Source organism: Janthinobacterium breve (assembly GCF_051380895.1).
Lineage (GTDB): Bacteria > Pseudomonadota > Gammaproteobacteria > Burkholderiales > Burkholderiaceae_D > Janthinobacterium.
Genome location: NZ_JBNYXY010000010.1, coordinates 1 through 57,475, shown reverse-complemented (window position 1 = coordinate 57,475; position 57,475 = coordinate 1). Strand labels below are relative to the sequence as shown.

Genomic DNA, 57,475 nt, shown 5'->3' with positions numbered 1-57,475 from the left:
CTACAAAGCGAAGTCCTGAGCCCATGCGTCTATTTCTCTGGTTACTCGCCCTGATGGCCGCGGCGATCGGTATCGCCGTGACGGCCCGTTTCAATCCCGGCAACGTGGTGCTGTTCTATCCGCCGTACCGCATCGATTTGTCGCTGAACTTCTTCCTGCTGCTGCAGGTCGCGCTGTTCGTGCTGTTGTACCTGCTGGTGCGCGCCGTGCGCGCTACCGTGCGCATGCCGGCGCAAGTGGCGGCCTACCGCCAGCGCAAGCGTGAGCGCGATGGCAACAAGGGCTTGCGCGAAGCCTTGAAAGCCCTGTTCGAAGGGCGTTTCGGCCATGCGGAAAAAGCCGCCTTGCGCGCCGCCGAGCTGGAAGAAAACGCCGGCCTGGCCGCGCTGATCGGCGCGCGTGCCGCGCACCGCATGCGGCAGTCCGAGCGCCGCGACAGCTGGCTGGCCAGAGTCGAAGGCGATGCCAGCCTGAAGACGGCCCGTTTGATGACGGTGACGGAATTGCTGGTCGACGACCACCAGCCGGAAGCGGCCCTGGCCGCCGTGCGCGAACTCAATGCCAGCGGCACGCGCCATATCCACGCGCTGCAATGGTCGCTGAAAGCGGAGCAGCAGGCGAAGAACTGGCCGGAAGTGCTGCGCCTCGTGCGTTCGCTCGACAAGCACCGTGCCCTGCATCCGGCCCTGTCGTCGCGCCTGCGCGAGCTGGCCTACGACCATTTGCTGTCCGACCCGTCGCATGATGCCGAATCATTGATGCGCGTCTGGTCCACCGTGCCCAGCGCGGACAGGGTCAAGCCGTATATCGCCTGCCGCGCCGCCACGGCCCTGAATGCGCGCGGCCTGCACGACGAAGCGCGCCTCGTGTGTGAAGAGTCGCTGGCCGCCGACTGGGACGAGCGCGTCGTGCGTGCCTACCGCGAAGCGGCGGCCCCAAGCGGCACGCCGGCCCTGCTGCTGCAGATCGAGCATTGCGAGCAATGGATGAAACAGCGTCCGCTGGACGCGGAACTGGCGCTGACCCTGGGTACCTTGTGCCTCAAGCAAAAACTGTGGGGCAAGGCCCAGCGCCACCTGGAGCAAGCTTTGTCGGACGCGCACGAGCCGCAAATGGTGCGCGATGCCCACCTGAAGCTGGCGCAGATGCACGATGCCTTGCAACAAACGGAACAGGCTGCCGCGCATTACCGGCAGTGCGCGCTGGCTACCATTCTGTAAGTTGTTTCTTCAGACGTAAAAAAGCCGTTCAGTGCAGACTGAACGGCTTTTTTTGTGCGCGCACTCCATGGCGGAGTGCGCTGCTACCTTACTAATTTACTTCTTCGAGCTTTACTTCTTCGTTACCGCAGTGCCTTCCGGCAAGGCATACGCGACCAGGGTGTCGCTCATCTTCGTGCCCAGGGAGCCATGGCCACCGGCCATGACGACGACGAACTGGCGTCCCGACTTGTTCGAGACATAGCTCATCGGCGTAGCCTGGCCGCCGGCTGGCAGGCGGGCTTTCCAGATCACTTTGCCGTTGCTGACATCGTAGCCGCGGATGTAGTAGTCGAGCGTGCTGCTGAGGAAGGTCACGCCGCCACCGGTGGTGACCATGCCGCCCAGGCTAGGGACGCCCAGTGGCAGGGGGATCGGCACGGGACCGCTGTCGCGCGTGGTGCCGTTCTTGTGCATCCACACTTTTTTCATCGTGCGCAGGTCGACGGCGGCCACATAGCCCCATGGCGGTGCCTGGCATGGGAAGCCCAGCGGCGACAAAAAGGCCTTGATTTCCACGGCGAACGGTACGCCCGTCTGTGGTTGCAAGCCCATTTCGCCACCCGTGCCACCCTTGGCCGTGGTGTCGGCGCGCGGCACGAGTTTTTCCAGGAAGCCCATGTAGTCAGGGTTGACGATCAGCAACTGGCGCACGGGGTCGATGGCCGCGCCGCCCCATTCGAAGATGCCCAGCGGGCCCGGGGAAATCACGGCGCCCTTGCCGGCCGTTTGCGGCGTGAACGGGCCTTCATAGCGGCGTTCCTTGAAGATGATGCGGCAGGCGAGCTGGTCGAACGGCGTGGTGCCCCACATGTCCGCTTCGCTGATATTGCGCTCTGGTAAGAAGGTCAGGGCCGAGAACGGCTGCGTGGGCGACAAGGTATCGCCAGCGGCAGGATTGCTCGTCGGTACGGGTTTTTCCGGCGCCGGCACGACCAGGCTGCCATCGCGGCGGTCGATCACATAGATGTCGCCCCGTTTCGTCGTGGCCACGACCGATGGCACTTTGCCTTTGGGCGTATCGATATCGACCAGCGAAGGTTGTCCGCCGATATCCATGTCCCAGATGTCGTGGTGCACGGTCTGGTAGACCCAGCGTACTTTACCCGTCGCCAGGTCCAGCGCGACGATGGCGCTGTTGAATTTCTCGCCATTCTTGTTGCGCTTGCCGCCCCAGGTATCGGGGGTCTCATTGCCCATCGGAATGTACACCATGCCCAGCTTTTCATCGATGCTGGCCACGCCCCACGAGTTGGGCGAGTTGTTGGTGTAGTTCTTGCCTTCTGGGAAGGGCTTGGTATCTTCCGGCGTGGCCGGGTCCCAGTTCCACAGCAGCTTGCCCGTGACGGGATCGTAACCGCGGATCACGCCCGACGGCTCTTCCGTCGAATGGTTGTCCGTCACGCTGGCGGCGATTACGGCCACGTTTTGCGCCACGGCCGGCGGCGAAGTGGGCATCAGGAAACCGCGCTTGATCATGGCCATGTTTTTATACAGATTGACGACGCCGTTGTTGCCAAAGCTCTTGCACGATTCGCCTGTATCGGCGTTGACGGCGATCATGGTGCCGTCCATGGTCGGCGCCAGGATGCGGCGCGGGCATTCCATGGTGGAGGCTTCGGGGGCAGGATTGTCTTTCGCGCGGCCCGCGTTGACGTCCCAGTAGGCCACGCCACGGCAAATCATGTGCTGGTAGCTGGCCGCGTCGCGGTTGATCTTCGGATCGTGGCGCCAGAGCTCCTTGCCCGTGTCCGGGTTCAGGGCGATGACGATATTGTGCGGCGTGCACAGGTACAGCATGTCATTGACCTTCAGCGGCGTGACTTCGTTGGCGATCTCGCCCGGGTCGTTCGGCCCCTTGAAGTCGCCCGTATGGTAGGTCCAGGCTTCTTTCAAGCCAGAAATATTGGCCGGCGTAATCTGCGCGGCCGGGGCATAGCGGTCGCCATAGCCGGAGCGGCCATACGCGGACCAGTCATTGTGCTCGACGCCGGGCGCCAGGTCGCCGCTGGCGGTGGCTGCCATGTTTTCGGCCGGCACGTCGCCATGCAGGTCATGGTAGTCCTGGAACAGGGCGATGACGCCGGCGATGACGGTCAGGGCCACGGCGGCGCTCAAGACCGTCTTGCCCGCTTGCGGCTGTTTCTCGGCGGCAGGTGGCGCCAGGCGGCGGCTGACGAAGGGCAGCAGCAGCCAGACGGCGGCGGCAAACCAGATGTCGAGGCGCGGCAGCAATTGCCACCAGTCGAATTTCACCTCAATGACAGACCAGATGAGGGTGGCGAGCAGCAGCAGCGCCATGCAGGGTTGCGCGCTGCGCTTGCCTTTGAAGACGAGCACGCCTGCGATCAGCATGCCGATGCCGGCCAGCAAGTAGTACCAGGAGCCGCCGAGCGTGGCCAGCCAGATGCCGCCGCCCAGCAGGGCGAGGCCAAACAAAATGAAAATAACGCCGGTGACCTTTAATAAAGGACCGGGCCGGAAAGAGGGAATCATCATATTCCTTTTTGCAAGGATTTATCGGTGGCGCGTTGATGGCGCCATATTGAATTCAGGGAAGGCGTCGATTGCAGAATATACAAAGTTTGGAATCACCAGAATCTGATAGTTTATCAGAATTGATGATTATCTTCCGGTCGTGCCATTTTTTGGCAGGGCCATCATTTGAATCAAATAAACGCTTCAAATAAAAGCAAATATTATGCTGGATAAGGGGATTCCCGGGCTGGCAAGTCGCCTGCAGGGGGATTGCCGGAGGGTGTAAAACGGCGGCGTCATAATAGGGATGCGGCGCGCGGAGAATAATGCTAAGACTTTTGTTATATCTTGCTGTAAAAAATGCAATGCAAATTATAATAACCACGTTTATGGAATGGTTATATTCAAATGAGAATATGCTGATGTTTTCGGTATTAATTCATATCGCCGGTAGTATTACTTAAGTGTTTTTACTTATTATGTCTGGCGGGCTGTTTATTCCCCGCATGGCCGGCTACGGCGGACAGCAAAGGCTGGAGAGTGGCGTGCTGCGCGCGCCTGCGGGCCGTGCATGCCACTGTTGTTGGCGTGAGGCGCAAAACGCGGGCGGGCCGCTGCTGCATCGCACAAGCAGCGTGTACTTCGCTATAATTACGCGGTTAAAACACAATCCGCTAATGAGGAACCCCATGAGTTTGAATAAAGTCTCTTCCGGCCGCGACCTGCCGAACGATTTCAACGTCATCATCGAAATCCCGATGAATGCCGATCCGATCAAGTACGAAGTCGACAAGGAAAGCGGCGCGATCTTCGTTGATCGCTTCATGGGTACCGCCATGCATTACCCGTGCAACTACGGCTACGTGCCGAACACCCTGTCGCCGGACGGCGACCCGGTAGACGTGCTGGTCATCACCCCGTTCCCGCTGATTCCAGGCGTGGTCGTGCGCTGCCGTCCTATCGGCGTGCTGAAAATGACCGACGAGGCGGGCGAAGACGCGAAAGTGCTGGCCGTGCCAGTCGACAAGGTACTGTCGATCTACAGCCACTGGCAAAAGCCGGAAGACTTGAACGAACTGCGTTTGCGCCAGATCCAGCATTTCTTTGAGCATTACAAAGATCTGGAAAAAGGCAAATGGGTCAAGATCGACGGCTGGTATGGTCCTGACGTGGCCAAGGAAGAAATCATGAACGGCGTCGCCGCGTTCAAGAAAGATGCCGAAAAAGCATAACAGCACCTTGTTAAAAAAACGCTCCCCGCCAGCGATGGCCGGGAGCGTTTTTGTTTTTCTAGCTGCGAAACGGGCTGTGTTCGGTCAATTCATCGAGGTAGGCGTCGATACCGCCCCGTTCGCGCTCGAGGAAGCGTTGCACGGCGTCGGCGAAGGCCGGGTGCGCCAGCCAGTGGGCCGACCAGGTCTTTTGCGGCAGGAAGCCGCGCGCCATCTTGTGTTCGCCCTGCGCGCCCCCTTCGAAGGTGACGATGCCGTTGGCGATGCAAAACTCCAGCGGCTGGTAATACGCCGTCTCGAAATGCAGGCAGGGTACGTGCTCGAGCGCGCCCCAGTAGCGGCCATACAAGGTATCGGTCGTATGGATCACCAGCGAGGCGGCAATGGCCCGGCCTTCCCGTTCTGCAATCACCAACAAGATGTTCTGCGGCATGCTGGCACCGATGCGCCGGAAGAAGTCCAGCGACAAATAGGGCGACGAGCGGTGTTCCGCATAGGTATTGCTGTAGCAGCGGTGGAACAGCTGCCAGTCGGCGTCAACAGCATCCACGCCGCGCACCTGGCGCATGACGACGCCAGCATCGGCCACCTTGCGCCGCTCGGCGCGGATATTCTTGCGCTTCTTGTGTTCCAGGGTGGCGAGGAATTGCTCGAAATCCGTGTAGCCCGGATTGAGCCAGTGAAACTGCACGCCACTACGCATCAGGTAGCCGGCTTGCTCCAGCTGGCGCGCCTCGCTTTCCGGCGGGAACAGGATGTGGCAGGACGAGACTTCGGCCGCTTGCTGCTGCGCCTGCAGGAAGGCCAGCAGGGCGGCACGCGCCTCGCCATCGCGGGCCAGCAAGCGCGTGCCGCCGACGGGCGTGAACGGTATCGCGGACAACAGTTTCGGGTAATATTCAAGGCCATGCTGCTGATACGCATCGGCCCAGGCCCAGTCGAATACATACTCGCCATACGAGTGCAGCTTCAGGTACAGGGGCAGGGCGGCGGCCAGGGTCTCGCCTTGCCACAGCACCAGGTAATTCGGCTGCCAGCCCGTGTCCGCGCTGGCGCAGCCGGACTCGTGCAACGCGTGCAAAAAGGCATAGGAGAGGAAGGGAGTGGCATCGGCCTGGCTCGCCAGCAGTTCAGACCAGGCCGCTTCGCCAATTTCAGCCAGAGTAGAGACGATAGCCGTGCGATAATTCATTGTTGTAGTGTGCATTCATCACTCTCGGGGCGCCACCGTCGGCCTGCGCGCCCCTGTCTTGTTCTTGTTTAATAAAATTAATAAAACGAAATTTCCACCATCATGACAGTCAAAGTCGCAATTGCTCAAATGAATAGTACGGTCGGCGATCTGGCCGGCAACCGTGCCAAGATCTTCGACCTTTCCCGCCGCGCCTTTGAAGCGGGCGCCGATATCGTGCTCACGCCGGAACTGTCGCTGGTCGGCTATCCACCCGAGGACCTGTTGCTGCGCAATGCATTCTACGCAAAAACGCAGGAAGCGTTTGCGGGACTGGCTGCCGACCTGGCCCAGTTCAAGGATTTGCACGTGGTGGTGGGCTTGCCCCTGCAAGACGAGAAGGGCGTGCGCCACAATGCCGCCTCCGTGCTGCTGAACGGCGAAGTACTGGGCACTTACCGCAAGCACGATTTGCCGAACACGACCGTGTTCGATGAAAAACGTTACTTTACGTCGTCGTACCAGGCCTTCGTATTTGGCGTGAAGGGCGTGCGTTTTGGCATCAATATCTGCGAAGACACGTGGTTCGAGCATGCACCGATGCGCGCCCGCGCGGCCGGCGCGCAAGTGCTGCTGGTGCCGAACGGTTCGCCGTACCACATGAACAAGCAGCATCTGCGCTATGAAACCATGCGCAAGAATGTCAGCGCGCAAGGCCTGGCCCTGGTGTACGCCAACCTGGTCGGTGGCCAGGATGAGCTGATTTTCGACGGCGACTCGTTCGTCATGGATGCGGCCGGCACGATTTGCGCCCAGCTGCGCCATTTCGAGGAAGAATTGCAGCTCGTCGAGTTCGACGGCGCCACGCCCGTGCCGCAGGCGCTGGCGGCGCCGTTGACGACGGAGGCGCAGGTGTACCAGGCGCTGGTGCTGGGCGTGCGCGACTACATCGGCAAGAATGGCTTCCCTGGCGTGCTGATCGGCATGTCGGGTGGCGTCGATTCCGCCCTGACCCTGGCCATCGCCGTCGATGCGCTGGGCGCCGACAAGGTGCGCGCCGTGATGATGCCGTCGCAATTTACGGCCGATATCTCGTGGATCGATTCGCGCGACATGGTAAAACGCCTCAATGTGCGCTACGATGAAATTCCAATCAAGCAAACCTTCGACGCCTTCCGCGCTACCCTGGCTACGGAATTTGCGGGACTGGCGGAAGACGCGACGGAAGAAAACATCCAGGCGCGCATCCGCGGCACCCTGCTGATGGCCCTGTCGAACAAGCATGGCAGCATCGTGCTGACGACCGGTAACAAGAGTGAGATGGCGGTCGGCTATTGCACCCTGTACGGCGACATGGCGGGCGGCTTTGCCGTCATCAAGGATATCGCCAAGACCCTGGTGTACCGCCTGTGTGCCTGGCGCAACAGTGTGTCGGACGTGATTCCCGAGCGCATCCTGACGCGCGGACCGTCGGCCGAGTTGCGCGCCGACCAGCTGGACCAGGATTCGCTGCCGCCGTATGAGGTACTCGACGGCATCATGCAGCTGTACATGGAAGAAAACCGGCCGATCGCCGAGATTATCGAGGCTGGCTACCCGCCGGCCGATGTGGCCCGGGTCACGCGCCTGATCAAGATCAATGAATACAAGCGGCGCCAGTCGCCGGTGGGCATCCGCGTCACGCACCGTGGCTTCGGCCGCGACTGGCGCTACCCCATCACGTCGAAGTTTTACGAATAAGCAGCCATCTGTCCACAATCCAACAATTTTAAGGAGTAGCCATGAAACAGATTACCGCCATCATCAAACCATTCAAGCTCGACGAAGTACGCGAGGCCCTGGCCGATGTGAACGTGACGGGCTTGACCGTGACGGAAGTGAAGGGCTTTGGCCGCCAGAAGGGGCATACTGAGCTGTACCGTGGCGCCGAGTACGTGGTTGACTTCTTGCCGAAAGTTAAAGTCGAAGTGGTGGTGGACGACAGCGTGTCGGAACTGGTGGTCGACGCCATCATCAAGGCGGCCCGCACGGGCAAGATTGGCGATGGCAAGATCTTCGTGCGCGACGTGGAGCAGGTTATCCGCATCCGCACAGGCGAGACGGGCCCAGACGCGGTGTAAGTGTTCCGGCTAGGGCCGCTGATTTTCAGCGCCCCAGCCGCATGTCGAATTTCCAGCAAATCAGGCGCAAGATCGTGATGCCGCTGGCGCTGGTCCACAGCGCAAAGTCGTGCTGGGCGCCGAAGTGCATCTGCAGCAGATAGGCCCAGCAGCCGAAAAACGCGCAAATGGCGTAGGGTTTGCCGTCGCGAAACACCATCGGCACTTCATTGCAGACGATGTCGCGCATCACGCCGCCAAAAATCCCCGTAATCACCCCCATCATCGAGGCGATAAAGATCGGCATGCCGGCGCGCATCGCTTCGGCCACGCCCGCGATGGCGAACATGCCCAGGCCGATGGCGTCGGCAATGACGATCAGGCGTTCCGAGACGATCTGGCGCAAATGCTGGATCAATGGCGCGGCCGTCAGGGCCAGCACGAAGATGAGAATCGCGTATTCCTGGTGCGAGACCCAGAACAGGGGCCGCTTGTCGAGCAGGATGTCGCGCAAGGTGCCGCCGCCAAACGCCGTGATGAACGCCACGACGAACACGCCGACCAGGTCCATGCGCTTGCGGCGCGCTTCGATGAAGCCGGAAAACGCGCCCACCAGGATGGCGATGACCTCGATGATCTTGATCAGCGAGCCAGGCGGCAGTTGGGGTGGCATCATGGGTGGAGCGCTTGAGCAGGAAATAATTGTCACAGGTTAACATGACACGGCCCCGAATGGTGACAAACGGGGCCGTGTGCAGTGCGGAACTTGTTATTGAATTGTGATCTTGCTGTCAAGGCTAGCGGATGGGTTGCAGGGCAGCTGAAAGCAAGACTACCAGCGCGCCATCGCCCCCTTCGGAGCGGCGTGCCTGGCAAAAGGCGATGACTTCATCCTTTTGCACGAGCCAGCTGTGCACCATCGATTTCAAGACCGGTTCCTGGCCTTTCGAGCCAAAACCCTTGCCATGGATCACGCGCACGCAGCGCAGCTTGCGCCGCGTCGCCTGGTTCAAGAAGGCGCCGATGCCGTCGCGCGCCTCGTCGCGCCGCAAGCCGTGCAAGTCCAGCTCATCCTGGATGGGCCAGTGGCCCTTGCGCATCTTCTTCACCACGTCCGGTCCCACGCCGGGGCGGGCGTAATTCAGGGCCGGATCGTTTTCCAGGTAATGGTCGACCTCGAACAAGTCCGACAGCGACTCGCGCAGCACGGCTGCATCGTCCTCATCGGGCGTCAGCTTGCGCGCCGGCTGCTGGGCCGCCATGGCGCCCGCCTTGGGCAGGCTGGGCACGTAGCGGTCCGACTCGGGCAGGCGCTTGACGCCGCCGATGCTGGCCTTGAACAGATTGCTTTCCACGGCTTGCACCTTGACTTGCTGGGCGCGCTCAGCCGCGGCTTGCGCGCGCGCGTCCGCCTGCTCCTTGAGCTGCTTGCTGACCGCTTTCAGGTCGGCAAAGTCTTTCATCGACGCCATGCGACGCTTACTCCTGGCCTTCCAGGTAGCGCTGGGCATCCAGTGCTGCCATGCAACCCGTGCCGGCGCTGGTGATGGCCTGGCGGTAGATATGGTCTTGCACGTCGCCGGCGGCAAACACGCCCGGTGCGCTGGTGGCGGTGGCCATGCCTTCCAGGCCCGTCTTGGTCTTGATGTAGCCGTTGTGCATCTCCAGCTGGCCTTCGAAGATGCCCGTGTTCGGCTTGTGACCGATGGCTATGAACACGCCATGCACGCTCAGCGCTTCAACCTTGCCGTCGATGGTCGACTTGATGTTCAAGCCCGTCACGCCGCTGTCGTTGCCCGTTACTTCGTCCAGAGTGTGGTTATATTTCAACACGATCTTGCCTTCGGCAACCTTGGCGTTCAGGCGGTCGATCAGGATGGCTTCGGCGCGGAACTTGTCGCGGCGGTGGATCAGGGTGACTTTATTGGCAATGTTCGACAGGTACAGCGCTTCTTCGACGGCCGTATTGCCGCCGCCGACGACTGCCACTTCCTGGTTGCGGTAGAAGAAACCATCGCAGGTGGCGCAGGCGGACACGCCCTTGCCCATGAATTGCGCTTCCGATGGCAGGCCCAGGTATTGCGCGGACGCGCCCGTGGCGATGATCAGCGTGTCGCACGTGTATTCGTGGCTGTCGCCCTTCAGGCGGATCGGCTTTTCGTTGAGGAAGGTGGTGTGGATGTGGTCAAACACGATTTCCGTGTTGAAACGCTCGGCGTGCTGCAGCAAGCGCTGCATCAGGTCCGGGCCTTGCACGCCCATCGGGTCGCCGGGCCAGTTTTCCACGTCCGTTGTGGTCATCAGCTGGCCGCCCTGTTCCACGCCGGTGACCAGCATCGGGTTCAGGTTGGCGCGGGCGGCGTAGACGGCGGCGCTGTAGCCGGCTGGGCCGGAGCCGAGGATCAAAACGCGGGCGTGTTTGGTAGTGGTCATGGGAGGCTTCTCTATCAGTGGGGTCTATCCGAATTGGGGGCATACGCGCGAAGAACAAGGGCGTATTGCGCTTGCGCAAGCAATCCCCGATTATAGACCAAGCCGCCTGTAGCGACGAATCGTGGGGCCGTCCGGGGCATATATGGCTTAGAATACTTCCTTATTATGGGAAATTCCCTTTCAGAAACATTTTTCACCTTGCAGCGCTTCCCAGAATGACTAAACCAGCCCAGGCCAATCAAAATAGCTACACCCGTAAACCGGTCGAACGCCGGCCCCTGCCGAACCGGCTGGTGCGGCTGCTGTCCGAGGCGCGCTGGTTCGCGCTGGCCGCGTTTGCCCTGTATTTCGTGCTGATACTGGCCAGCTTCAACAAGCTCGACCCGGGCTGGTCGCATGCGACCTCCGTCGACAAGGTGGCCAACCTGGGCGGCAAGCTGGGCGCCACCTTCTCCGATTTGTTGCTGTATATCTTCGGCTTTTCCGCCTGGTGGTGGTGCATCTGGCTGCTGCGCACGGTGTGGAATGGCTATCGCCGCCTGAGCAAGCGCTTCCTGCTGGAAGAGGAAGAGGTGGAGCGCGAACACCATGTCGAGATGCTGATCCGCATCGTCGGCTTCTCCATCATGCTGATCGGCAGCATGGGCCTGGAATACCTGCGCATGGCGAAAAGCCTGCACGTGCAGCTGCCGCGCGAGCCGGGCGGCGTGCTGGGCCAGCTGGTGGGGCACTCGGCCCACGTGGCGTTTGGTTTCACCGGCGCTACTTTATTACTGTTGCTGCTGTTCGGCCTGGGTTTCAGCCTGTTCTTCCATGTGTCCTGGCTGCAAGTGGCCGAGCGCATCGGCGGCGCCATCGAAGACGCTTTCAACTGGTTCGTGCTGCGCTACCAGGACCGCGAAGACCGCCGCCAGGGCGAAGTGGCTGCCGTGCGCCGCGACGAAGTGGTGGTCATCGAGCGGGCCAAGCACGTGGAAAAGCACGTGGCCGCGCCGCCCGTCAAGATCGAGCCGCAAGTGGTTACCGTGGTGAAATCGGAGCGCGTGGAAAAGGAGCGCCAGGCGCACCTGTTCGAGGGCCTGGGCGATGGCAAGCTGCCGCCTTTGTCGCTGCTCGATGAAGCGCCGCCCGTGGTGGAAACAGTTTCCGTGGAAACCCTGGAATTCACGAGCCGCCTGATCGAAAAGAAATTGTCCGACTTTGGCGTGGATGCCAAGGTAGTGGTCGCTTACCCCGGCCCCGTGGTGACGCGCTATGAAATCGAGCCGGCCACAGGCGTCAAGGGCAGCCAGATCGTGGGCCTGGCGCGCGACCTGGCCCGTTCGCTGTCGCTCACCTCGATTAGGGTGGTGGAAACCATTCCCGGCAAGAATTACATGGCGCTGGAATTGCCGAACAGCAAGCGCCAGATCGTGCGCCTGACGGAAATCCTCGGCTCCAAGGTCTACAACGATGGCGTGTCCAGCCTGACGATTGCGCTGGGCAAGGATATCGCCGGCAAGCCCGTCGTGGCCGACCTGGCGAAGATGCCCCACTTGCTGGTGGCGGGTACCACGGGTTCCGGTAAATCCGTGGGCATCAATGCGACGATTTTGTCGCTGCTGTACAAGTCCGACCCGCTCGACGTGCGCCTGATCCTGATCGATCCGAAGATGCTGGAAATGTCTGTCTACGAAGGCATTCCGCATTTGCTGGCGCCCGTCGTGACCGACATGCGCCAGGCGGGCCATGCGCTGAACTGGGCCGTGAACGAGATGGAACGCCGCTACAAGTTGATGAGCAAGATGGGCGTGCGTAACCTGGCTGGCTATAACGCGAAGATTGCCGACGCGAAAAAGCGCGAAGAACACATCCCGAATCCGTTCAGCCTGACGCCGGATTCGCCGGAGCCGCTGGAAAAACTGCCCACCATCGTCATCATCATCGACGAACTGGCCGACCTGATGATGGTGGTGGGCAAAAAAGTCGAGGAATTGATCGCGCGTATCGCGCAAAAGGCGCGCGCCGCTGGTTTGCACTTGATTCTGGCCACGCAGCGCCCATCTGTAGACGTGATCACGGGTTTGATCAAGGCCAATATCCCCACGCGCATCGCCTTCCAGGTATCGTCGAAGATCGACTCGCGCACGATTCTCGACCAGATGGGGGCGGAAGCCCTGCTGGGCATGGGCGACATGTTGTATATGCCGCCCGGCACCGGCTTGCCGATGCGCGTGCACGGCGCGTTTGTTTCCGATGAAGAAGTCCACAGAGTCGTCAGCTATTTGAAGCTGCAGGGCGAACCGAATTACATCGAGGGCATCCTCGAAGGCGGCACCCTGGAAGGCGATGGCGCCGAAGGCGGCGCGCCGGGCGAGGGCGGCGGCGAGGCCGATGCCCTGTACGACCAGGCGGTAGCGGTGGTGCTGAAAAACCGCCGTGCCTCGATTTCGCTGGTGCAGCGTCATTTGCGCATCGGCTACAACCGCGCCGCCCGTCTGCTCGAGCAGATGGAGCAGAGCGGGGTGGTATCAACCATGCAATCCAATGGCAACCGGGAAATCCTGGTGCCGGCGGCCAGTGCCGAACAAGGGTAAACAGAATGAAGAACACGACTTTCGCAACAAAAATGATGATAGGCGCGGCCAGTGTCGCCTGCAGCCTGCTGTTCGCAGCCAGCGCCTCGGCCAGCGCGCTGGAGCAATTCAAGAGCTTTGCGGCCGGCACCAAGTCGGCCAAGGGCGAGTTCGTGCAGCGGCAAGTCAAGAAGGCGGATGCCAGCGGCAAGGCAAAAGTGTCGACGCCGGCCAGCGGCACGTTTGAATTCGCCCGTCCAGGCAAGTTCATCTGGACTTATCTGAAACCGTACGAACAGCTGCTGCAAGCCGACGGCGACAACTTATATATCTATGACAAGGACTTGAGCCAGGTGACGGTGAAGAAACTGGGCGACGCGCTGGGTTCCTCGCCGGCCGCTATCTTGTTTGGCAGCAATGACCTGGAAAAGAATTTCACCCTGGCCGAAGCGGGCACGCGCGATGGCCTGGAATGGCTGAAGGCCACGCCGAAAGCCAAGGATACGACCTTCGATGAAATCACCATCGGCCTGCGCAATGGCGTGCCGGAAGCGATGGAATTGCGCGACTCGTTCGGCCAGACGTCGGTGCTGGCGTTCAAGAATTTCCAGAAAAATCCAGCCTTGTCTGCCAATCACTTTAAATTTGTCATGCCCAAGGGCGCGGATGTGATTAACAATTAACGTCATTCGCGCTTCATTATCGACCGGCCTCGCAGCGATGCGGGGCTTTTGCTTTTCTTACTGGACATTGTCATGGCGGATCTGTTTTCGCAAAAGCCCGTGGCGCCGCTTGCAGAAGCGTTGCGCCCCAAGACCCTTGATGAGGTCGTTGGCCAGTCACATTTGCTGGGGGAAGGCAAGCCTTTAAGGCTGGCCTTCCAGTCTGGCCAGCCGCACTCCATGATTTTTTGGGGACCTCCGGGTGTTGGTAAAACCACTCTGGCGCGCTTGACTGCGTCGGCCTTTAAGTGCGAGTTCATTGCCCTCTCTGCCGTCTTTTCCGGCGTCAAAGATATTCGTGCCTCAATGGAGCAGGCTGAGCAGAATTTGGCTATGGGTAAGCATACGATCTTGTTTGTGGACGAAATTCACAGGTTCAACAAGTCTCAACAGGATGCTCTTCTTCCCTATGCGGAAAGCGGCTTGGTGACCTTCATCGGAGCTACAACCGAGAACCCTTCTTTTGAGGTGAATTCCGCCTTGTTGTCACGTGCTCAGGTCTATGTCCTGAAATCGCTGACAGAGGAAGAACTCAAGCTGTTATTGACGCGTGTTCAAGTGGAAGGCGTTCTTGGCGATCTCAAGTTTGAAGACCAGGCTGTCGATACTATTATTGGCTATGCAGACGGTGACGCCAGGCGATTTTTGAATCTACTGGAGCAGGCCAATACAGCGGCTAAAACCTCTGGCATCACGGTTATCACCGCTGACTTTCTTCAAAACGCGCTGACCTTGAATAGTCGGCGGTTTGATAAAGGCGGGGATAATTTCTATGACCAGATTTCGGCCCTGCACAAATCTGTTCGTGGCTCCAATCCTGATGCGGCCCTCTACTGGCTAACGAGAATGTTGGACGGTGGTGCAGATCCTCGTTATTTGTCCCGGCGAATTGTTCGCATGGCATGGGAAGATATTGGTCTTGCCGATCCAAGGGCCATGCAGATTGCCAACGATGCAGCAGTGACATATGAGCGCCTTGGCAGTCCGGAGGGTGAATTGGCCTTAGGCCAGGCGGTAATCTATCTAGCGGTTGCCGCTAAAAGCAATGCGGGCTACAACGCATATAACCAAGCCAGGGCGTTTGTGAAGAAAGACAAAAGCCGTGAAGTGCCCGTTCATTTGCGTAATGCTCCGACCAAACTCATGAAAGAACTTGGCTATGGGCATGAATACCGATATGCTCATGATGAACCCAATGCTTATGCTGCTGGTGAAACCTACCTTCCTGACGGCATTGGTGATCCAGGGTGGTACCAACCCGTGCCAAGGGGCTTAGAGATCAAAATTGGTGAAAAGCTTGCTGTGCTCAAGAAGTGGGATGAAGAAGCGAGCAAGTAGGAATTTTCAAGCACGAAACTGGTTATCGTTACCATTACATGATGGCGTTTGATAAAAATGAAATAGATGGTGCATATACGACGGGTGAGTTGCTGAGGCTAATCAAAAAACTTCAATCATAATATTGTTAATTATATAATTGCAAAATTAAATATTGGGCGAAGATACTTGGGGTAATATTATCATTAATTCCATTTTGGCTAATTGAACATGAAAAAGCTCTTACTTGTTGATTTGGAAAACAAGCACAAGGTAGATTTGTCTGTCTTGGATGAGAGCTTTAAAGTCATTATTTTCGTCGGCGCCAGTCAGAATTCACCCCAAGCTTCCAGGAAACCAGCAACGGCTCACAGGTTCTGCCGTGTGGACTTCCTGAAAATATCAGGTCGCGGCAAGAATGCCTTGGACTTCCACATAGCCTTTGAGTTGGGTAGGACGTTTGAAACAGCTCCTGATACCCAGTGCTTCGTGCTCAGTGGAGATAAGGGTTTTGATCCGCTTCTGAACCACCTGAACACCAATGGCATGAGTTGCAAACGGGTGGAGAGCATTGCAGAGCTCGTAAGCCCCAATATGGCGCCGGTCGTGGTGCATGACCAGCTTGTCTGTCCTCATTGCAAAAAAGCCAGCACGATTGAGCACCACGGTGGTCATTGGTGTAGCAACTGCGGCAGGTTTGCTACACCACCAGATCCGAAGCTGTTGCCGTCTCATCAGGCAGGCTATATAGAGTCAAAACGAGTTAATTCTGAGTATACCCATGCTTCCCACGAGTGTGGCTGGTGCAACCAGCATACCGATATGGCAGGAGGGATTTATGATGACGGTGAGTGGATGTGTGGGGGTTGTATATCTCGTTATGCACGATAGCTGACTAATTAAATGCAAAAAATATAAATTTACATTGAAATTTTGAAAGACAGCAGCATGGTTGAAAATTACTCCCCAATCTATGTTAAGAAACTTGCCGAAGCTATAGACCAATCAAGTAAATTAGGTTTTACACGACCTCCAATCATTGCTGCTGGAGCTCAGATTCAAGATGATGTTCTTAGAGCTACATCTAAATTGTTAGGTCATCTATCCGCCACCTTGGCTCTGGCTGTTCCCGGCTATTGGGGAAACTCTTGCCAGACGTTATCCACGAACATTTTTGCGATGCTTAATACCCACGGTATTGATGCCAATATAGTTCTCGGAAACGTCATCATCAGTACCACTGACGAATTTGAAGTGACATTGGAAAGCTTGCAGGCAGAGGTGAATTCCACGGTTGAGTTGGGTGAGGTCCAGCAGGTTCATGCTTGGATATCTTTGGGTGGCGACACTATTGTTGACGCCGCTCTTCCTCCTAGACTGGCAAGGTACTACAAAGCTCCGCAACACTTCAATGACATGATGTTTATCGGGAGAGCAGGGGAGTTCAATGTAAAATACAACATTCAATACCAGCCAATTCTTGTCGGTACTGAATTCTTTGCCAGAACTAATCCACCTGACCCGATGGAATTGCTTAAGTTAATGCGAGGGAGATAGCTGAAGTTTAAGAAGGTAAATTTATACATCTTGATCACCTTGGCTGTCGCCGGTCCCCGGACCTCATATTCTGGAAGAAGGTCGGAGCCTCCTCATTAACGTGATCGGGTTGAGGTGGTGGATTCGGGAGTTTCTATGGCCATTTTGTTGTAGCATGAGAATTAGTGAATTGTAAGCCGACGTGCTGCTACATTGAATGCTGACGGCTTGTTTAGCCCAAAGCAATCACTCCACACTGATAATCTATGAAATTCTTTGATCGTTTCACCGATTTTGGAACGACTGCCCAGTTCACTTGAGTCATCTGCGGTATGGGTGTTCTTGGCTACATCAGTACGACCTGGGTTCTGTCGCTGTGGGGGAGGGGAGCTACACATTGCAATAGCAGCTTCACCCGCTGGAGTCTCACTGACGTTGTCCGCTTTGGCACGAATTCATGTCGCGCTTGTCTTGGTATTCGGCGGTGCAGCCGTTTCGATTGTGGCTTTTCTTACAGGTCATTTGAGCATATTTTTACCATGGGACTGGCCGATAAAAAATGTCAAGAATTCCAAACTCTTCGGACCAACTAAAGCTTCTCGTTACCTTACTTCATCATGAACGAGGGGAGCTTGCAAGTGGTCAGCTTTCTTTTGGTGGCAATCTCCCCACGCAAGTGAGTTTTAATCTCAGTTCCCTATGTGCGCTAGTTGATGGAGATCAATTTGAGCTGATTAAGGCGGTAGGCGACAATGGGAAAATATATACTCTTTGCGGTTGTAAATACCATAGACTTAGGCTCTATGCTGAGTACCTAATTGAATCCGACATTGCAGAAATTGAATTTGATCAGATTATTGTCCGGTATTGGGAGGTGTCTGAGTGGTTCCTTCACGGGCAGAATGTGCAGGGGGAGATAGGAGATGAATTAAGGTGGAATCATAGGCCGAAGCCTCTCTCCGTGAGAGTATCTACACCAGAAAAACAGTTTACTCTATCTAGTGGGTATGTAAGTTCTGCTGAACGCAGTGGTGAGGATCTGACGATTCACGAGCATATTGAGTTCAATTTTACAACCACCGGGCGTCAATTTAGTCTGGAAGATGTGAGGGGGAAATCGCATGAATTGTCTTGCTTGTTGTCGATCCTTATTGCCTACCCAGCGACGTTGATGAATGTAAAGGTAGGCTTTAAAAGTGGGATTTTTGCCAAAGTTCATTTTCAAGGCTACGGCCGCCCTAAGCGATACAAGTCAGACTCTAGCTTTTGGACTACGTTGTTGGTTCAGCAGTATTGCATAGAAGATAAGTGGCAGACAATTTTTGATAGCTACTACGACTCCAAGTATCGAAAAGTATGTTGGGTCCGATTGGCTGGTATGCAGAGATATGACGGATTTTGGGAATACAAAGCTCTTGGCTATATCAGTATTCTTGATCATTATGTAAAGATACGATCTGCCAATTTCAAGAAGCCTGTTGCTAAAGTTGCAGAGGAAAAATTGGCGGTATTCCGACAAAAAGTTACCAATAGTGTGCCTTCTCTTAGCGCAACCGATATTGACACTATCGAAAGAGTAGCAGATAGCGTGTTCGGAAACACAGGACAAACCTTTGGTGACAGATATCGGTTATCAATGGATCAAACCGATCAGGATGTCGTCAAGATCATCTCCATATCGCCTCAAGACTTTCAGTTCATACTAAAAATTCGGAATGCCGTTGCGCATGGAGATGATCCAGAGTTGAAAAGTTATGATTATCCGAGAGTCAGTGATATTGTGGGTAAAGTTGAAATACTTTTAACTTACTGGGCATTTTTGGATTTTGGACTAACGACGAAGGACTTCATCGAGTGCCTCAGTAAAACACACAATTCTTTAAAATTATCATGCACTCTGGATAAGGTGCATTTGGCACGGCTTTCGAGAACGGCTGAATTCTTCTTGGTTACAGGTGAAGAGTTTGATAAGTTAACAATATTAAAAATTCGGCACTCACCGTGCTTCTTGCGTGGATCAAATGGTGAGCTTAGATTTTCGGAGCATTACACAAAAGTGTATGCAGATTGGGAGAGAACTTCGTTCCGAGAATCAGGGGATTTGCAACCGGATAAGATTTTTGACGTGGACGAAAATTCCGTCAGTTGTTCTGGACACGCTTACATTGAATCTGGAGACAATAGAATAGAAGTATTCTTTATGTGGATCATAAAATCCGAGCAATGAGGTGTACAAATTTCATTGCTCGTTCAACTAAGTGTTTTGTCGTGTATAAAATATAGACAATCCCGAGCCTTTCGTGTAAAAAGGCTAGAGCATCGACCATTTATGTAGATTTTAGCTTACTCGTTCAGGCGCTCCGATGCTTTTTACCAGAGAGTTATACTGGTGCGGGTCTTTCTCATATATTTTGTCCAGCACATAATTTGCAAGTTTTGGAATTTCAGGTATCTCAACTGGCTTCATGCTTCTGTCGAAGATTGACTCTAGATGCGATAACTCATTATTCAGGCGATTGATCAGCGTAACGGCCATATCATCGTCACCGAAAAACTTCTTCATGCGTTCTAGTCCATCATTCTGGTTATCGTGATGGGGGTATTTGTAGAAAAGAAATGCTTCAAGAAACTTCCGAAGATTGTTGCCAAATGAATAGAACGGTTCATGCGAAATTTTGACGTACTCTGCATCACGGCATTTGTAGATTTGATGGAATAGGTAGTTGAACTCAGTGATGTACTCTTTGAGGTAGGAAGGCATCAGAGATATTGCGCTGGTGCCACCATTTCTTTCAATAATAAAGTGCTGATTTCCGCCGTGGTTCTTTTCAGGGGGTAAAGACAGTTTCTTAAGGTATTTCAGGAAGTCTAGGTTGTGTGTAGATATAAAGAGTTGCTTATAACCGTACGAATTAGATCCATCAGGATTTTTTTTAGGCTTCGCGATCAAGCTTTCAATTAGGCTAAACATGAAGAAAATGTGGTTGCCGTCCAAGCTTGAGATTGGATCATCAATGTAGATGATTAAGTCTTTTCCCTTACTCTCTGGATCTTCAAGTCTTGCCATGAAGTAGCAGAATGCAATAAGGCTGCACTCACCTTCGCTGAGGTTGTACGCGGCCTTACCGTCTCGTGTGATTTCAAACTTTACCGTTACTTTGTCAGCATCGTCCCGGGCTTCTAGCTTGATACCATCATGGCCGAAAAAATTGTTGAGCAAGGAGTTGACCCGTTCCGCACCTTTTCGCTCGTCCTTCTGCTTGGCCCTTAACGCTTGGACTTCCCCCTCGGCCTCACGAATCACTTTCTCCGCATCCGTGCAGGCCGTACTCGCCGTGTCTGCCCCTGTCTTCAAAGTGGCGATTCGACCAAGTTCTTTATCATAGGTGATGGCCTCAACGAAAGCGAATACGTCTGCCAGGCGCAGTGCATCTCTGGCGGTGGTCTTGTCCTTTTCCAAGGTGGTAGTCTTGCCGTTGCTCTTGATGATCAGTGCATTTATGTCGTCAACATGTTTCTCAATTTCCTTTGCGTTGTACCAAGGAGCATTAAGGGAAACAGGCTGGAAGAGGTTGTTCTTCCGAGTCTCCAGCGATTTTTTTAGTACCTCCAGATCCTTCTTATAAACGGCCAGTGCTTGGGACAGGGCTTTGCTTCTGGATTCAAATGCAGTGCGCTCGTCGGCGTAAAACTGAGTACCTGTGAAGGTGTTGAGCCCTGCAATAGTAGCGATTTCGTCCGTGACTGAAGTAATGGCTGCATCTAAGGCCGTTTCCAGGTCGCCAGATTCCTTGCTAAAGTGCTCATCTAAAACCTGCCAAATGTCGTGAGGCAGATCTTGTCGGCAGAAGGCGCAGGTATCGCGCTTCTCGCGGTGGTGTCCCATGCCTTGCTTGACCCAAAGTTGCAATGCACTGTCCTTGAGCAATTCCTCAATGGCCTTAGTCGGGGTAATCGTCTTGGACAGCAGGGGTTCAGCGGTGGCGGTTAAAGACTCAAGCTTAAGGGTGACAGCCAAGGTGCCTGTGATGTCAGGCAAGGCTTCTTGCTTGAGCAGGGTCAGCTTAGCCGCTTGTTCTTCGGTAGTGAGTGCGACGAAGCCGGGCCTCTTGGTGGAAGCAATGTCGTTTTTGATGTGGCTAATGTTGTAGACGGCAGTACCATACTGGCGGTTCTTTTTGATCTTGTCACTAGCGTGCAAACGCAGCTTTTCTTCTAGGCCACTTGAAGCAGTGGTGTGGGCAGATTTGGTAGTATCGCGATCTTTCTTCTTGGATTCCAAGTCAAACCGAAGTCCCGCCTTGCCTTCCACGCTGCCCAACTTGGCCTCAATGGCGGCGATAGCGTCGTCAATTTCCTTGTTCTGCTCACCGACAATGGCAAAGGTTTTGATGACGCCACCGATTTCTTGGTTGACTAGAAAACTGAGATTGTCGGTCACGAAATCGCGGTTGTAGACCCGCACGTCGTAGTTGTGGGTTGGTAGGCCAGTATGAGTGACAGCACCCTTGTCACCTGTCATGGCGAAGGAGGAACCTGCATAGTTCAAGGGAAGCTTGCGAGTCTCCAGCGACCGGAATATGCGGGAAAGTGTTGTCTTGCCAGAGTAGTTCCGACCATACAGAATGTTCAGCCGTTTGAAATTCTGTACAGTTTTTCCGCTGTCTTTAACGGATTTTTTCCACTCCAAACCGCTGAAGCTGCCAAAGCTCGGTATATCTATCTGATTGATCACAGATCCCATCCCTCCAATATTTGCCTCTCGGCTGGTTGTAATAGAGTGTTGCAACCAGTCTACACGTATAAACAGGTGATGCCAGTATGTAATGTCAAAAAGGCAAGCATCTAGACTCGGTAATATATTAATAACAAACGATGGGAAATTTTGTGCTCATGATAGCCTTGGCTGTTGAGTTTCCCTGCTCGATCTTTACTCTTGCCATTCAAACTAAACGATCCTGTAGCGAATCTGACATCAGATGAAAAAGCGGAAATTTGCAGATGTCTACCATGGTTACGATGGAAGAAAGTTGACGATAGATATCCTCATTGCCTATTTCCCCAAGGTCTTGGCGAAAATAAAAAATAATGTGGACTTCTATCTTGAAGAAATGGAAGAGCGATACGTTTACAAGCCTAGCAAGGTAAAACCGTCATCCTGCGGCGCGTAGCCGACCAGCCGGCGCGTCGCCGCGATGGACAGGCGTTTATAGCGGTTGTCCGACACCCCATGCACGACGTGGTAGCCGGGCGGCACGTCGGCGGCGATGCAGCGGGCCAGCAATTGCACCACGTCGCGTTCGCTGATGAAGGCGGCGATGTCGCGTGCGCTGTGCTGTTGACCTGGTGCAAAGTGGGCCACGTTGGCGATGCGCACGGCAATCGCCGTCATGCCATGCTGGTGCGCGAACGCGGAGGCCACGCCTTCGCCGAAGGCCTTGCTGGCGCCATACATATTGGCGGGCCGGGCCGGCATGCTTTCCTGTACTTGCACATCCAGCGGATAGCCCTCGGTGGCTTGCGCGCTGCTGGCAAACACGACTCTTTTCACACCTTGTGCCTGTGCCGCGCGGAAGATGTTGTGCGTGCCGATGATGTTCGGCTGCAGCAATTGTGCATCGAAATCGGCGCTCGCGTGCGGCACGCCGGCCAGGTGCAGCACCACGTCGATGTCCGCGCAGGCGGCCAGGCAGGCGGCATGGTCGCCGACATCGAGTTGCAGGGATGGGCAGGGCGCTTCGGCCAGCTTGCCTGTGTGCAGGTCGGCCAGGCGCAGGGAGAATTCCCCGTGCCGGCGCTTCCAGAAAGCGGTGCCGATGATGCCGGCGGCGCCCGTGACGAGGATGCGCAATGGTGCTTGACGCAGTGATTCTTTAGTCATGTATTCCTTGTGTTCAGTGTGTGAGGCCGTGCCAGGTTCAGCCAGCGCAGCAGGGTGGGCCGGGGTGCGGCGGTCCCATGCACGCGGATGTGTCCGCTACCCACGGCTTCGACCAGCACCAGGCCGTCATTCGGTATCGTGTAGCGTTCGCCGCTGCGCAGCACGCAATCCTCGAACTGGGCGTAGGCCGTGATCCACGCCGTGCCGGACAGGCATTCGATGACCCTGGCATGCGCTTTTTCCAGGCGCAAGGGCCGTTCGCTGCGTAATTCGTGGTCGGTATGCATGGCATCGCTCCTGTTGTGCTGACAGGAACAGCTTAGGCGCTTGCGGTGAACCATGACAGATGCAGAAAAACGAAATTGTCATGAACACAGTGTACTTCAGCGTACACTGTGCTTGTCAAAAAATCGGGCAACTGTATCTGTGCGGGCCGTGCGCGGCAGCCGCATACTGAAGGGATGAACATGAGCGCGCATTTGAATCTGTACGAGCACCTGGCCAACGAGCTGGGCGCCCTGATCGACTCGCGCGTGTTTGCCCCTGGCGACCGCCTGCCGTCGATCCGCCACCTGGCGCAGCAAAAGCGCATCTCCGTCAGCACGGTGATGCAAGCCTTGCGCCTGATGGAAGACCGTGGGCAAGTCGATGCGCGGCCCCAATCCGGCTATTTCGTGCGCCACCGGGCGCCGCGCCGGCCCTGCAGCGCCGATGCCCAGCATTTGAAGGAGCCGGCCTTTGTCGGCATCAATAATCTGTTGATGCGCGTGCTGAAGGATAACGAAACGGCGAATATCGTGCAGCTGGGCACGGCCTGGCCGCCCGACGAGATATTGCCCATCAAGCGCATGCAGCGCACCATCAGCGCGGTGGCGCGGCGCGAGCCTGTCTTGTTGAGCAAAGTCAGTTGCTATGACGTCAGCGAAAGCAATTTCTTGCGCCAGGTCACGCGCCGGGCGCTGGACTGGGGCAAGCTCGATCCGCACGAGATCGTCGTGACGAATTCCTGCACGGAAGCGATCAGCCTGTGCCTGCGCGCCGTGGCCAAGCCGGGCGACACCATCGCCATCGAATCGGCCACGTATTTCGTGCTGTTGCAGATGATCGAAAGCCTGGGCATGAAGGCGCTGGAAATTCCCACGGACCCGAAGACGGGGCCGTCGCTCGATGCGCTGGAGCTGGCACTGCGCGCCGGCCTCGTGCAAGCGTGCTTGTTCGTGCCGAACGCAAATAATCCCTTGGGCTGCGTCATGCCGGAAGCAAACAAGAAGCGCCTGGCGGGCCTGCTGTCGGAATTCAATATTCCGCTGGTGGAAGACGATGTGTATGGCGACCTGTGCTTTGCCCCGCAGCGTCCCTGGCCCGTGAAAGCCTACGATACGAGCGGCAATGTCTTGCTGTGCTCCTCGTTTTCCAAGGCCATCACGCCCGCGTCGCGCGTCGGTTACGTGCTGGCCGGGCGTTTCGCGCAGGAAGTGGCCCTGCTGAAAACCGTGTCGAGCGGCGCCACCAGCCATTTCTTTCAAGCTGTGCTGGCTGACTTCCTGGAGGGCAGCAGCTACGACCAGCAGCTGCGCAAGATGCGGCGCACTCTGGTGCAGCGTATCGCCCGCATGTCCGACGCCGTGGCGGCCAGCTTTCCGGCCGACTGCATGCTGTCCGAGCCGCAGGGCGGTTTCGTGCTGTGGGTGCAGATGCCGCCGCAAGTCGATGCGCTGGCCTTGCACGGCCAGGCCATCGCGGACGGCGTAGCGTATATGCCGGGCCAGCTGTTCTCGGCTTCAGGCAAGTTCGGCAATTATCTGCGCCTCAATTGCGGCAATGCCTGGACGCCGCGCATCGAGCAGGCCATCGTCCGATTAGGGAGTCTCGTCAAGGACGCCTTGTAAATCGCGCTTCAGTCCCCGTTTTTCACCATTCGCTCCCTGTTTTTTGCCGCCGGTCGCAAGCCGGTGGCGTTGTTTGTCGCCGTTGGCTAAAGTACCACCATACCAGCAGCAGTCAACGACACAAACCAACCAGGAGTCACATCATGAACGCACTGAAAAACATGGAAATCACCTTTGTCGCCGCCGCCATCATCGCCATCGGTGCCAGCTTCGCCACCGCCGGCGCGAACACCCTGGAAGTGAGCGCGAACAGCACCGTGATCGCCCAGGCTGCCGACAGCACGATGCCCGTCGTCACCGTCAGCGCCCGCCGCCTCACCGCTGCCGAAAAAGCCGCCTTTATTTAAGCTTCAGCCATAGAGCGGGCGCGAGTGCCCAGCCATGCTGCCATGACGATGGCCAGCCATGTGCAAAACTCCGAATGAACTGAACGGGTCTTGGTACAATGAGTGCTTTCGATACATCGGCACCGCCATCCACCCATGATAGATATCCAACTACTCCGTAAAGACATCGCTACTGTTGCCGCCCGCCTGGCAACGCGCAAATTCCAGCTCGACGTGGCAGGTTTCAATGCCCTCGAAGCCGAGCGCAAGGCGATCCAGACGCGCACCGAAGAGCTGCAGGGCAAGCGCAACGCGCTGTCCAAGCAAATCGGCATGTTGAAAGGCAAGGGGGAAGACACCTCGGCCGTGATGGCGCAAGTGGCCGGCCTGGGCGATGAATTGAAAGCCGATGAAGCAGCCCTGACCGTGGTGCAAGCCAAGCTGAGCGACTTCATCATGGCCGTGCCGAACCTGCCGCACGAATCGTCGCCCGTGGGTATGGACGAGTCGGGCAACGTGGAAGTGCGCAAGGTCGGCACGCCGCGCACCTTCGATTTCGAGGTCAAGGATCACGTCGACGTGGGCGCCCCGCTGGGCCTCGATTTCGAAGTGGCCACCAAGTTGACCGGTTCGCGCTTCTCCGTCATGAAGGGCGGCATCGCCCGTTTGCACCGCGCACTGGCGCAATTCATGCTCAACACCCACGTGGACGAGCACGGCTACACGGAATGCTATACGCCGTACATGGTCAACGCCGATTCGCTGCGCGGCACGGGCCAGCTGCCGAAATTCGAAGCCGATCTGTTTTCGGTGAAAAAAGGCGGCGTGGAAGGCGAGGGCGAGACCTTCTACCTGATCCCTACCTCGGAAGTGTCGCTGACCAATATCGCGCGCGATGAAATCCTTGCGCTCGATCAATTGCCACTGAAAATGACGGCCCACACGCCATGCTTCCGCTCGGAAGCGGGCAGCTACGGGCGCGACACGCGCGGCATGATCCGCCAGCACCAGTTCGACAAGGTGGAAATGGTGCAAGTGGTGCATCCGGACACCTCGTATCAGGTGCTCGATGAAATGGTCGGCCACGCGGAAACGATCTTGCAACGCCTGGGCCTGCCATACCGCGTGATGTCCCTGTGCACGGGCGACATGGGCTTTACGGCCACCAAGACCTTCGACCTGGAAGTGTGGCTGCCGGCGCAAAATACCTACCGCGAGATTTCGTCCCTGTCGAACTGCGAAGCCTTCCAGGCCCGCCGCATGCAGGCGCGTTTCCGCAACACCGCCGGCAAGCCGGAACTGGCGCACACTCTGAACGGCTCCGGCCTGGCAGTGGGCCGCACCCTGGTGGCCGTGCTGGAAAACTACCAGCAGGCAGACGGCAGCGTCGAAATCCCGCCAGTGCTGCGTCCTTACATGGGCGGCCTGACGCATTTGAAGGCGTAAAATAGTCCTTCCCTTTTTTCAAGCGGCTGCTATAATCTTGCCTTCTCGCAGCAATGCGAGGAAAGACCGCAGTAAATGGAGAGGTGGCAGAGTGGTCGAATGTACTTGACTCGAAATCAAGCGTACGTTAAATCGTACCGTGGGTTCGAATCCCACCCTCTCCGCCAGAACAAATAGAGAAAGCTCCCGAAAGGGAGCTTTTTTTATTTGTGGCGGCGAAGAGGAGTACGCCCCCAACGGGGCGTACGCGTGGGATTCGAAGCTCCGCGCATATTTGCGCGGAGCTCTCCGAATCGTCCATTTGGTTTTTTGGTTTGGCTGCCAGCCCTCAGTTGCAAATCGCCAATAAAACCCCTACCCAACCCAACAACACCCATGCTAAAATAGCGCCTCGTTCAAACCGGCACGCCAGTTTGAATGAATAGACCGCAGTAAACGGAGAGGTGGCAGAGTGGTCGAATGTACTTGACTCGAAATCAAGCGTACGTTAAATCGTACCGTGGGTTCGAATCCCACCCTCTCCGCCAGAATACATAAGAGAAGCTCCCGCAAGGGAGCTTTTTTTATACCCGCCACAGATGCAAGCCACCAGCGTCCCAATCCAGGTAGAAAAACCGCCCAAAGCGCGGAGCGCAAGGCGTTTTTTCCTCCATTCAAGCTCTAATTGCCAGCGCCGCAACGAACGCAAGCTAGTGCACCAGCCTCGCCACCGCAAACGCCACACTCGCCAGCGCAATCATCGTTCCCACACAAGACAGAATAACAGCCGACTTCGCCTCAGCCACATCGGACCTGGTCGCGTAATTGGAGCGCACCACCGCCAAGTCCAGTTTCAAGTTACTGACATCCGCCTTGAGAACAGTAACATCCGTTTTCAGGCCCGCAACATCCACCTTGATATCGGCAACATCCGTTTTCAGACCAGCCACATCCGTCTTGAGAAAAGCAACATCCGTTTTCAGACCAGCCACATCCGTCTTGAGAACAGTGACATCCCTCTTTAGGTCAGCCACATCCACCCTCATACCGGCCACATCGACCTTCAAATCAGCAACGTCCAGTTTCACACCAGCCATGTCTTTGCCCAGTGTATTGACTTGCTCGTCCATGACCCCATCCTCCGCGCTTTTCACTTCATGCTCCTCGCTTTTTTCGCCGCTGTCAAACAGTGTCCCAAGGGTATCGCGCATCGCTTTGCTATTCCTTGCCAGGCGTTGCGCCAGCGCTGACACGCGCTGCAAGTCGGCCATACCTTCACCCTGTAGTTGGCCCGTGGCAGCCTGCAATTCGACGGAGATCTGTTCGCCGAGGCTGGCAGCAAGCTGCATCCATGCATCGATCTTGCGCTGGCGTGCCTGTTGCGTTAGTGCGCCTTGCCGCCCCCGTGTATCGCTCAGCTTGTGCATGTTGTTCATGCCACGCCCTCTTCACCTTGGGGCCGATGCCGATGCTGCCCACGCTACCCCTCGCCGCTGCAACCCACCTTGACCCTGCTCAGCCTATGGTAATCTACCCCCTCCCCATCCTGCCCCCATACCAAAGTAATGAGCAAAGCAATGAGCCGATTCTGGAGCAACATCGTCAGCGAGCTGACCCCCTACATCCCGGGCGAGCAACCGAAACTGCCCGACCTGGTCAAACTCAATACCAACGAAAACCCCTATGGTCCGTCGCCCCAGGTGCTGGCCGCGCTGCGCGAAGCAAGTAACGACGCCCTGCGCCTCTACCCCGATCCTTCCGCCAGCGAACTGAAGCAAACCTTGGCCGCCTATCACGGCTTGACCAGCGCGCAAGTGTTCGTCGGCAATGGTTCCGACGAAGTGCTGGCGCTGGCTTTCATGGCCTTGCTCAAGCACGATGCGCCGCTGTTGTTCCCCGACATCAGCTACAGCTTTTATCCCGTGTATTGCAAGCTGTATGGCATCGATTACCGCACGGTAGCGCTCGACGAGTCCATGCGCATCCGCCCGGAAGATTACCGGGGGCCGTGCGGCGCCATCATTTTTCCGAATCCGAACGCGCCGACAGGCGTGGACTTGCCGCTGGCCGGCGTGGAAGCGCTGCTGCGCGACCATCCCGATGCCGTGGTGGTGGTCGATGAAGCATATGTGGATTTCGGCGGGGAAAGTGCCGTGGCCCTGGTCGACCATTATCCGAACTTGCTGGTGGTGCAGACGTTCTCGAAATCGCGCTCGCTGGCCGGCTTGCGCGTGGGCTGTGCCTTCGGGCATGTTGACCTGATCGAGGCGCTAGAAAGAGTGAAGAACAGTTTCAATTCCTATCCGCTGGACCGGCTGGCCCTGGCCGGCGCCGTGGCCTCGCTGCACGACGAAGCGTATTTCCAGCAGACGCGCCAGGCCGTCATCGCCAGCCGCGAGCAGCTGACGGCGGACTTGACGGCGCTGGGCTTCGAGGTGCTGCCTTCGGTGGCTAATTTCATCTTCGCCCGCCACCCGCAGCATGACGCGGCGCAACTGGCGGCCGGCTTGCGCGCCCGTTCCGTGATCGTGCGCCATTTCAATGCACCGCGCATCAACCAGTATTTGCGCATCAGCATCGGCAACGTGGACGAATGCGCAGCCCTGCTGGCGGCCTTGCGCGCAGTGCTGTGACGCCATGCTGAGCTTCATTGCTGCCAGCATCGCCGATGGCGAGGCGCTGGCCAGCCTGCGCGTGGCCGCCATGCGCGAAAGCCTGGAGCGTATCGGCCGCTATGATCCGCAGCGCGCGCGTCAGCGTTTTCTGGCCACGTTCGAACCCGATTACACCTGGCAGTTGCGCCATGGCGACGCGCTGGCCGGCTTTTATGTGTTGCGCCCGCATGCGGACTATTTATTGCTCGATCACCTCTACCTGGCGCCGGGATGCCAGCGGCAAGGCATGGGCGCGGCCGTGCTGGCGCGCGTGTTTGCCGAGGCCGATGCGGCCGGCAAGAGCGTGCGCGTGGGCGCCTTGCGCGGTAGCGAGGCGAACCGCTTCTATGTGCGTCACGGCCTCGTGCCAGATGGCGAGGAAGAGTTCGACCTGTATTATCGGCGCGCCCCCGCAGCTTGAGGCTGCCGGCGGCGACTGTTTGTGCAACAATAATCGGATTCATTCATCGACAGGACGGACAATATGGCAAAAGTGGCATTCATCGGTTTGGGCGTCATGGGTTTCCCCATGGCAGGTCACCTGGCGGCGGGCGGGCACGACGTCACCGTGTACAACCGCAACCCGGCCCGCGCGGCCGCCTGGTTGGAGCAGCACAAGGGCAGCAGCGCCGCCACGCCGGCGGCCGCCGCTGCAGGCGCAGAATTCGTCTTTACCTGCATCGGCAATGATAACGATCTGTATCAAGTCATCCTGGAAGAGGGCGGCTTGCTGTCCTCCATGGCGCCGGGCAGCATCCTGATCGACCACACGACGGCTTCCGCCGAAGCGGCGCGCACCATCCATGCGGCGGCGCAAGCGAAGGGCGTGTTCTTCCTCGACGCGCCCGTGTCCGGCGGTCAGGCGGGCGCGGAAAACGGCAAGCTGACGGTGATGGTGGGCGGCGATGCGGAAGCCTACGCGCGGGCCGAGCCTGTCATCGCCTTGTTCTCGCGCGCCGTCACTTACATGGGCGCGTCCGGTTCCGGCCAGTTGACGAAGATGGTCAACCAGATTTGCATCGCGGGCCTGGTGCAAGCCTTGAGCGAAGGCATCGCCTTCGCGGAAAACGCGGGCCTCGATGCGGCGCTGGTGGTCGATGTGATTTCCAAGGGCGCGGCGCAGTCTTGGCAGCTGGAAAACCGGGGCAAGACCATGATCGAGCGCAAGTTCGACTTCGGTTTCGCCGTCGATCTGATGCGCAAGGACCTGGGCATCTGCCTCGCCGAAGCCAAGCGCAACGGCAGCGACTTGCCCGTGACGACCTTGACGGACCAGTTCTATGGTGAAGTGCAGCAGGCGGGCGGCAACCGTTATGACACGTCCAGCCTGATTACCCGTCTGAACAAAAAGTAATCTTTCAAGCACTGGCAACAGCGGCGCGTCCCTGCAAAGGGCCGCGCCGCTCGTCGTTTACGGCGCCGATATCATTAAAACGTCATTTTCCGGAACATCCTGTTTCGATTTTCATGGAAAAGCATGGACTTCGCTAGCTCATCGTGTATTATTAAAAAACGAGATGAAATGTCCCAATTTTTAAAACATTATGAGCGGACCCGCATGAAAACCAACTCCTCAGCGATAACACGCGTTGTCGACAAGAACATTCCCTACCTGTCTTCCGCCGTCGCCATCTGGCGGCCCCGCGCCGTGCTGCGCAGCTGGCCTGGCGTGGCCATCGCGCTGGTGATCGCCCTGTCGGCCACCTTTATTTCCAGCAATTACGGCGGCCCCCAGTTGCTGTACGCGCTGTTCTTCGGCCTGGCCTTCCACTTCCTCGCCTCCGACCCCACCTGCAAGCCCGGCATCGAATTTTGTAGCAAGGTGCTGCTGCGCACGGGCGTGGCCCTGCTGGGGGCGCGCATCACCTTCAACCAGATCGCCTCGGTCGGCGTGACGCCCCTGCTGATCGTCGTCGGCGGCCTGGTGGCGACTTTGGGCTTCGGCTACCTGCTGGCCAGGTGGCTGAAGCGTCCCATCACGGAAGGCATTTTGTCGGGCGGCTCGGTCGCCATCTGCGGCGCCTCGGCCGCGCTGGCCATCTCCGCCGTGCTGCCGCAAACCAAGGAAAACGAAAAGTTCACCCTGCTGACGGTGGTGGGCGTGACGTCGCTGTCGACCCTGGCCATGATCGTCTACCCGCTGCTGGTCAAGCTGCTGGGCTTTGACCCGACGGAAGCGGGCGTGTTCATCGGCGGCACCATCCACGACGTGGCGCAAGTGGTGGGCGCCGGCTATCTGGTGAGCAACCATACGGGCGACGTGGCCACCTTCGTCAAACTGACGCGCGTCGCTTGCCTCGTGCCCGTCGTGCTGGGCCTGTCGATCATGTTCAAGCGCAAGGATGGCAAGAGCGAAGTCGACGCGCCGCCGCTGGTGCCATTCTTCCTGATCGGCTTTGTCTGGCTCGTCATCACCAACAGCCTGGGCCTGATCCCGCACGAAGTGAATGGCTGGATCAATAATGCCTCGCGCGCCTGCCTCGTCATTGCCATTGCCGCCCTGGGCGTGAAAACATCGTTCCAGTCGCTGGCCTCGCTGGGCTGGCGTCCCGTGATCATGCTGGTGATGGAAACGGTGTGGATCGCCGCCTTTGTCGCCATCGCCGTGCTGCTGACGCGCTAAGCGAGTCGAGCCCGCCATGAAGATCCTTGTCCTCGGCGCCGGCGTGGTCGGCACGGCATCGGCCTGGTACTTGCGCCAGGCGGGCCACGACGTGCGCGTGATCGAGCGCCAGGCGGGCGCCGCGCAGGAAACCAGCTTCGCTAACGGCGGGCAGATTTCCGTTTCGCATGCGGAGCCGTGGGCGAATCCCGCCACCCTGCGCAAGGTGCTCACGTGGCTGGGCAAGGACGATGCGCCCCTGCTGTTCCGCCCCCGCCTGGACCCGCGGCAATGGCAGTGGGTGCTGCACTACCTGCGCGAATGTTTGCCGTCGAGGGTGTCGCGCAATATGCGCCAGATCGTCGCCCTGGCCGAGTACAGCCGCCAGAGTCTGCAAGCCTTGCGCCGCGAAACGGGCATCCAGTATGACCACCTGGAACGGGGCATCTTGCATTTCTATACGGACCAGCAGGAATTTGATAAATCGCAAGCGGGCGCTGCGCTGTTGCGCGACTTGGGCTGTCCGCGCAACACCGTCAGCGCCGATGAAGTGATCCGCATTGAGCCTGCCCTGCGCCACGCGCGCAGCCGCATCGTGGGCGGCGACTTCACGGCCAGCGACGAATCGGGCGACGTGCATTTGTTTACCACGGCGCTGGCCGCGCGCGCCGCCGCAGCCGGCGTGGATTTTCGCTTTGGCACGACGGTGACGCGCTTGCTGGTGGATGGAGAACGCATCACGGGCGTGGAATGCATCGACGCGCAAGGGCGCCACCGCGTCGAGCACGCGGACGCCGTGGTGGTGGCCATGGGCAGCTTTTCCGCACCGTTGCTGCAGCCGCTGGGCATCCGCCTGATGCTGTATCCGGGCAAGGGCTATTCGGCCACCTATCCGATTCTCGACCCCGTCAGCGCGCCTTCCGTGTCGCTGACGGACGACGGTCATAAACTGGTGTTTTCGCGCCTGGGCGCGCGCCTGCGCGTGGCGGGCACGTGTGAGCTGAACGGCTACACGCGCGAACTGAACCCCGTGCGCTGCGCCGCCATCACGCGCCGCGTGCAGGCGCTGTTTCCCCACGCCTGCGATTACAGCGACCCCGTCTACTGGGCCGGCTTGCGTCCCCTCACGCCCTCGAACGTGCCGTACATCGGCGCCACGCGCTACCGCCAGCTCTTCCTCAACACGGGCCACGGCACCCTGGGCTGGACCATGGGCTGCGGCGCGGGCAGGGCGCTGGCCGACCTCGTGTCGGGACGGCGGCCCGACGTCGATTTTGCGTTTTGCGGCGAATCCTCCCGACAAGAGGCCGCTTTGGTTCAACTTAGGAGAGCACCACGATGAGACACGCCACCACCCCCAGCCAAGCACCGACCGGCCTGACCCTGGCAGGCACCACCTACCAGTCGCGCCTGCTGGTGGGTACAGGAAAGTACAAGGATTTCGAGGAAACGCGCCTGGCCATCGAGGAGAGCGGCGCGGAGATCGTCACCGTCACCATTCGGCGCGTGAACATCGGCCAGGAAAAGGGCGAGCCGAACCTGCTCGACTTCATTCCGCCATCGAAATACACGATTCTGCCCAACACGGGTGGCTGCTACAACGCGCGCGACGCCGTCTACACCTTGCAACTGGCGCGCGAGCTGCTGGGTGGCCACCCGCTGTGCAAGCTGGAAGTGCTCGGTGACGAAAAGACCCTGTTCCCGAACATGCCGGAAACCTTGAAGGCGGCGCAGGAGCTGGTGCGCGACGGCTTCCAGGTGATGGTGTATTGCAGCGACGACCCCATCCAGGCGCGCATGCTGGAAGAGATCGGCTGCATCGCCGTCATGCCGCTGGCGTCCTTGATCGGCTCGGGCATGGGCATTTTGAATCCGTGGAATCTGTCGCTGATCATCGAGCAAGCCCGTGTGCCCGTGCTGGTCGATGCCGGCGTGGGCACGGCGTCGGACGCGGCCATCGCCATGGAGCTCGGTTGCGACGGCATCTTGATGAATACCGCCATCGCGGCGGCGCGCGAACCGATACGCATGGCGCGCGCCATGAAACTGGCAGTGCAGGGCGGACGCGAGGCTTATCTGGCCGGACGCATGCCCCGGAGAGCGAACGCCATGAGCGCCTCGCCCTCGTCGCCGATGGCCGGGCTGATCGCCTGAACCGCCGCATTTGCAGCAATGTGCAGCACCGTTGTTGATTTCTGTTGATTTTTTGCTTGAAGAACGCACCCATAAAAACCACAATACCTGGAGATGACATGAAATACACACTCGTAGCGGCAGCCATCCTGGCCTCCTTCTTCGCCGGCAGCGCCAGCGCCCAATCGTCCGTCACCGTGTACGGCTTGCTCGACGCGGGCCTGACGTCCGAACACGGCGGCGCGGAAGGTTCCGTCACCAAGTTGGCCACCGGCGTGCAGTCGGGCAGCCGCATCGGCTTCAAGGGCACGGAAGACCTGGGCAATAACCTGAAAGCCAACTTCTTGCTGGAAAATGGCCTCGACCTCGATACGGGCGCCTACCGCCAGGGCGCCCTGTTCGGGCGCAAGGCGTACGTGGGCCTGTCGGGCGGCTTCGGCGCCGTGAATATCGGCTTGCAACACAATCCGCTGTTCACCGCGCTGGACAATATCGACCCCTTCGAGACGGGCATGACGGGCGCCTCGATCAACCTGATGAGCGTGGCCAGCCTGCGCACGAAAAACTCCATCATGTACGAGACGCCGAAAGTGAACGGCCTGTCGGCCGCCGTTATGGTCGGCCTCGGTGAAAAGCCGGACAGCAACACCCTGGGCCGCACCATCGACTTTTCCATCGACTACGCCAACGGCCCGCTGGTGCTGACCCTGGCGCATGACAACCGCAAGGACACGCCGCTGAACACGGCAAAAGTGACCTTGCTGGGTGGCACCTACGACTTCGGCCCCGCCAAGCTGCATGCCGCGTATGAAACGGACAAGGATGATGCGGGCACGAATTTCCGCGACTATATGCTGGGCGTGTCGGCGCCCGTGGGCGCGGCAGGCAGCGTGATGGCCTCGTACATCCGCAAGGATGATCGCACGAACGCGCGCCGCGGCGGGCGCCAGCTGGCCATCGGCTACACCTATGCCTTGTCCAAGCGCACGAATCTGTACACCTCGTACGGGCGCATCAACAACGATGGCGCGGGCAGCAACTTTGTCGGCGACGCATCGAGCGGCGGCAGCGTGCCCTTGCCTGGGCATAACTCGAGCGCCTTCACGGCCGGCATGCGCCTGAAGTTCTAAGGCGCAGCGCAGGAGGTATCGATGGCGGGCTGTCTGTTGCGGATGGCCCGCCATTGTTGTTTCAGGAATGGCGCAAAGTCACGGATTCCGGATTCAGGAATGAAACAGTCCGATTTTTCATGAATTTTCATTGACAGCGCATTTCGCAACCGTTAAATTGAACACGTATTTCAAATATCGGAACAAAATATACCGATTTTTCATAAAACCGTAAGGAGACTGAGCCATGACCGATTTGTCCGAACAAAAAGCCGCCGCCGCAGCCGCAGTGAATCCTCCCGTTTCAGTAGGCCCGCAAAAGATGACGCCTTCCGAAGCGTTCGTGGAAACCCTGGCCGCCAATGGCGTGACCGACATGTTCGGCATCATGGGCTCGGCCTTCATGGACCCGATGGATATCTTCGCCCCGGCCGGCATCCGTTTGATTCCCGTCGTGCACGAGCAGGGCGCCGGCCACATGGCCGACGGCTATGCCCGCGTCTCGGGCCGCCATGGCGTGGTCATCGGCCAGAACGGCCCCGGCATCAGCAATTGCGTGACGGCCATCGCCGCCGCCTACTGGGCGCATACGCCCGTCGTCATCATTACCCCTGAGACGGGCACCATGAGCATGGGCCTGGGCGGCTTCCAGGAAGCGAACCAGTTGCCGATGTTCGAGGAATTTACGAAATATCAAGGTCATGTGACCCATCCGGCCCGCATGGCCGAATTCACGGGCCGCTGCTTCGACCGCGCCATGTCGGAAATGGGCCCGACGCAACTGAACATCCCGCGCGACTATTTCTATGGCGAAATCAAGGCGGAAATCCCGAAACCGAACCGCCTGGACCGTGGCGCGGGCGGTGAGCAAAGCCTCAACGATGCGGCCGAATTGCTGGCGAAGGCCAAGTTCCCCGTGATCATTTCGGGCGGCGGCGTCGTCATGGGCGATGCGATCGAAGAGTGCAAGGCCCTGGCCGAGCGCCTCGGCGCCCCCGTCGTCAACAGCTATCTGCATAACGACTCGTTTCCCGCCAGCCACCCGCTGTGGTGTGGTCCGCTCGGCTATCAAGGCTCGAAGGCAGCCATGAAACTGATCGCCCAGGCCGACGTCGTCGTGGCCCTCGGTTCGCGCCTGGGACCGTTCGGCACCTTGCCGCAGCACGGCATGGATTACTGGCCAAAGAATGCCAAGATCATCCAGATCGACGCGGACAACAAGATGCTGGGCCTGGTGAAAAAGATTTCGGTGGGCATCTGCGGCGACGCCAAGGCGGCCGCGAAAGCCATCCTGGCGCGCCTGGACGGCAAGACGCTCGACTGCGACGCCACGCGCGACGAGCGCTATGCCACCGTGCAAGCGGAAAAAGCGGCATGGGAAGAGGAGTTGACGAACTGGACGCATGAGAAGGATGCGTACAGCCTGGACATGATCGAAGAGCAAAAGAAAGAACCGGGCAGCTATCTGCACCCGCGCCAGGTCTTGCGCGAGCTGGAAAAAGCCATGCCGGAAGACGTGATGGTGTCGACCGACATCGGCAACATCAACTCGGTGGCGAACAGCTATCTGCGCTTTGAAAAGCCGCGCAGCTTCTTTGCGGCGATGAGCTTTGGCAATTGCGGCTATGCGTTCCCGACCATCATCGGCGCGAAAGTGGCCGCACCGCACCGTCCGGCCGTGTCGTACGCTGGCGACGGCGCCTGGGGCATGAGTTTGATGGAAACGATGACCTGCGTGCGCCACAACATTCCCGTCACGGCCGTGGTGTTCCACAACCGCCAGTGGGGTGCGGAAAAGAAAAACCAGGTGGATTTCTACAACCGCCGTTTCGTTGCCGGTGAACTCGACAACCAGAGCTTCGCGGAAATTGCGCGGGCCATGGGCGCCGAAGGCATTACGGTCGACAAGCTGGAAGACGTGGGCCCGGCATTGAAAAAGGCCATAGCCATGCAGATGAATGAAGGCAAGACCACCATCATCGAAATCATGTGCACGCGCGAGCTGGGCGACCCGTTCCGCCGCGATGCGCTGAGCAAACCTATCCGTCACCTGGACAAGTACAAAGACTACGTATAAGCAGTCAGAACTATCCTTGTATGACCCCGGCAATCGCGTCGGGTTTTATGTGCCGGAGCCATCTGCGTGCTTCCGTGGCTCCGGCACTTTTTTTACCGAATTGGAGTACCCATGAAAGCCCTGCACCGCATCATCGAGCAAGCCCGTGCCATGCCGAAAAACATCGTCTTGTGCGAGGGCGACGATGCGCGCGTGCTGCAGGCGGCAGCGCGGGCGGCAAGCGAAGGCCTGGCGCATATCACCATTGTCGGCAAGCCGGCCACCATCTTGGCGCTGGCGCGCGAACATGCGCTGGACCTGGACGTCGTGCGCCTGGTCGACCCGGCAATTTCCGATGAGTCGGAACACTATGCCCAGCAATTGTTTGTGCTGCGTCAAGCCAAGGGCATGACGGTGGAGCAGGCCAGGATGGCCGTGCAAGATCCGCTGTGCTACGCCAACCTGATGGTGCGCCTGGGCGATGCCGACGGTTGCGTGGCGGGGGCCGTGCACACGACGGCCGACGTGGTGCGCAGCGCCATCCAGATCATCGGCGTCGATCCCGCCTTCAAGCTGGTGTCGAGTTTTTTCCTGATGATGCTGTGCGAACCGTTCCACAGCCTGAAGGGCGGTTTCATCTTTTCCGACTGCGCTTTAGTGGCCGATCCGAAAGCGGAAGAGCTGGCCGACATCGCCATGGCCGCCGCCGACAGCGCGCAAGCCTTGCTGATGGAAGAACCGCGCGTGGCCATGCTGTCGTTTTCCACCAGCGGCAGTGCCCATCACGCGGCCGTCGACAAGGTGCATGCGGCCACGGACCGTGTCAAGGCCCAGCGCCCGCTGCTGGCCATCGATGGCGACGTGCAACTCGATGCCGCCATCGTGGCCGAAATTTCCCAGCGCAAGGTCAAGGATTCCGTCGTCAACGGCCGCGCGAATGTGCTGGTGTTTCCAAACCTCGACGCGGGCAATATCGGCTACAAGCTGGCCGAGCGCATGGGCGGCGCCATCGCCATCGGCCCCTTGCTGCAAGGCTTGAACAAGCCCGCCAACGATTTGTCGCGCGGCTGCAGCGCCGACGACGTCTATAACGTCATTGCGGTCACGGCCGTGCAGGCCCAGGGTGGACGCTGAGTTGTTCAGCTTGCCCGTGCTGGCGCTGCTGGGCGTGGTGGCGGCGGGCACGTATTTCCAGACCGTCACGGGCTTTGGCCTGGGCATGATCGTCATGGGCGTGGCCAGCGGACTGGGCCTGGCGCCCGTGCCCGCGCTGGCGGCCCTCGTCAGTTTGTTGTCTTTGGCCAATTGTCTGGTAGCCTTGCCGGGCGCCTTGCACCACCTGGACTGGCGCGCCATCCGCGCGGCCAGCATCGGCTTGCTGCCGGCCATGGCGGCCGGCGTCTTGTTATTGGGATATCTGGACCAGGCGTATGCGCCCGTCCTGAAACTGTTGCTGGGCGCGGCCATCGTGTATGGCGGCGTCAGCATCGTGCTGCAGGCGCCACCGGGTCCGGGCGCGGCCGATAAACGCAGCTTTTTCATCAGCGGCGTGTGCGGCGGCCTGTTTTCGGGCCTGTTTTCGCTGGCCGGCCCGCCCCTCGTGTATCAGTTTTACCGCCAGGAAATGAGTTTGACCACCATCCGCTACAGCCTGATCTTTTTGTTCGCCATCAGCGCGGGTGGACGCTCGCTGATGGCGGGTAGCCAGGGCCAGCTGGACGCGAAAGTCTTGCTGCTGTGCGCGCTGGCCTTGCCCGTGGGCGTGCTGGCCACCATGGCCGGCAAGCGCTACCCGCCACCGATCGCCCAGCGCGGCATGCGCCGCATCGCGTTTGCCGTGCTGACCCTGATTGGCCTCTCGCTGATGGCGGCGGCCGTGCCACAGCTGCTGCACTAAGCGTGCGGCGCTTGCAAAATATGCAAACTGCCGTTATATTCCCCGTTCTTTCTCGAACCTCTTCCTTATTGGAGCCAAAAGTGCCTCGCTTCTTCGCCATCACCTGCTAACGCTGACGAAATGCTCATTGCAGCATCGTTCGGCGCGTTGACGCCCCCGATTGCTGCGGCACTGCTCTATCCGCACACGTATCCGAGACAACCGTCTTGATCGTCCACGCCCGAACACGTCGTCAGCCATCCTGACCCTGTATGGACACGCCCCGGTGAACGCGGCGTGGGACGCTATGTTTTTACAATCTTTACCCTTATTCAAATACCCGCGCACGCCGCACCTGGAAGGCTCGCGCCTGCAGGATGGCGACGACGGTTCCGACCAGATGCCTTTGAAAAAGCTGGCCGGCCAGTACGTCGTCATCGAGGAAAAAATCGATGGCGCCAACTCTGCCGTGTCGTTCAGCGATGCGGGCGAGGTGTTGCTGCAGTCGCGCGGCCATTACCTGGCGGGCGGCGGCAGCGAACGCCAGTTCAACCTGCTCAAACCGTGGGCGCATGCGCACGAACACGCCTTGCTGCATCTGCTGGAAGATCAGTATGTGCTGTTTGGCGAATGGTCTTACAGCAAGCACTCCGTGTTTTACGACCGGCTGCCCCATTACTTCAACGAGTTCGACGTGTATTGCCGCCGCACCCAAACCTTCCTCTCCACGGCGCGCCGGCACGCCATGCTGGCCGGCTCGCCCGTGCTGTCCGTGCCCGTGCTGTATGCGGGCTTGATGCCCACGTCGCCAAAACAGCTGTGGCAGCTGCTGCGCCATTCGCTGGCCAAGTCCCGGCTGTGGCGCGACGCATTCGAGGGCGTGGTGGCGCGCGAGCGCCTGCCGCTGGAGCTGTGCTGGAAGCAGACGGACAAGTCCGACCACGCGGAAGGCCTGTACCTGAAAGTGGAAGACGACGAGCAAGTGCTGGCCCGCTACAAGCTGGTGCGGCATGACTTTACGCAAACCATCCTCGACAGCGGTTCGCACCACAGCACGCGGCCCTTGATCCCCAACCAGCTGGCCGAGGGCGTGGACCTGTACGCGCCGCAGCCGCTGGTGACGTGGCAGAGCCTGGGCTTGCACACCTGCCAGTCGCTCGATGAACTGGCAGCATTCTCAAGGAGTACAAAATGATGAACTGGAAAAACCTGCAACAACTGGTGCCGCTGGCGGGCCAGTCGCCCGATTTCAGCGCCTGCCTGGCCGCTTTTCCCCAGCTGGAACTGGCGAAAACGACGCCGCAAAACCCCGTCTACCACGCGGAAGGCGACGTGTGGACGCATACGATGATGGTGGTGGAGTCCTTGCTGGGCATGCTTGAATATCAGCAAGCGACGCGGGCGGAACAGGAAATCGTCTTCCTGGCCGCCTTGCTGCACGACGTGGCCAAGTGCAGCACCACGGTGATCGACCCGGTCACGGGCGCCATCGGCCAGCCCGGCCATTCGCGCAAGGGCGCGCTCGATGCGCGCATCGCCCTATGGGATTGCGACGTGCCGTTTGCCGTGCGCGAGGAAATCTGCCGCCTGATCAATGTGCATCAGGTACCGTTCTTTGCGTTGGAACAATCACGGCGCGGCGTCACGCCGGAATTCACGGTGCGCGAACTGTCGTGGCAGGTCGATATCCGCCTGCTGGCCATGCTGGCCGAGGCCGACATCCGCGGCCGCATTTGTCCCGATCCGCAGCGCATCCTCGATGCCATCGAGCTGTTCCGCGAACTGGCGCGCGAGGAAGGCTGCTATGGCCAGCGCAGGGTCTTTGTCGACGATCACACGCGCGTCAAATATTTTCGCGGCGCCGAGGCGCATCCCGATTATTCCCTGTTCCAGGAGCCGGGTTCGCACGTGATCGTGATGTCGGGCTTGCCCGCTTCGGGCAAGAATACGTGGGTGGAGAAGCATCATCCGCGCCTGCCCGTCGTGTCCTTCGACGATGCGCGGACGGCCTTGGGCTTGAAGCACGGCAAGAACGAGGGGCAGGTGGGAGACTATGCGGAAGAGCGGGCGCGCGAACTGTTGCGCCGTGGCGAGCCGTTCGTGTGGAACGCCACGCATCTGTCAAAACTGATGCGCGAAAAGACGCTCAAGCTGCTGTACAAATACCAGGCGCAGGTGGAGCTGGTGTACCTGGAGCAGCCGCGCAAGGAATTACTCAGACGCAACGGCCAGCGCGACACCTCGCTCAGCAACAAGAAGCTGCAAGCGATGCTGTGGAACTGGGAAATCCCGCTGCCGATGGAAGCGCATGCCGTGCGCTATTGCGTCAGCTAGCCCTGCAGCGGCCAAGCGCCGTCGAAAGCGCTTGACCGGGCACCCGCCACGCGCCATGCTGGGCGCATGACCCTTGTTTCCCCTTCTTTCCTGTAAGCCTGCCGCAGATCCGCCCCGCAGGGGGCGGGCCGCCGCATGGCGCCTTTGATTCCCATACATCATCGTCGTGCGTTGCCGCCCCGGCATGGGGCGCGCATGCGTTCGCCACAAGGAAAAGAACATGAAAACAATGCATCTCGCCGTCGCCGGCGCCTCCGGCCAACTGGGCTCCCTCGTCGTCAATGAACTCATCCAGCTGCGCGCCAGCCGGCCTGGCATGGCCCTCACGGCCATCACCCGCACGCCCGAGCGCCACGCGGCGTGGCAGGAGCGGGGCATCGGCTTGCGTTTCGGCGATTTTGATCAGCCGCAGGGCCTGGCCGCCGCCTTCACCGGCGTCGAGCGCCTGCTGTTGATCAGCACGAATACCATCGACGGCACGGGCAGGCGATTGGAACAGCACCGCCATGCCATCGCGGCGGCGCGCCAGGCGGGCGTGGGCCATATCGTCTACACCTCGTTCCTGCAGCCCGAAGAGGGGAAAAGGTCGCTGCTGAACGACGACCACCGGGCCACGGAAGCGCTGCTGCAAGAGAGCGGCATCGGCCATACGATCTTGCGCAATGCGTTTTACCAGGACTTGCTGCTGGTGATACTAGGCACTGCCGCCGTGGATGGCCAGTTGCGCACGGCCATGGGACAAGGCCATGTGTCGTACGTGGCGCGCGAGGATTGCGCCCATGCCGCTGCGGCAGCCCTGGAGGATGGCTACCGTGGCAACCGCATCCTGGATATGACGGGTCCCGCCGCCCTCGATGCGCCGGCGCTGGCCGCCATCGCCGCCCAGGTATTCGGCAGGTCCATCGAGGTCGTGGCCATCGATGCGGAGGAGCGCGCGCGCCATTTCATCGTGGCAGGCATGCCCGCGCCGATGGCAACGATGCTGGCCGGTATCGAGCGCTGGCTGGCCACCGATGCCATGCACATGGTCAGCGATGACTTTACCCGCTTGACGGGCAGGCCGGCGTCGCCCGTACAAGCGTTTTTGCAGGCGCATCGCCGGCAGTTGCTGGCGCCGGTGCTACCACCGGCATAGGGCGCTATCTTTTTCGCCCGGCAAGCAGCTGCGCGATCTCGCTGAACAGCTCATTGTTCAGCGAGGCGGGCAGGGCGGTGGCCAGGCTGCGGCTGTAGTAGGCGCCCAAGTCCAGGCCCAGTCCCAGGCCGCAGATTTCCACGGCACCCTGCGCTTCGCGGCGCGCCACCACTTGTTTCAAATGTTGCGCCAGGTAAAACTCGTCGTTGGCCAGATTCGTGGCCGTGTCCATCGGGCAACCGTCGGAGACGACGAGCAGGATGCGCCGCCGCTCCGGCCGCGCCAACATGCGTGTGCATGCCCAATCCACGGCTTCGCCATCGACGCCTTCGCGGTACAAATCCGCCTTCAGCAGGGCCGCGATGTCGGGCCGCGCGCGGCGCCAGCTGGTATCGCCATCCTTGAAGACCATGTGCACGAGTTCGTTCAAGCGGCCCGGGTTGGCGGGCGAGCGGGCGCGCATCCAGTCGCGTTTGGCTCGTCCCCCGTTCCACGCGCCCGTCGTAAAGCCCAGCAACTCCGTCTTGATCCCGGCCTGGTCCAGCGCGCGCAGCACAATATCGAGCAGCACGGCCACGGATTCCGCATGCGTCTTCATGGAGCCTGAGCAATCGACGAGAAAGGTGACGAGGCAATCGGCCAGGGGCAGGAATTGTTCCTTGCGGAACAGCCTGCGCTCGGAAGGCGAACTGATCAGCTGCGCCAGGCGGCGCCCGTCGATAATGCCTTCCTCTTCGCCGAACGACCAGCCATCGCGCTGTGGCTGGGCCAGCAGTTGCGTGAAACGCCGCGCCAGGCGGGCCGTGTTGATGCCCAGGCTGGCGATGCGCGCATCCATGCGTTCGCGGTATTCAAGCAACAGGGCGCGGCGCACCAGTTCGCCCGCGTTTTCTTCGCGGTCGTAGGCCGTGGAGTAAGTCTTGTAGCCGCCCTGGCCGTCGCTGAAGGCGCGGCTCTCGCCCAGCGGGGCGGCGTCGGGAAGGTTGTCGTTGTCGCTGTCGAAATCGAGCAGCAGCTTGAAGGCTGCCTGGGCTTTCGCGTTGTCGGCCGCGTTTTGCTGGTCATTCTGCGCCGCCTGCGCCTCTTTCAGCATGGTATCGACGGCGTGGGCGATGGCCAGCGCATGGTGCGCAAAGGCAGCCTGGGCCAATCGGTGGCGGCGCAATCCCGCCAGGTCGCCACTTAGTTGCGAAGAAACGGACCAGCGCGTCGCCTCGATGAAATCTTCCGTCTTTTCCAGCACGGGCCTGGCCGTCAGGCGCGACCAGCACATCTGGAATACCGTGTACAGCAGCAAGCCCGAAGCGCCTTCGGCCAGGCCTGAATCGTAAAACGCGTGCGACCAGGCCGTGTAGCGGTGGCGCAGATTGTCGATGACACCAGCGTGGTGCTCTGGCGCCAGCGTTTCCACTCTTAACTGTTCCAGCAGTTCGAAGACGAGGCGTGCCACGGGTTCGGCCGGACACAGCGACTTGTGCAGGGCCGCGTCCGTGTGCAGCAGGCGCAGGGCCACGCTGTCGGCCGCGCCGCGCAGCGATGGCAAGTCCTGCAGCGCCGCATCGGGCTGCAGATGGGCGGCGTGGATGGGCAGGGGGCGGTGACCGTCGTGCAGGCGCCGGCCCCGGTAGCGGATAGTGGAAACCCCGCTCAGGGCGCGGATGGCGCCCGCGCACAGTTCATCCGTTTCCTGCTGCTCGCGCGTGTAGGGGGCAGGCGCGGTCGCTTCGGCGCTCATGGCGCCGTCGCCAGCAATTCCTCGTTGAAACAGCGCTGGTAATACTCGGCCACCATGGGCCGCTCGGCCTCGTCGCATTTGTTGAGGAAGGACAGGCGGAAGGCCAGCGCCGGGTCGCGGAAGATCTGGCAATTCTCGGCCCAGGTAATGACCGTGCGCGGCGACATCAAACAGGCCAGGTCGCCCGCCGCATAGCCGTGGCGCGTGAGGCTGGCCACGGCCACCATGCTGCTTGCCAGTTGGCGGCCCGCCTCGTCATTCATGGCGGGGACACGCGCCAGCACGATCTCCGTTTCCTCCTCCTGCGGCAAATAGTTCAGGGTGGCAACGATGTTCCAGCGGTCGATCTGCGCGTGATTCAGCACTTGCGTGCCGTGGTACATGCCGTTCAGGTTACCCAGGCCCACCGTATTCGATGTGGCGAACAAACGGAAGTGGGGGTGTGGCGTGATGACCCGGTTCTGGTCGAGCAGGGTGAACTTGCCGTCGCGCTCCAAAATGCGCTGGATGACGAACATCACGTCGGGGCGGCCCGCGTCATATTCGTCGAAGATCAGCGCCACGGGGCGTTGCAGTGACCAGGGCACGATGCCTTCCTGAAATTCCGTCACTTGCTGCTGTTCGCGCAGCACTATGGCGTCCTTGCCGACCAGGTCCAGGCGGCTGATGTGGCCGTCCAGGTTGACGCGCACGCAGGGCCAGTTCAGGCGCGCCGCCACTTGCTCGATATGCGTGGACTTGCCCGTGCCGTGCAAGCCTTGCACCATCACGCGGCGGTTGTGGCTGAAGCCGGCCAAAATCGCCAGGGTCACATCCTGGTTGAAGCGGTAGGCGGGGTCGATGTCGGGCACGTGCGCGTCGCGCTCCGTGAAGACGGGTACGAGCAGGTCGCTGTCGATATTGAACAGGCTGCGCACGGACTGCAAGGTTTGCGCCGCTGCGGCGGGGGGATGTTGGCGTGAATCTGGCACCTTGTTCTCCTGTGAAACCGCAGCGGGGCGCTACGGCGGTTATGAATGACCGGTTTGCAATGCGTCGTCGTCCCCGCCCGTCGTCGGCATGGTTTCCGATTCGATGGCGGCCAGGGCTTGCGCGGCGCGTTGCAATGCTGGCAAGAAATGTAAAGCCTTGTCATGCGTCAAACGGATGATGGGCGCCTGGATCGCCACGGCCAGGTTCGAGCGGCCGTTCGGGTTCGGCACCAGCACGGCCACGCACAGCAGGCCGGGCAGGAATTCCTCGTCGTCCAGCGCGTAGCCGTTGCGGCGCACCAGTTCCAGTTCGCGTTCCAGCTTGACGGGGTCCGTTTCCGTCTTGTCCGTAAAGCGCGTCAATTCCATGTGGCCCAGCAGGCGGCGCCGTTGCACGGGCGTCATTTGCGCCAGAAACAGCTTGCCGCTGGACGAGCAGTGGGCCGGCACGCGCGAGCCGGGATGCAGGTAGAAGCGCAGCGGGGCCGCCGTTTCCACCCGGTCCAGATACACCACTTCGCTACCGCTGAAGGCCGTCAGGTTGCAGCTTTCGCCCACTTCCTCGACCAGCTGGCGCAAGACCATGCGGCGGGCGCCATGGAACGTGTTGTTAATCAGCAGGTTCGACGCCAGGCGGCGCAGGCGCACGCCCGTGCTGTAGTGGCGGCCATCGCTTTCGCGCTGCAGCACGCCCACGCTTTCCAGCTGTTGCAGCATGCGGTGCAGGGTGGGCTTGGGCAGCCCGGTTTCTTCCACCAGCGCTTGCAGCGACAGCAACTGGTCTTTCTCGGCAATCACTTCCAGCAAGGCAAACAAACGCATCGTGGGCGTGTCGCCTTCCAGTTTTTCCGGCTCAAGTTTTGGGGATGAAATCATGTCCATGGTGGCCTCGGTTGGGTAGCACTGAGTGTTATATCAGCTTATTTCATTTTCGAACTCAAATTGTACCGTTTCCTTGAAAATCTGTTTGACTTTTGATTCCTGAACGCTTAAATTGAATTGTATATCAAATTTCGGAACAAAATATACCGATTTTTTGATAATTTACCGTAATTCATTACCACAGACCAGGAGACACCCATGAATGACATGACTGAGCAAAAAGCCGCCGCCGCAGCGGCCACCGCAGCCGCCCCCGTTGGCCCGCAAAAGATGACGCCTTCCGAAGCGTTCGTGGAAACCCTGGCCGCCAATGGCGTGACCGACATGTTCGGCATCATGGGCTCGGCCTTCATGGACCCGATGGATATCTTTGCGCCCGCCGGCATCCGATTGATCCCCGTCGTGCACGAGCAGGGCGCCGGCCACATGGCCGACGGCTATGCCCGCGTTTCGGGCCGCCATGGCGTGGTCATCGGCCAGAACGGCCCCGGCATCAGCAATTGTGTCACCGCCATCGCCGCCGCCTACTGGGCGCATACCCCCGTCGTCATCATTACCCCTGAGACGGGCACCATGAGCATGGGCCTGGGCGGCTTCCAGGAAGCGAACCAGTTGCCGATGTTCGAGGAATTCACGAAATATCAAGGCCATGTGACCCATCCGGCCCGCATGGCCGAATTCACGGGTCGCTGCTTCGACCGCGCCATGTCGGAAATGGGCCCGACGCAACTGAACATCCCGCGCGACTATTTCTATGGCGAAATCAAGGCGGAAATCCCGAAACCGAACCGCCTGGACCGTGGCGCGGGCGGCGAGCAAAGCCTCAACGATGCGGCCGAATTGCTGGCGAAAGCCAAGTTCCCCGTCATCATCTCGGGCGGCGGCGTCGTCATGGGCGATGCCATCGCAGAGTGCAAGGCCCTGGCCGAGCGCCTCGGCGCGCCCGTCGTCAACAGCTATCTGCATAACGACTCGTTCCCCGCCAGCCACCCGCTGTGGTGCGGTCCGCTCGGCTACCAGGGCTCGAAGGCAGCCATGAAACTGATCGCCCAGGCCGACGTCGTCGTGGCCCTCGGCTCGCGCCTGGGACCGTTCGGCACCTTGCCGCAGCACGGCATGGATTACTGGCCGAAGAATGCCAAGATCATCCAGATCGACGCGGACAACAAGATGCTGGGCCTGGTGAAAAAGATTTCGGTGGGCATCTGCGGCGACGCCAAGGCAGCCGCGAAAGCCATCCTGGCGCGCCTGGATGGCAAGACGCTCGACTGCGACGCCACGCGCGACGAGCGCTATGCCACCGTGCAAGCGGAAAAAGCGGCATGGGAAGAGGAGTTGACCAACTGGACGCACGAAAAAGATGCGTATAGCCTGGACATGATCGAAGAGCAAAAGAAAGAACCGGGCAGCTATCTGCACCCGCGCCAGGTCTTGCGCGAGCTGGAAAAAGCCATGCCGGAAGACGTGATGGTGTCGACCGACATCGGCAACATCAACTCGGTGGCGAACAGCTATCTGCGCTTTGAAAAGCCGCGCAGCTTCTTTGCGGCGATGAGCTTTGGCAACTGCGGTTATGCGTTCCCGACCATCATCGGCGCCAAGGTTGCCGCACCGCACCGTCCGGCCGTGTCGTACGCTGGCGACGGCGCCTGGGGCATGAGTTTGATGGAAACGATGACCTGCGTGCGCCACAACATTCCCGTCACGGCCGTGGTGTTCCACAACCGCCAGTGGGGTGCGGAAAAGAAAAACCAGGTGGATTTCTACAACCGCCGTTTCGTTGCCGGTGAACTCGACAACCAGAGCTTCGCGGAAATTGCGCGTGCCATGGGCGCCGAAGGCATCACGGTCGACAAGCTGGAAGACGTGGGTCCGGCCTTGAAGAAAGCCATCGATATGCAGATGAATGAAGGCAAGACCACCATCATCGAAATCATGTGCACGCGCGAGCTGGGCGACCCGTTCCGCCGCGATGCGCTGAGCAAACCTATCCGTCACCTGGACAAGTACAAAGACTACGTATAAGTCAGCCAGCCTGTGGGAGTGGCCTGTGACCAAATTCTCACAGATTGTCACGAAAACATCATAATTTCATTAAAGAATACAAGGCGTCCCGTTTTTTGGATTATTTGATTTGACAAGGCCATGCTTAAGGCTTAAATTCAATAAAAGACAAAAAACGGAACGTAGCGTATCAAAAACGATTTACGGAGACCACCATGAACCACCCTGTAGCGCACACCGACGCCGTCACCACCGATTTTCTGCAAGCGTTCGGCGATGCCTGGAATCGCCACGATATCGAGGCCCTGATGGCCGCCATGGTCGACGATTGCGAATTTCACGCCGTGGCCGGCCCTGACTTGCTGGGCAAGAGTTTCATCGGCCGCGACGCCGTGCGTGCCGGCTTCGAGCTGGCCTGGCAAACTTTCCCCGACGCCGCCTGGCTCAAGCCCGAACACTTCGTCAGCGGCGAGCGCGGCGTGACGGAATCGACCTTTGCCGGCACCAAGGCGGACGGCACGCGCATCGAAGCGCGCATGGTCGACATCTTCACTTTCCGCGACGGCAAGATCGCCGTGAAGAATGCTTTCCGCAAGGATCGCCCACCGGTCGTTGCGGCCAAGCAAGCCGCTTAAGCCAGCACGTTCACCAGGAATGACCATGAACAAACCTGTCGATACCCCGCCTGGCGTAATGGGTAACAGCACCGCCGCCCGCACGCCCTACGATCCCGCCTTCGATCCGCTGGTGGCACAGCGCCCCGGCCACGGCACTGCCTACGCGCCCACCTACTGGATCGGCACGGCCGGCGAGCCGCCGGCCGACGACGGCCCCATCACGCATGACATCGATGTCGACGTGGCCATCATCGGCTCGGGTTTTACTGGCCTGAGCTGCGCCATCTTTCTGGCCCAGGAACACGGCATCAAGGCCACCGTGCTGGAAGCGAACCGGGTCAGCTGGGGCTGCAGCACGCGCAACGGCGGCCAGGCGCAATGCACGACGGGTCGCCTGAAGCGCTCGCAGTGGATAGATCGCTATGGGCTGGATACGGCACTGAAACTGCACGCGGAAGTGTGCGACGCGATGGAAACGTTCAAGAAGATCACGGCCGACATCGATTGCGAGCCGCAGCCGGGCGGCCATCTGTACATCGCCCACAAGGCGAAAGCCATGCCCGCGCTGGAAAAGGAAGCCAAGATCATGCGCGAGATCTTCCAGTACGACGCGCGCATCCTCGACGCCGACACCGTCAAGCGCGAATTCGTCGACGACAAGGAAGCGGCCGGCGCGCTGCACGAGCCGGAAGGCATCGGCATCCACGCGGGCAAGCTGGCTTTCGGCTACCTGCGCAAGGCGCGTGCGCTGGGCGCCAAAGTGCACCCATCGAGCCCCGTGATGGGCTGGGAAACGCGCAATGGCGTGCATTATCTGCAAACGCCGGGTGGCGTGGTGCGTGCCCGCGCCGTGGCCGTGGCCACGGGCGGCTACACCTCGCCCCATCTGCATCCGCAAGTGAAAAACCGCTTGCTGCCGATTTTGTCGAACTCGCTCGTGACGCGTCCGTTGACCCCGGCGGAAATCGAGGCGTGCAATTTCCGCACCCATCAGGTGATCACGGATACGCGTATTTTGCGTCACTACTACCGCTTGATGCCGGACAAGCGCGTGCAGATCGGCAGCCGCAGCGCCATCACGGGCGCCGATGCGCCGGACGACAAATACAAACAGTTTTTGATCAACGATCTGCACCGCAAGTTCCCCGCGCTGACCGGTATCGCCATCGATTACTCGTGGTGGGGCTGGGTCGACGTCAGCCACGACATGATGCCGCGCATCGTGCAACCGGACCCCAAGCAATCGATCTTCTATTCGCTCGGTTACGGCGGCAACGGCGTCATGTATTCGGCGCAGGCGGGTCGGCGCATGGCCGAGCGCATCGCGGGCAAGGCCAGCGACACGGGCTTGCCGATCTTCAATTCGAAATTGCCGTACCCGAACATGATGGAACTGGTCGAATCGCAAGCGTTCGCCCCGTTCCGCCGCCTGGGCCAGCGCTTCCTGTACCGCTGGTATCACTTGAAGGATGAAGTGTTTTAAATAGCAGTAGCCGTACTAAGCCGCCGCATGGTTGACAAAGAGCAACCAGCGGCGCCTCCCGCAAGGGATGAGATTGCCCGCACGTTCACACATAACAATAAATCTTGGAGTGAGACATGAACACAAATACGAGCAAAACGGTTTTATCAACGATGCGCCGCGCCGTCCTCGGCACCCTGGTGCTGGGCGTTACCCTAGCCTCCGGCGGTACCGCCTTTGCGCAAGGCAAGGAAGTGACGATTGCCTACCAGGAAATCAACGGTCCCTTCCTGGTGGCGATTGCCAGTGGCGAAGTGGAGAAAACTACCGGCTATAAAATCAACTGGCGCAAGTTCGACTCGGGCGCCAAAGTGGCCACCGGCATGGCGTCCGGCGACGTGCAGATCGGCGTCATCGGTTCCAGCCCTCTGACGGCGGCCGTGAGCCGCGGCGTCGATCTGCAACTGTTCTGGATCATCGACGACATCAATGAAGCCGAAGCGATGGTGGCCCGCAATGGCGCCGGCATCAGCAAGCCCACCGACTTGCGCGGCAAGAAGATCGCAGTGCCGTTCGTGTCCACCACGCATTTCCACACCATGTTCGCGCTGGAAACGTGGGGCATCAAGCCCACGGAAGTGAAATTGCTCAACATGCAGCCGAACCAGATCGCCGCCGCCTGGGAGCGGGGCGACATCGACGCCGCTTTCGTGTGGGATCCGGCCTTGAGCAAACTCAAGCAAAACGGCAAGGTGCTCGTGACTTCCGGTGAACTGAGCAAGAAGGGCAAGGCCACGTTTGACGGCATCGCCGTCGAGCGCGCCTGGGGCGAAGCGAACGCGGACTTCATGGCCAAGTTCGTCAAGGTAATGGCTGCTGCCGACGCCGACTACCGTGCCAATCCGAAGGCGTGGACCGTCGATTCGCCGCAAGTGAAAGCCAACGTCAAGCACTCGGGCGCGGCCGCCAAGGACGTGGCCGCTTCCGTGGCCCTGTACGCCTATCCATCGCTGCAAGAGCAGGCCTCGCCGGCCTGGCTCGGTGGCGGCGCGAAGGGGGGCGTGGCGCAAGCCTTGCTGGCCACGGCGCAATTTTTGAAGGGCGAAGGCAAGATCGACACCCTGGCAAGCGATTACGCCAAATATGTGACACCCAAGTATGCACAGGCCGCCGGCCTGCTGAAGTAAACGTTGTGCGATGGCGCGCCTGCGGGCGCGCTGACTGAACAGAATGCGTTGAACTGAAGTGACTACACCTATGCGGGGCACACGATGGAAAATCTCTACGTCAAGGATGTCAGCGTGATTTATCCGGGCAAGACGGCCGGTGAACGCGTACATGCCTTAAATAATATCAACCTGACCATCAATAGCGGCGACTTCGTCGTCGCTCTGGGCGCTTCGGGTTGCGGCAAGACGACCTTGCTGAGCCTGATGGCGGGCTTTATCGCCCCGTCCAAGGGCGAAATCATGCTCGGCGACAATAAGGTGGAAGGGCCGGGCGCCGACCGTGGCGTGGTGTTCCAGAAACATGCCTTGCTGCCATGGCTGAATGTGATGGAAAACGTGGAATTCGGCCTGAAGCTGCAAGGCGTGCCGAAAGCCGTGCGGCGCGAACAGGCGGCCAAGAACCTGGCGCTGGTCGGCTTGAAGGACTTTCACGACAATATGATTTATCAATTGTCGGGCGGCATGCAGCAGCGGGTGGGCATCGCCCGCGCCCTGACCAGCAATCCCGCCATGCTGCTAATGGATGAACCGATGGCGGCGCTCGATGCGCTGACGCGCGAAACCATCCAGGAATTGCTGCTCGATATCTGGGCCAAGTCCAGCACCATGTTCTTCTTCATTACCCACAGCGTCGACGAGGCGCTGTTCCTGGCGAACCGGCTGATCGTCATGTCGCCCCGCCCGGGCCGTATCACGCATACCTACGAACTCGATTTCAACAAGCGCTTCCTCGAATGCCGCGATGCGCGCGCCGTGAAATCGAGCCCGGACTTCATAGCCATGCGCGAAACGGTGCTCAACATCATTTATGGCGATGAGCGCGCAATGAACCAAGAGCGCGCAGTCAATAAAGAGCTGGAGGTGTCCCATGCATAGCCCATCCGTCGTGGGATTTCCTCCCACCAGTACCAAGCGCGGCGGCTTTTTTGCCCGCCTGTTCGCTCCCCGCTGCGCCATGCCCGGCGAAGCGTTCGGCGCGCCGGGGCAGGGCAATTCCAGCCGCATCGCCACGGTTACCGTCATCGCCGTGCTGTTGCTGTGGTTCGCCGTGACGGCCAGCGGCATGGTCAAACCGCTGTTCCTGCCGTCGCCGCAAGCCGTGTACGAGAAATTCATCATGGCGGCCACGACCGGTTTCGGCGGCGCCACCCTGTGGGAACACACGGTGGCCAGCCTGGTCCGGGTGTTTGGCGCCTTTGGCCTGGCCTGCCTGTTTGCCATTCCCATCGGCGTGATGATGGGCGTCAATCGCGTGGCACGGGGCATCTTCGATCCATTGATCGAGTTCTACCGTCCGCTGCCGCCGCTCGCTTACTTGCCACTGGTCATCATCTGGTTCGGCATCGGTGAGTTTTCGAAGGTCTACCTGATCTTCCTGGCCATCTTCGCGCCGATGGCGATTGCAGCCCGCGCCGGCGTCAGCTCTGTGTCGCTGGAGCAAATCCACGCGGCTTACTCGATGGGCGCCACGCGTTTCCAAGTCATCGTGCACGTGATCTTGCGCGCCGCGATTCCGGAAATCCTCACCGGCATGCGCATCGGCATCGGCGTGGGCTGGACCACCCTGGTGGCGGGCGAGATGGTGGCGGCCACGCGCGGCCTCGGCTACATGGTACTCAGCGCCTCCGAGTTCCTGGCCAGCGATGTGGTGATCATGGGCATTATCGTGATCGGCTTCTTTGCTTTCCTGTTTGATTTGATGATGCGCTACCTCGAACGTACCCTCGTGCCATGGAAGGGCAAGGTGTAAAACGTTCCCGGGAGTTGCGCCGACGCCACAAGTGTTGCCGCCGCTCCTATTTTTAACCCGCCATACCCGTACGTATCCTCCAGCGCGCTTGCCCCCTGGCTGCCGCGCCGGGCCGCTGCATTTCCAGATTGACTTATGGCATGCAGCCAACCAGACTGATTTGATGATGTATCGATGCTGCTTGACGGTGTTGCCCAAATAAAACAAAGCCGCGCGGCAGAAACCAGCCGCAGCAGGCGAGGGCGCACCGAGCTTCAGATATTACTAGGAGACACACATGATTAGCGACAACCATAACAATACGGGCTTGCAGCACTCGCTGAAGCAACGCCACATGAGCATGATCGCCATTGGCGGCGTGATCGGCGCGGGCCTCTTTGTCGGCAGCGGCGTCATCGCCAAGGCCGCCGGCCCGGCCGCCATCCTTTCCTTCTTGCTCACGGGCGGCCTGGTCGTCCTGATCATGCGCATGCTGGGCGAGCTGGCCTCGTCCCTGCCCGTGGTCGGCTCCTTCTACGAATACGCGCGCCTGGCTTTCGACGACAAGCCGAAAGTATCGAAATTCCTCGGCTTCATGAGCGGCTGGATGTACTGGTATTTCTGGGTCGTCGTCGTGGCGCTGGAAGCCATCGCCGGCGCCAAGCTGGTCAATTTCTGGCTGCCCGACGTGCCATCGTGGTCGATCAGCCTGGTCTTGCTCGTCTCCATGACCGTGCTCAACCTGTTCTCCGTCAAGGCCTTTGGTGAATTCGAATTCTGGTTTGCCTCGATCAAGGTCGTTGCCATCGTCGTCTTCCTGTTTGTCGGCGCCCTGTTCATCACGGGCAGCTTGCCCAACAGCATCCCGACCCTGGGCTTTTTGACCAGCAATGGCGGCTTCATGCCGCACGGCTGGGGACCGGTGCTGAGCGGCGCCGTCGCCGCCACAGCCTTTTATTCGGGTGCCGAGATCGTCACCATCGCCGCCGCCGAAACGTCGGATCCGGCCAAGGCCATTGCCCGCGCCACCAATTCCGTCATCACGCGCGTGCTGATGTTTTATGTGGGATCCATGTTTGTCGTCGTCTGCATCGTGCCCTGGGATTCGCCGGCCATCGCCACGCCCTTCGTCAGCGCCCTGACCGTGATGAACATCCCGTACGCGGCCCACATCATGAACGCCATCATCCTGACGGCCGTGCTGTCGGCCTTGAATTCCAGCCTGTACGCCTCGTCGCGCATGATCTTTGCGCTGACGCGCCGTGGCGATGCCCCCACGGGCCTGGTCAAGCTGAGCAAGAACGGCGTGCCCATTCGCGCCATTTTGTTCAGCACCCTGTTCGCCTATTTCGCCATTGCCGTCTCGTATGTGTCGGCTGACCTGGTGTTCCCCTTCATCGTCAATTCCTACGGCATTCTGATCCTGTTTGTGTACTTGCTGATTGCGATATCTCAATTGCGCCTGCGCCGTCGCCTGGAGCGCGAATGTCCGGAACGCATCAAGGTACGCATGTGGCTGTTCCCCTACCTGACGTATTTCACCATCATCGCCATGCTGGTGATCCTGGGCGCCATGAGCGTGTCGTCCGATACGGAACAGCGCGTGTCGTTCTGGTTCGGTTTGCTGAGCGTGGCCATCATGAGCGTCATGTACTACATCAAGAAGCTGGTCAACGATGACCGCAACGGCGGTGCCTCCGCCGACACCAAAGTGGAGCTCAAACATGTCTGACACGACCTTGTTGCCTGCAAGCCGGCGCCGCTTCCTGCGCACCACGGCCGCCCTGGGTGTCGCCGCTGTGGCGGGGCCGACGCTCGCCGCCTCCGCTTCCATCACCTTGCCGTTTGAGAATGGCGAGCGCGAACTGGTGGCCTTTCCGCAAAAGCGCCCGCTGATCTTGCTGACCAGCCGTCCGCCCCAGCTGGAAACGCCGTTCAGTGTGTTCAATGAAGGCGCGATTACCCCCAACGACGCGTTTTTCGTGCGCTACCATTGGAGTGGCTTGCCCACCAGCATAGACGGCGACAGCTACCGCTTGCATATCGGCGGCCTCGTCAAAGCGCCTTTGGCGCTGTCGCTGGCGGAACTGAAACAGCTGGCCGAGCCCGTCGACGTGGTGGCTGTGACGCAATGCTCGGGCAACAGCCGCGGCTTCTTTGCCCCGCGCGCGAATGGCGGGCAGCTGGGCAATGGCGCCATGGGCAATGCCCGCTGGACGGGTATTCCCCTGAAAACCGTGCTGGAAAAGGCCGGTATAGCGGCCAGTGCCGTGCAAGTGGCTTTCAATGGCCTGGAAACACCGCCCGTGGGCGACGGTCCCGACTTTCAAAAAGCCTTGTCCGTCGAGCACATCATGGCCGGCGACGTCTTGCTGGCCTGGGCCATGAATGGCGAAGACATTCCTTTCCTCAACGGCTATCCGCTGCGCCTGATCGTGCCGGGGTTCTATGGCACCTACTGGGTCAAGCACCTGAGCGACATCACCGTGCTCGACAAGCCTTTCGACGGCTTCTGGATGAGCACGGGCTACCGCATCCCCGACAACGGCTCCGGCTTCATCGAGCCGGGCGCGCCCGTGGGCAAGACGACGCCCATCAGCCGCCTCAACGTGCGCTCCTTCATTACCAGCGTGCAAGATGGCGCGCAGGTAAAAGCGGGGCGCGACCTGGCCTTGCGCGGCATCGCCTTCGACAGCGGCCAGGGCATCAGCGAGGTGACCGTGTCGGTGGACGGCGGCCAGACGTGGCAGGAAACCAGACTCGGCAAGGACCTGGGGCGTTTCTCGTTCCGCGAGTGGACGATGCTCCTGAAGGCGCCGCGCAAGGGCAGGCATGTGCTGATGGTGCGCGCCGTCAACCGCATCGGCCAGAGCCAACCGATGAAAGCCCTGTGGAATCCCATGGGTTATATGCGCAACGTGGTGGAAACCACACGCATCCAGGCAGTGTGAGGAGCATGCTATGCAGATAAGAACACTCGCCACCGCCGTGGCCCTGGCGCTTGCCGGCAGCGCGGGAGCGCTGGAAATCCACTTGCCGCCGGAAACGGCGACCTACAAACCCAGCGAATTGCCCGGCTACCAGCTGGTGCAGCGCAATTGCATGACGTGCCACGCGGCCCAGTATGCGTCTAGCCAGCCGCCTGCCTCGCCGCGCGCGTACTGGGAAGCGACCGTCAAGAAGATGAAAAAGCCGTTCGGCGCGCAGTTTGCCGATGAAGACATGCCGGCCATGGTCGATTACCTGGTGAAAACCTATGGCGCGGAGCGGGGCGCCGCAGCACCTGCCGCCGCCGTGGCCAGGCCAGCCGCAGCGACTGTCCCGGCCGCCAGCGGCAAGGATGTCAACACCTTGCTGGCGGCGAATGGCTGCATGGCATGCCATGCCCTCGACCAGAAAGTGGTCGGTCCGGGTTTTGCCGAGGTGGCAGCCAGATACAAGGGCAAGGATAGCGTCGCTGCCGTGGCGGCGAACATCCGCAGCGGCGGCGCCGGCAAATGGGGGCCCGTGCCCATGCCGCCATTCAGCCAAATCAGTGTAGCCGATGCGGCGACCCTGGCGAAGTACGTACTTTCCCGCTAACGCCCCGAGCGCCTGGCGTCCATTTACCGCAGTAGTCCCATGCGCCTTCATGGTTCCCGCGCATGGGAGCGGCACTATCTCCATGCCATTCGGCATGGCTTGCTTTCCTCCTTTTACTACCGTTTATTTTATTCTTTAATGAATAAATATTTGCGTAATTATCGCTTAATAAAAATCACTGTTTTTAATTTAAAAATCGTTTTAATAAAATACTGAAAACATTCAACACTTAATAGACAAAATATTAATTTACGGTGACAATATTGATACATGGAAATAATTTAATCTGTTTTTGATAATATTAGCGTGGCCATTGATGATGGCTACCGAGAGGATCATTTTGCGCAACACCTTATTTCCACTGACCCTGCTGCTCGCGATTCAGTCTGCCTATGCTGTCGATCCTCCCAGCGCCGGCAGCCAGCTGCAGCAGATTCCCGCCCCACCACAGCTGCCCAAGGCGGCGCCGGCCATCCGCGTGCAGCAGGGCAATGTGCCCGCCACGGCCGTGGCCGATACGACGCGCATCACGGTGCAGCGCCTGCAGGTGACGGCGCCGCCCGTGTTTCCTGAAAGCGAATTGATCGCCAGCACGGGTTTCGTGCCGGGCAGCGAGCTGACCCTGGGCGAGCTGCGCGCCATGGCGTCCAAGGTCGCCAGCTATTACCAGAACCGTGGCTATTTCCTGGCGCAGGCGTATCTGCCGGCGCAAGACATCCAGGATGGCGTGGTGCAAATCAGCGTGCTGCCGGGCCAGTATGGGCAAGTGCAGCTGCGCAACCAGAGCAATCTGTCCGACGGCCTGGCCGGCACGCTATTGGCCGGTCTCGACGGGCAGGTGATTGCGACGGCGCCGCTGGAGCGGCGCTTGCTGCTGCTGTCCGACTTGCCGGGCTTGCAGGTGAGCTCGACCCTGGCGCCGGGTGCCTCGCTGGGCACATCCGACCTCACCGTCGACGTGCAGCCCGGTGCGCGTTTCAACGGCAGCATCGACGTCGATAACCAGGGCAGCCGCTACACGGGCCGCAACCGCCTGGGCGCC

Annotated in this window: 49 protein-coding genes and 2 tRNA genes (1 of these 51 cut by a window edge); 39 read left to right on the top strand and 12 right to left on the bottom strand. The window is 59.5% G+C overall.

Features of this window, described 5'->3' with window-relative positions; genetic code table 11:
- A protein-coding gene (locus ACQ4W0_RS20515) for a uroporphyrinogen-III C-methyltransferase (RefSeq protein ID WP_436578442.1) crosses the window boundary here: on the top strand, positions 1-19 show its 3' portion. It extends 1,142 nt beyond the left edge of the window; only the last 19 of its 1,161 coding nucleotides appear in the window; its start codon lies off the left edge, out of view; it ends in the stop codon at positions 17-19.
- 4 nt (positions 20-23) lie between these two features.
- Complete coding sequence (locus ACQ4W0_RS20510; RefSeq protein ID WP_436578441.1) at positions 24-1,220, top strand: heme biosynthesis protein HemY; 1,197 nt, start codon at positions 24-26, stop codon at positions 1,218-1,220.
- 111 nt (positions 1,221-1,331) lie between these two features.
- Here ACQ4W0_RS20510 and ACQ4W0_RS20505 read toward each other — a convergent pair whose 3' ends face one another.
- Positions 1,332-3,758, bottom strand: coding sequence for a membrane-bound PQQ-dependent dehydrogenase, glucose/quinate/shikimate family (locus tag ACQ4W0_RS20505; RefSeq protein ID WP_436578440.1), 2,427 nt, complete (start codon positions 3,756-3,758; stop codon positions 1,332-1,334).
- Between the two features lie 668 nt (positions 3,759-4,426).
- Here ACQ4W0_RS20505 and ppa point away from each other — a divergent pair.
- Entirely contained in the window at positions 4,427-4,969 is a 543-nt protein-coding gene (gene ppa / locus ACQ4W0_RS20500; protein WP_436578439.1) for an inorganic diphosphatase, read from the top strand.
- Positions 4,970-5,027: 58 nt separating this feature from the next.
- On the opposite strand, the gene ACQ4W0_RS20495 is transcribed toward ppa, so the two are convergent.
- Positions 5,028-6,161 carry a GNAT family N-acetyltransferase gene (locus ACQ4W0_RS20495; RefSeq protein ID WP_436578713.1) on the bottom strand — a complete coding sequence of 378 codons (1,134 nt, stop codon included), beginning with the start codon at positions 6,159-6,161 and terminating at the stop codon, positions 5,028-5,030.
- A gap of 102 nt (positions 6,162-6,263) precedes the next feature.
- Between ACQ4W0_RS20495 and ACQ4W0_RS20490 the strand changes: the two genes are divergently transcribed.
- Both ACQ4W0_RS20490 and ACQ4W0_RS20485 read left to right on the top strand, forming a co-directional pair.
- Positions 6,264-7,880, top strand: coding sequence for an NAD+ synthase (locus tag ACQ4W0_RS20490; RefSeq protein ID WP_436578438.1), 1,617 nt, complete (start codon positions 6,264-6,266; stop codon positions 7,878-7,880).
- Positions 7,881-7,921: 41 nt separating this feature from the next.
- Positions 7,922-8,260 carry a P-II family nitrogen regulator gene (locus ACQ4W0_RS20485; protein ID WP_034758685.1) on the top strand — a complete coding sequence of 113 codons (339 nt, stop codon included), beginning with the start codon at positions 7,922-7,924 and terminating at the stop codon, positions 8,258-8,260.
- A gap of 25 nt (positions 8,261-8,285) precedes the next feature.
- Here the strand turns inward: ACQ4W0_RS20485 and ACQ4W0_RS20480 are convergent, their stop codons facing one another.
- The 3 genes from ACQ4W0_RS20480 to trxB all read right to left on the bottom strand — a co-directional run bounded on the left by ACQ4W0_RS20480 (position 8,286) and on the right by trxB (position 10,672).
- Positions 8,286-8,915 (bottom strand): trimeric intracellular cation channel family protein, encoded by a 630-nt coding sequence (locus ACQ4W0_RS20480; RefSeq protein ID WP_071078511.1) that lies wholly within the window; start codon positions 8,913-8,915, stop codon positions 8,286-8,288.
- 121 nt (positions 8,916-9,036) lie between these two features.
- A complete protein-coding gene (locus tag ACQ4W0_RS20475) occupies positions 9,037-9,711 on the bottom strand; it encodes a Smr/MutS family protein (protein WP_436578437.1) in 675 nt (224 codons plus the stop codon).
- Between the two features lie 7 nt (positions 9,712-9,718).
- Positions 9,719-10,672 carry a thioredoxin-disulfide reductase gene (trxB, locus tag ACQ4W0_RS20470; protein ID WP_436578436.1) on the bottom strand — a complete coding sequence of 318 codons (954 nt, stop codon included), beginning with the start codon at positions 10,670-10,672 and terminating at the stop codon, positions 9,719-9,721.
- A gap of 215 nt (positions 10,673-10,887) precedes the next feature.
- Here trxB and ACQ4W0_RS20465 point away from each other — a divergent pair, with 215 nt between their 5' ends.
- The 6 genes from ACQ4W0_RS20465 to ACQ4W0_RS20440 all read left to right on the top strand — a co-directional run bounded on the left by ACQ4W0_RS20465 (position 10,888) and on the right by ACQ4W0_RS20440 (position 19,029).
- On the top strand, positions 10,888-13,248 hold the full coding sequence (locus tag ACQ4W0_RS20465) for a DNA translocase FtsK (protein ID WP_436578435.1): 2,361 nt from the start codon (positions 10,888-10,890) through the stop codon (positions 13,246-13,248).
- 5 nt (positions 13,249-13,253) lie between these two features.
- Positions 13,254-13,910: an outer membrane lipoprotein chaperone LolA gene (gene lolA / locus ACQ4W0_RS20460; protein WP_436578434.1), complete on the top strand. Its 657-nt coding sequence runs from the start codon at positions 13,254-13,256 to the stop codon at positions 13,908-13,910.
- Positions 13,911-13,982: 72 nt separating this feature from the next.
- A complete protein-coding gene (locus ACQ4W0_RS20455; RefSeq protein ID WP_436578433.1) occupies positions 13,983-15,287 on the top strand; it encodes a replication-associated recombination protein A in 1,305 nt (434 codons plus the stop codon).
- A gap of 210 nt (positions 15,288-15,497) precedes the next feature.
- Positions 15,498-16,157 carry a PIN domain-containing protein gene (locus ACQ4W0_RS20450; protein WP_436578432.1) on the top strand — a complete coding sequence of 220 codons (660 nt, stop codon included), beginning with the start codon at positions 15,498-15,500 and terminating at the stop codon, positions 16,155-16,157.
- Positions 16,158-16,214: 57 nt separating this feature from the next.
- A complete protein-coding gene (locus ACQ4W0_RS20445) occupies positions 16,215-16,823 on the top strand; it encodes a hypothetical protein (RefSeq protein ID WP_436578431.1) in 609 nt (202 codons plus the stop codon).
- 538 nt (positions 16,824-17,361) lie between these two features.
- Positions 17,362-19,029, top strand: a complete 1,668-nt coding sequence (locus ACQ4W0_RS20440; RefSeq protein WP_436578430.1) for a HEPN domain-containing protein — start codon at positions 17,362-17,364, stop codon at positions 19,027-19,029.
- Positions 19,030-19,140: 111 nt separating this feature from the next.
- Here ACQ4W0_RS20440 and ACQ4W0_RS20435 read toward each other — a convergent pair whose 3' ends face one another.
- The 3 genes from ACQ4W0_RS20435 to ACQ4W0_RS20425 form a co-directional block, all read right to left on the bottom strand.
- Positions 19,141-21,546: an AAA family ATPase gene (locus tag ACQ4W0_RS20435; protein WP_436578429.1), complete on the bottom strand. Its 2,406-nt coding sequence runs from the start codon at positions 21,544-21,546 to the stop codon at positions 19,141-19,143.
- 384 nt (positions 21,547-21,930) lie between these two features.
- Positions 21,931-22,683, bottom strand: coding sequence for an NAD-dependent epimerase/dehydratase family protein (locus tag ACQ4W0_RS20430; protein WP_436578428.1), 753 nt, complete (start codon positions 22,681-22,683; stop codon positions 21,931-21,933).
- On the bottom strand, positions 22,680-22,970 hold the full coding sequence (locus ACQ4W0_RS20425; protein WP_436578427.1) for a DUF2917 domain-containing protein: 291 nt from the start codon (positions 22,968-22,970) through the stop codon (positions 22,680-22,682). Before ACQ4W0_RS20425 ends, ACQ4W0_RS20430 begins: the two co-directional genes overlap by 4 nt.
- 180 nt (positions 22,971-23,150) lie before the next feature.
- Here ACQ4W0_RS20425 and ACQ4W0_RS20420 point away from each other — a divergent pair, with 180 nt between their 5' ends.
- The 5 genes from ACQ4W0_RS20420 to ACQ4W0_RS20400 all read left to right on the top strand — a co-directional run bounded on the left by ACQ4W0_RS20420 (position 23,151) and on the right by ACQ4W0_RS20400 (position 26,871).
- Positions 23,151-24,572: an aminotransferase-like domain-containing protein gene (locus ACQ4W0_RS20420; RefSeq protein ID WP_436578426.1), complete on the top strand. Its 1,422-nt coding sequence runs from the start codon at positions 23,151-23,153 to the stop codon at positions 24,570-24,572.
- Positions 24,573-24,715: 143 nt separating this feature from the next.
- Positions 24,716-24,919 (top strand): hypothetical protein, encoded by a 204-nt coding sequence (locus ACQ4W0_RS20415; protein ID WP_436578425.1) that lies wholly within the window; start codon positions 24,716-24,718, stop codon positions 24,917-24,919.
- Positions 24,920-25,054: 135 nt separating this feature from the next.
- Positions 25,055-26,344 (top strand): serine--tRNA ligase, encoded by a 1,290-nt coding sequence (gene serS, locus ACQ4W0_RS20410; protein ID WP_436578424.1) that lies wholly within the window; start codon positions 25,055-25,057, stop codon positions 26,342-26,344.
- A 77-nt stretch (positions 26,345-26,421) separates the two neighbouring features.
- Positions 26,422-26,511: transfer RNA gene (locus tag ACQ4W0_RS20405), tRNA-Ser, on the top strand.
- A gap of 270 nt (positions 26,512-26,781) precedes the next feature.
- Positions 26,782-26,871, top strand: a tRNA-Ser gene (locus tag ACQ4W0_RS20400).
- Positions 26,872-27,033: 162 nt separating this feature from the next.
- Here the strand turns inward: ACQ4W0_RS20400 and ACQ4W0_RS20395 are convergent.
- Positions 27,034-27,759, bottom strand: coding sequence for a hypothetical protein (locus ACQ4W0_RS20395; protein ID WP_436578423.1), 726 nt, complete (start codon positions 27,757-27,759; stop codon positions 27,034-27,036).
- Positions 27,760-27,900: 141 nt separating this feature from the next.
- Here ACQ4W0_RS20395 and hisC point away from each other — a divergent pair, with 141 nt between their 5' ends.
- The 13 genes from hisC to ACQ4W0_RS20330 all read left to right on the top strand — a co-directional run bounded on the left by hisC (position 27,901) and on the right by ACQ4W0_RS20330 (position 42,222).
- A complete protein-coding gene (gene hisC / locus ACQ4W0_RS20390; protein ID WP_436578422.1) occupies positions 27,901-28,956 on the top strand; it encodes a histidinol-phosphate transaminase in 1,056 nt (351 codons plus the stop codon).
- Between the two features lie 4 nt (positions 28,957-28,960).
- Positions 28,961-29,398: a GNAT family N-acetyltransferase gene (locus ACQ4W0_RS20385; RefSeq protein WP_436578421.1), complete on the top strand. Its 438-nt coding sequence runs from the start codon at positions 28,961-28,963 to the stop codon at positions 29,396-29,398.
- 63 nt (positions 29,399-29,461) lie between these two features.
- Positions 29,462-30,331, top strand: coding sequence for an NAD(P)-dependent oxidoreductase (locus ACQ4W0_RS20380; protein WP_436578420.1), 870 nt, complete (start codon positions 29,462-29,464; stop codon positions 30,329-30,331).
- Between the two features lie 204 nt (positions 30,332-30,535).
- A complete protein-coding gene (locus ACQ4W0_RS20375) occupies positions 30,536-31,600 on the top strand; it encodes a YeiH family protein (RefSeq protein ID WP_436578419.1) in 1,065 nt (354 codons plus the stop codon).
- 16 nt (positions 31,601-31,616) lie between these two features.
- Entirely contained in the window at positions 31,617-32,921 is a 1,305-nt protein-coding gene (locus tag ACQ4W0_RS20370) for a D-amino acid dehydrogenase (protein ID WP_436578418.1), read from the top strand.
- Positions 32,918-33,733 carry a thiazole synthase gene (locus ACQ4W0_RS20365; protein ID WP_436578417.1) on the top strand — a complete coding sequence of 272 codons (816 nt, stop codon included), beginning with the start codon at positions 32,918-32,920 and terminating at the stop codon, positions 33,731-33,733. The genes ACQ4W0_RS20370 and ACQ4W0_RS20365 overlap by 4 nt, the downstream gene beginning before the upstream one ends.
- Positions 33,734-33,831: 98 nt before the next feature.
- On the top strand, positions 33,832-34,842 hold the full coding sequence (locus tag ACQ4W0_RS20360; RefSeq protein WP_436578416.1) for a porin: 1,011 nt from the start codon (positions 33,832-33,834) through the stop codon (positions 34,840-34,842).
- Positions 34,843-35,143: 301 nt separating this feature from the next.
- Positions 35,144-36,898 carry a sulfoacetaldehyde acetyltransferase gene (gene xsc / locus ACQ4W0_RS20355; RefSeq protein WP_436578712.1) on the top strand — a complete coding sequence of 585 codons (1,755 nt, stop codon included), beginning with the start codon at positions 35,144-35,146 and terminating at the stop codon, positions 36,896-36,898.
- Positions 36,899-37,009: 111 nt separating this feature from the next.
- Complete coding sequence (pta, locus tag ACQ4W0_RS20350; protein ID WP_436578415.1) at positions 37,010-38,011, top strand: phosphate acetyltransferase; 1,002 nt, start codon at positions 37,010-37,012, stop codon at positions 38,009-38,011.
- Between the two features lies 1 nt (position 38,012).
- The gene (locus tag ACQ4W0_RS20345) at positions 38,013-38,774 is read left to right on the top strand and encodes a TSUP family transporter (protein ID WP_436578414.1); all 762 of its coding nucleotides are present in this window, start codon (positions 38,013-38,015) and stop codon (positions 38,772-38,774) included.
- Positions 38,775-39,060: 286 nt separating this feature from the next.
- The gene (locus ACQ4W0_RS20340) at positions 39,061-39,948 is read left to right on the top strand and encodes an RNA ligase family protein (protein WP_436578413.1); all 888 of its coding nucleotides are present in this window, start codon (positions 39,061-39,063) and stop codon (positions 39,946-39,948) included.
- On the top strand, positions 39,945-41,087 hold the full coding sequence (locus tag ACQ4W0_RS20335) for an AAA family ATPase (protein WP_436578412.1): 1,143 nt from the start codon (positions 39,945-39,947) through the stop codon (positions 41,085-41,087). The genes ACQ4W0_RS20340 and ACQ4W0_RS20335 overlap by 4 nt, the downstream gene beginning before the upstream one ends.
- Positions 41,088-41,307: 220 nt before the next feature.
- Positions 41,308-42,222: an NAD(P)H-binding protein gene (locus ACQ4W0_RS20330; RefSeq protein WP_436578411.1), complete on the top strand. Its 915-nt coding sequence runs from the start codon at positions 41,308-41,310 to the stop codon at positions 42,220-42,222.
- A gap of 4 nt (positions 42,223-42,226) precedes the next feature.
- Here the strand turns inward: ACQ4W0_RS20330 and ACQ4W0_RS20325 are convergent, their stop codons facing one another.
- Genes ACQ4W0_RS20325 through ACQ4W0_RS20315 form a run of 3 tightly spaced genes read right to left on the bottom strand, consistent with a single transcriptional unit; the run spans position 42,227 to position 45,804 of the window.
- Positions 42,227-43,957: a cobaltochelatase CobT-related protein gene (locus tag ACQ4W0_RS20325; RefSeq protein ID WP_436578410.1), complete on the bottom strand. Its 1,731-nt coding sequence runs from the start codon at positions 43,955-43,957 to the stop codon at positions 42,227-42,229.
- A complete protein-coding gene (locus ACQ4W0_RS20320; protein ID WP_436578409.1) occupies positions 43,954-44,928 on the bottom strand; it encodes an AAA family ATPase in 975 nt (324 codons plus the stop codon). Before ACQ4W0_RS20320 ends, ACQ4W0_RS20325 begins: the two co-directional genes overlap by 4 nt.
- Before the next feature lie 39 nt (positions 44,929-44,967).
- Positions 44,968-45,804, bottom strand: coding sequence for an IclR family transcriptional regulator (locus ACQ4W0_RS20315; protein WP_374106902.1), 837 nt, complete (start codon positions 45,802-45,804; stop codon positions 44,968-44,970).
- A gap of 213 nt (positions 45,805-46,017) precedes the next feature.
- Here ACQ4W0_RS20315 and xsc (ACQ4W0_RS20310) point away from each other — a divergent pair, with 213 nt between their 5' ends.
- The 10 genes from xsc (ACQ4W0_RS20310) to ACQ4W0_RS20265 form a co-directional block, all read left to right on the top strand.
- Positions 46,018-47,835: a sulfoacetaldehyde acetyltransferase gene (xsc, locus tag ACQ4W0_RS20310; RefSeq protein WP_436578711.1), complete on the top strand. Its 1,818-nt coding sequence runs from the start codon at positions 46,018-46,020 to the stop codon at positions 47,833-47,835.
- A gap of 194 nt (positions 47,836-48,029) precedes the next feature.
- A complete protein-coding gene (locus ACQ4W0_RS20305; protein WP_436578408.1) occupies positions 48,030-48,449 on the top strand; it encodes a nuclear transport factor 2 family protein in 420 nt (139 codons plus the stop codon).
- Positions 48,450-48,474: 25 nt separating this feature from the next.
- Complete coding sequence (locus ACQ4W0_RS20300; protein WP_436578407.1) at positions 48,475-49,914, top strand: NAD(P)/FAD-dependent oxidoreductase; 1,440 nt, start codon at positions 48,475-48,477, stop codon at positions 49,912-49,914.
- Between the two features lie 116 nt (positions 49,915-50,030).
- Entirely contained in the window at positions 50,031-51,080 is a 1,050-nt protein-coding gene (gene tauA / locus ACQ4W0_RS20295) for a taurine ABC transporter substrate-binding protein (protein ID WP_436578406.1), read from the top strand.
- Between the two features lie 84 nt (positions 51,081-51,164).
- Positions 51,165-51,998: a taurine ABC transporter ATP-binding protein gene (locus tag ACQ4W0_RS20290; protein ID WP_436578405.1), complete on the top strand. Its 834-nt coding sequence runs from the start codon at positions 51,165-51,167 to the stop codon at positions 51,996-51,998.
- Positions 51,999-52,077: 79 nt separating this feature from the next.
- A complete protein-coding gene (locus ACQ4W0_RS20285; protein WP_436578710.1) occupies positions 52,078-52,872 on the top strand; it encodes an ABC transporter permease subunit in 795 nt (264 codons plus the stop codon).
- 277 nt (positions 52,873-53,149) lie between these two features.
- Positions 53,150-54,583, top strand: coding sequence for an amino acid permease (locus ACQ4W0_RS20280; RefSeq protein WP_436578404.1), 1,434 nt, complete (start codon positions 53,150-53,152; stop codon positions 54,581-54,583).
- Positions 54,576-55,802, top strand: a complete 1,227-nt coding sequence (sorA, locus tag ACQ4W0_RS20275; protein ID WP_436578403.1) for a SorA family sulfite dehydrogenase catalytic subunit — start codon at positions 54,576-54,578, stop codon at positions 55,800-55,802. The genes ACQ4W0_RS20280 and sorA overlap by 8 nt, the downstream gene beginning before the upstream one ends.
- A gap of 10 nt (positions 55,803-55,812) precedes the next feature.
- Positions 55,813-56,433 carry a SorB family sulfite dehydrogenase c-type cytochrome subunit gene (sorB, locus tag ACQ4W0_RS20270; RefSeq protein WP_436578402.1) on the top strand — a complete coding sequence of 207 codons (621 nt, stop codon included), beginning with the start codon at positions 55,813-55,815 and terminating at the stop codon, positions 56,431-56,433.
- Between the two features lie 340 nt (positions 56,434-56,773).
- A partial coding sequence (locus ACQ4W0_RS20265; RefSeq protein ID WP_436578401.1) for a POTRA domain-containing protein occupies positions 56,774-57,475 on the top strand: 702 nt, incomplete at its 3' end.

What these genes read in the sequence shown, in the direction of transcription:
- ACQ4W0_RS20510 (WP_436578441.1), top strand. Translation starts at nt 24, where the DNA reads ATGCGTCTATTTCTCTGGTTACTCGCCCTGATGGCCGCGGCGATCGGT.
- ACQ4W0_RS20505 (WP_436578440.1), bottom strand. Translation starts at nt 3,758, where the DNA reads ATGATGATTCCCTCTTTCCGGCCCGGTCCTTTATTAAAGGTCACCGGC.
- ppa (WP_436578439.1), top strand. Translation starts at nt 4,427, where the DNA reads ATGAGTTTGAATAAAGTCTCTTCCGGCCGCGACCTGCCGAACGATTTC.
- ACQ4W0_RS20495 (WP_436578713.1), bottom strand. Translation starts at nt 6,161, where the DNA reads ATGAATTATCGCACGGCTATCGTCTCTACTCTGGCTGAAATTGGCGAA.
- ACQ4W0_RS20490 (WP_436578438.1), top strand. Translation starts at nt 6,264, where the DNA reads ATGACAGTCAAAGTCGCAATTGCTCAAATGAATAGTACGGTCGGCGAT.
- ACQ4W0_RS20485 (WP_034758685.1), top strand. Translation starts at nt 7,922, where the DNA reads ATGAAACAGATTACCGCCATCATCAAACCATTCAAGCTCGACGAAGTA.
- ACQ4W0_RS20480 (WP_071078511.1), bottom strand. Translation starts at nt 8,915, where the DNA reads ATGATGCCACCCCAACTGCCGCCTGGCTCGCTGATCAAGATCATCGAG.
- ACQ4W0_RS20475 (WP_436578437.1), bottom strand. Translation starts at nt 9,711, where the DNA reads ATGGCGTCGATGAAAGACTTTGCCGACCTGAAAGCGGTCAGCAAGCAG.
- trxB (WP_436578436.1), bottom strand. Translation starts at nt 10,672, where the DNA reads ATGACCACTACCAAACACGCCCGCGTTTTGATCCTCGGCTCCGGCCCA.
- ACQ4W0_RS20465 (WP_436578435.1), top strand. Translation starts at nt 10,888, where the DNA reads ATGACTAAACCAGCCCAGGCCAATCAAAATAGCTACACCCGTAAACCG.
- lolA (WP_436578434.1), top strand. Translation starts at nt 13,254, where the DNA reads ATGAAGAACACGACTTTCGCAACAAAAATGATGATAGGCGCGGCCAGT.
- ACQ4W0_RS20455 (WP_436578433.1), top strand. Translation starts at nt 13,983, where the DNA reads ATGGCGGATCTGTTTTCGCAAAAGCCCGTGGCGCCGCTTGCAGAAGCG.
- ACQ4W0_RS20450 (WP_436578432.1), top strand. Translation starts at nt 15,498, where the DNA reads ATGAAAAAGCTCTTACTTGTTGATTTGGAAAACAAGCACAAGGTAGAT.
- ACQ4W0_RS20445 (WP_436578431.1), top strand. Translation starts at nt 16,215, where the DNA reads ATGGTTGAAAATTACTCCCCAATCTATGTTAAGAAACTTGCCGAAGCT.
- ACQ4W0_RS20440 (WP_436578430.1), top strand. Translation starts at nt 17,362, where the DNA reads ATGTCAAGAATTCCAAACTCTTCGGACCAACTAAAGCTTCTCGTTACC.
- ACQ4W0_RS20435 (WP_436578429.1), bottom strand. Translation starts at nt 21,546, where the DNA reads ATGGGATCTGTGATCAATCAGATAGATATACCGAGCTTTGGCAGCTTC.
- ACQ4W0_RS20430 (WP_436578428.1), bottom strand. Translation starts at nt 22,683, where the DNA reads ATGACTAAAGAATCACTGCGTCAAGCACCATTGCGCATCCTCGTCACG.
- ACQ4W0_RS20425 (WP_436578427.1), bottom strand. Translation starts at nt 22,970, where the DNA reads ATGCATACCGACCACGAATTACGCAGCGAACGGCCCTTGCGCCTGGAA.
- ACQ4W0_RS20420 (WP_436578426.1), top strand. Translation starts at nt 23,151, where the DNA reads ATGAGCGCGCATTTGAATCTGTACGAGCACCTGGCCAACGAGCTGGGC.
- ACQ4W0_RS20415 (WP_436578425.1), top strand. Translation starts at nt 24,716, where the DNA reads ATGAACGCACTGAAAAACATGGAAATCACCTTTGTCGCCGCCGCCATC.
- serS (WP_436578424.1), top strand. Translation starts at nt 25,055, where the DNA reads ATGATAGATATCCAACTACTCCGTAAAGACATCGCTACTGTTGCCGCC.
- ACQ4W0_RS20395 (WP_436578423.1), bottom strand. Translation starts at nt 27,759, where the DNA reads ATGAACAACATGCACAAGCTGAGCGATACACGGGGGCGGCAAGGCGCA.
- hisC (WP_436578422.1), top strand. Translation starts at nt 27,901, where the DNA reads ATGAGCCGATTCTGGAGCAACATCGTCAGCGAGCTGACCCCCTACATC.
- ACQ4W0_RS20385 (WP_436578421.1), top strand. Translation starts at nt 28,961, where the DNA reads ATGCTGAGCTTCATTGCTGCCAGCATCGCCGATGGCGAGGCGCTGGCC.
- ACQ4W0_RS20380 (WP_436578420.1), top strand. Translation starts at nt 29,462, where the DNA reads ATGGCAAAAGTGGCATTCATCGGTTTGGGCGTCATGGGTTTCCCCATG.
- ACQ4W0_RS20375 (WP_436578419.1), top strand. Translation starts at nt 30,536, where the DNA reads ATGAAAACCAACTCCTCAGCGATAACACGCGTTGTCGACAAGAACATT.
- ACQ4W0_RS20370 (WP_436578418.1), top strand. Translation starts at nt 31,617, where the DNA reads ATGAAGATCCTTGTCCTCGGCGCCGGCGTGGTCGGCACGGCATCGGCC.
- ACQ4W0_RS20365 (WP_436578417.1), top strand. Translation starts at nt 32,918, where the DNA reads ATGAGACACGCCACCACCCCCAGCCAAGCACCGACCGGCCTGACCCTG.
- ACQ4W0_RS20360 (WP_436578416.1), top strand. Translation starts at nt 33,832, where the DNA reads ATGAAATACACACTCGTAGCGGCAGCCATCCTGGCCTCCTTCTTCGCC.
- xsc (WP_436578712.1), top strand. Translation starts at nt 35,144, where the DNA reads ATGACGCCTTCCGAAGCGTTCGTGGAAACCCTGGCCGCCAATGGCGTG.
- pta (WP_436578415.1), top strand. Translation starts at nt 37,010, where the DNA reads ATGAAAGCCCTGCACCGCATCATCGAGCAAGCCCGTGCCATGCCGAAA.
- ACQ4W0_RS20340 (WP_436578413.1), top strand. Translation starts at nt 39,061, where the DNA reads ATGTTTTTACAATCTTTACCCTTATTCAAATACCCGCGCACGCCGCAC.
- ACQ4W0_RS20335 (WP_436578412.1), top strand. Translation starts at nt 39,945, where the DNA reads ATGATGAACTGGAAAAACCTGCAACAACTGGTGCCGCTGGCGGGCCAG.
- ACQ4W0_RS20330 (WP_436578411.1), top strand. Translation starts at nt 41,308, where the DNA reads ATGAAAACAATGCATCTCGCCGTCGCCGGCGCCTCCGGCCAACTGGGC.
- ACQ4W0_RS20325 (WP_436578410.1), bottom strand. Translation starts at nt 43,957, where the DNA reads ATGAGCGCCGAAGCGACCGCGCCTGCCCCCTACACGCGCGAGCAGCAG.
- ACQ4W0_RS20315 (WP_374106902.1), bottom strand. Translation starts at nt 45,804, where the DNA reads ATGATTTCATCCCCAAAACTTGAGCCGGAAAAACTGGAAGGCGACACG.
- xsc (WP_436578711.1), top strand. Translation starts at nt 46,018, where the DNA reads ATGACTGAGCAAAAAGCCGCCGCCGCAGCGGCCACCGCAGCCGCCCCC.
- ACQ4W0_RS20305 (WP_436578408.1), top strand. Translation starts at nt 48,030, where the DNA reads ATGAACCACCCTGTAGCGCACACCGACGCCGTCACCACCGATTTTCTG.
- ACQ4W0_RS20300 (WP_436578407.1), top strand. Translation starts at nt 48,475, where the DNA reads ATGAACAAACCTGTCGATACCCCGCCTGGCGTAATGGGTAACAGCACC.
- tauA (WP_436578406.1), top strand. Translation starts at nt 50,031, where the DNA reads ATGAACACAAATACGAGCAAAACGGTTTTATCAACGATGCGCCGCGCC.
- ACQ4W0_RS20290 (WP_436578405.1), top strand. Translation starts at nt 51,165, where the DNA reads ATGGAAAATCTCTACGTCAAGGATGTCAGCGTGATTTATCCGGGCAAG.
- ACQ4W0_RS20285 (WP_436578710.1), top strand. Translation starts at nt 52,078, where the DNA reads ATGCCCGGCGAAGCGTTCGGCGCGCCGGGGCAGGGCAATTCCAGCCGC.
- ACQ4W0_RS20280 (WP_436578404.1), top strand. Translation starts at nt 53,150, where the DNA reads ATGATTAGCGACAACCATAACAATACGGGCTTGCAGCACTCGCTGAAG.
- sorA (WP_436578403.1), top strand. Translation starts at nt 54,576, where the DNA reads ATGTCTGACACGACCTTGTTGCCTGCAAGCCGGCGCCGCTTCCTGCGC.
- sorB (WP_436578402.1), top strand. Translation starts at nt 55,813, where the DNA reads ATGCAGATAAGAACACTCGCCACCGCCGTGGCCCTGGCGCTTGCCGGC.